Origin of the sequence: Falsiruegeria mediterranea M17 (genome assembly GCF_900302455.1) — a bacterium.
Lineage (GTDB): Bacteria > Pseudomonadota > Alphaproteobacteria > Rhodobacterales > Rhodobacteraceae > Falsiruegeria > Falsiruegeria mediterranea.
The window spans coordinates 1-55,723 of the sequence record NZ_ONZG01000003.1 but is presented as its reverse complement, the minus strand read 5'-3'; the positions used below and the strand labels follow the sequence as shown (position 1 = coordinate 55,723).

At 58.7% G+C, this 55,723-nt stretch carries 56 protein-coding genes, 1 tRNA gene, 3 pseudogenes and 1 riboswitch (1 of these 61 cut by a window edge); of the genes and pseudogenes, 22 read left to right on the top strand and 38 right to left on the bottom strand.

Features of this window, described 5'->3' with window-relative positions; all coding sequences use genetic code 11:
• Positions 1–210: the end of a fatty acid desaturase gene (locus TRM7615_RS06300; protein WP_108786068.1), read on the top strand. The gene continues 657 nt to the left of window position 1, outside the view; only the last 210 of its 867 coding nucleotides appear in the window; its start codon lies off the left edge, out of view; the stop codon is at positions 208–210.
• On the opposite strand, the gene TRM7615_RS06295 is transcribed toward TRM7615_RS06300, so the two are convergent.
• The 5 genes from TRM7615_RS06295 to TRM7615_RS06275 form a co-directional block, all read right to left on the bottom strand.
• Positions 158–592 (bottom strand): carboxymuconolactone decarboxylase family protein, encoded by a 435-nt coding sequence (locus TRM7615_RS06295; RefSeq protein ID WP_108786067.1) that lies wholly within the window; start codon positions 590–592, stop codon positions 158–160. The two genes, TRM7615_RS06300 and TRM7615_RS06295, sit on opposite strands and share 53 nt — an antisense overlap.
• Positions 593–693: 101 nt before the next feature.
• Positions 694–2,064 (bottom strand): glutamate--cysteine ligase, encoded by a 1,371-nt coding sequence (locus TRM7615_RS06290; RefSeq protein WP_108786066.1) that lies wholly within the window; start codon positions 2,062–2,064, stop codon positions 694–696.
• Between the two features lie 67 nt (positions 2,065–2,131).
• Positions 2,132–2,659, bottom strand: a complete 528-nt coding sequence (locus TRM7615_RS06285; RefSeq protein WP_108786065.1) for a hypothetical protein — start codon at positions 2,657–2,659, stop codon at positions 2,132–2,134.
• On the bottom strand, positions 2,656–3,501 hold the full coding sequence (locus TRM7615_RS06280) for a GNAT family N-acetyltransferase (protein WP_108786064.1): 846 nt from the start codon (positions 3,499–3,501) through the stop codon (positions 2,656–2,658). Before TRM7615_RS06280 ends, TRM7615_RS06285 begins: the two co-directional genes overlap by 4 nt.
• Positions 3,498–4,223, bottom strand: a complete 726-nt coding sequence (locus TRM7615_RS06275) for a 16S rRNA (uracil(1498)-N(3))-methyltransferase (RefSeq protein WP_108786063.1) — start codon at positions 4,221–4,223, stop codon at positions 3,498–3,500. The genes TRM7615_RS06280 and TRM7615_RS06275 overlap by 4 nt, the downstream gene beginning before the upstream one ends.
• Before the next feature lie 12 nt (positions 4,224–4,235).
• Here TRM7615_RS06275 and ubiA point away from each other — a divergent pair, with 12 nt between their 5' ends.
• The 3 genes from ubiA (at position 4,236) to TRM7615_RS06260 (ending at position 7,496) form a co-directional block, all read left to right on the top strand.
• The gene (gene ubiA, locus TRM7615_RS06270) at positions 4,236–5,198 is read left to right on the top strand and encodes a 4-hydroxybenzoate octaprenyltransferase (RefSeq protein WP_108786062.1); all 963 of its coding nucleotides are present in this window, start codon (positions 4,236–4,238) and stop codon (positions 5,196–5,198) included.
• A gap of 65 nt (positions 5,199–5,263) precedes the next feature.
• Positions 5,264–7,183, top strand: coding sequence for an OmpA family protein (locus TRM7615_RS06265; RefSeq protein WP_108786061.1), 1,920 nt, complete (start codon positions 5,264–5,266; stop codon positions 7,181–7,183).
• A gap of 1 nt (position 7,184) precedes the next feature.
• Complete coding sequence (locus TRM7615_RS06260; protein WP_108786060.1) at positions 7,185–7,496, top strand: hypothetical protein; 312 nt, start codon at positions 7,185–7,187, stop codon at positions 7,494–7,496.
• Positions 7,497–7,795: 299 nt separating this feature from the next.
• Here the strand turns inward: TRM7615_RS06260 and TRM7615_RS06255 are convergent, their stop codons facing one another.
• From TRM7615_RS06255 to TRM7615_RS06205, 12 genes are all read right to left on the bottom strand, one after another.
• Positions 7,796–8,239, bottom strand: coding sequence for a molybdenum cofactor biosynthesis protein MoaE (locus tag TRM7615_RS06255; RefSeq protein ID WP_108786059.1), 444 nt, complete (start codon positions 8,237–8,239; stop codon positions 7,796–7,798).
• Between the two features lie 4 nt (positions 8,240–8,243).
• Positions 8,244–8,489, bottom strand: coding sequence for a molybdopterin converting factor subunit 1 (gene moaD, locus TRM7615_RS06250; protein ID WP_108786058.1), 246 nt, complete (start codon positions 8,487–8,489; stop codon positions 8,244–8,246).
• A 3-nt stretch (positions 8,490–8,492) separates the two neighbouring features.
• On the bottom strand, positions 8,493–9,155 hold the full coding sequence (pgsA, locus tag TRM7615_RS06245; protein ID WP_108786057.1) for a CDP-diacylglycerol--glycerol-3-phosphate 3-phosphatidyltransferase: 663 nt from the start codon (positions 9,153–9,155) through the stop codon (positions 8,493–8,495).
• 55 nt (positions 9,156–9,210) lie between these two features.
• Positions 9,211–10,368, bottom strand: coding sequence for a serine hydrolase domain-containing protein (locus TRM7615_RS06240; protein ID WP_108786056.1), 1,158 nt, complete (start codon positions 10,366–10,368; stop codon positions 9,211–9,213).
• A gap of 53 nt (positions 10,369–10,421) precedes the next feature.
• The gene (gene uvrC / locus TRM7615_RS06235; protein WP_108786055.1) at positions 10,422–12,293 is read right to left on the bottom strand and encodes an excinuclease ABC subunit UvrC; all 1,872 of its coding nucleotides are present in this window, start codon (positions 12,291–12,293) and stop codon (positions 10,422–10,424) included.
• A 290-nt stretch (positions 12,294–12,583) separates the two neighbouring features.
• The gene (locus TRM7615_RS06230) at positions 12,584–13,363 is read right to left on the bottom strand and encodes an SDR family oxidoreductase (protein WP_108786054.1); all 780 of its coding nucleotides are present in this window, start codon (positions 13,361–13,363) and stop codon (positions 12,584–12,586) included.
• A 24-nt stretch (positions 13,364–13,387) separates the two neighbouring features.
• Complete coding sequence (locus tag TRM7615_RS06225; RefSeq protein ID WP_108786053.1) at positions 13,388–14,350, bottom strand: calcium/sodium antiporter; 963 nt, start codon at positions 14,348–14,350, stop codon at positions 13,388–13,390.
• Positions 14,347–14,520, bottom strand: coding sequence for a hypothetical protein (locus TRM7615_RS25510; protein ID WP_165759848.1), 174 nt, complete (start codon positions 14,518–14,520; stop codon positions 14,347–14,349). Before TRM7615_RS25510 ends, TRM7615_RS06225 begins: the two co-directional genes overlap by 4 nt.
• A gap of 1 nt (position 14,521) precedes the next feature.
• Complete coding sequence (locus TRM7615_RS06220) at positions 14,522–15,319, bottom strand: S49 family peptidase (protein WP_108786052.1); 798 nt, start codon at positions 15,317–15,319, stop codon at positions 14,522–14,524.
• 158 nt (positions 15,320–15,477) lie between these two features.
• On the bottom strand, positions 15,478–16,239 hold the full coding sequence (locus TRM7615_RS06215) for an ABC transporter permease (protein WP_108786051.1): 762 nt from the start codon (positions 16,237–16,239) through the stop codon (positions 15,478–15,480).
• Positions 16,236–17,165, bottom strand: coding sequence for an ABC transporter ATP-binding protein (locus tag TRM7615_RS06210; protein ID WP_108786050.1), 930 nt, complete (start codon positions 17,163–17,165; stop codon positions 16,236–16,238). The genes TRM7615_RS06215 and TRM7615_RS06210 overlap by 4 nt, the downstream gene beginning before the upstream one ends.
• 91 nt (positions 17,166–17,256) lie before the next feature.
• Positions 17,257–17,769, bottom strand: coding sequence for an SRPBCC family protein (locus TRM7615_RS06205; RefSeq protein ID WP_108786049.1), 513 nt, complete (start codon positions 17,767–17,769; stop codon positions 17,257–17,259).
• A gap of 175 nt (positions 17,770–17,944) precedes the next feature.
• On the opposite strand from TRM7615_RS06205, the gene TRM7615_RS06200 reads away from it, so the two are divergent.
• Both TRM7615_RS06200 and TRM7615_RS06195 read left to right on the top strand, forming a co-directional pair.
• Entirely contained in the window at positions 17,945–18,925 is a 981-nt protein-coding gene (locus TRM7615_RS06200; protein WP_108786048.1) for a DMT family transporter, read from the top strand.
• Positions 18,926–19,013: 88 nt separating this feature from the next.
• Positions 19,014–20,096 carry a CaiB/BaiF CoA transferase family protein gene (locus TRM7615_RS06195; RefSeq protein WP_108786047.1) on the top strand — a complete coding sequence of 361 codons (1,083 nt, stop codon included), beginning with the start codon at positions 19,014–19,016 and terminating at the stop codon, positions 20,094–20,096.
• Positions 20,097–20,160: 64 nt separating this feature from the next.
• Here the strand turns inward: TRM7615_RS06195 and hemE are convergent, their stop codons facing one another.
• On the bottom strand, positions 20,161–21,204 hold the full coding sequence (gene hemE, locus TRM7615_RS06190) for a uroporphyrinogen decarboxylase (RefSeq protein ID WP_108786467.1): 1,044 nt from the start codon (positions 21,202–21,204) through the stop codon (positions 20,161–20,163).
• A 103-nt stretch (positions 21,205–21,307) separates the two neighbouring features.
• Between hemE and hemC the strand changes: the two genes are divergently transcribed.
• The 3 genes from hemC (at position 21,308) to TRM7615_RS06175 (ending at position 23,812) form a co-directional block, all read left to right on the top strand.
• Positions 21,308–22,267: a hydroxymethylbilane synthase gene (gene hemC, locus TRM7615_RS06185; RefSeq protein ID WP_108786046.1), complete on the top strand. Its 960-nt coding sequence runs from the start codon at positions 21,308–21,310 to the stop codon at positions 22,265–22,267.
• A gap of 82 nt (positions 22,268–22,349) precedes the next feature.
• Complete coding sequence (locus TRM7615_RS06180) at positions 22,350–23,294, top strand: fatty acid desaturase family protein (protein WP_108786045.1); 945 nt, start codon at positions 22,350–22,352, stop codon at positions 23,292–23,294.
• A 104-nt stretch (positions 23,295–23,398) separates the two neighbouring features.
• Positions 23,399–23,812 (top strand): hypothetical protein, encoded by a 414-nt coding sequence (locus tag TRM7615_RS06175; RefSeq protein WP_108786044.1) that lies wholly within the window; start codon positions 23,399–23,401, stop codon positions 23,810–23,812.
• Positions 23,813–24,061: 249 nt separating this feature from the next.
• On the opposite strand, the gene hemF is transcribed toward TRM7615_RS06175, so the two are convergent.
• The 4 genes from hemF to clpS are packed head-to-tail and all read right to left on the bottom strand — an operon-like array spanning position 24,062 to position 27,125.
• On the bottom strand, positions 24,062–24,946 hold the full coding sequence (gene hemF, locus TRM7615_RS06170; protein ID WP_108786043.1) for an oxygen-dependent coproporphyrinogen oxidase: 885 nt from the start codon (positions 24,944–24,946) through the stop codon (positions 24,062–24,064).
• A gap of 13 nt (positions 24,947–24,959) precedes the next feature.
• The gene (locus TRM7615_RS06165) at positions 24,960–25,760 is read right to left on the bottom strand and encodes an SDR family NAD(P)-dependent oxidoreductase (RefSeq protein WP_108786042.1); all 801 of its coding nucleotides are present in this window, start codon (positions 25,758–25,760) and stop codon (positions 24,960–24,962) included.
• 36 nt (positions 25,761–25,796) lie between these two features.
• Positions 25,797–26,774 carry a class I SAM-dependent methyltransferase gene (locus tag TRM7615_RS06160; RefSeq protein ID WP_108786041.1) on the bottom strand — a complete coding sequence of 326 codons (978 nt, stop codon included), beginning with the start codon at positions 26,772–26,774 and terminating at the stop codon, positions 25,797–25,799.
• A 9-nt stretch (positions 26,775–26,783) separates the two neighbouring features.
• On the bottom strand, positions 26,784–27,125 hold the full coding sequence (clpS, locus tag TRM7615_RS06155; protein ID WP_108786040.1) for an ATP-dependent Clp protease adapter ClpS: 342 nt from the start codon (positions 27,123–27,125) through the stop codon (positions 26,784–26,786).
• An 86-nt stretch (positions 27,126–27,211) separates the two neighbouring features.
• Here clpS and TRM7615_RS06150 point away from each other — a divergent pair, with 86 nt between their 5' ends.
• The 5 genes from TRM7615_RS06150 (at position 27,212) to thiC (ending at position 33,649) form a co-directional block, all read left to right on the top strand.
• Positions 27,212–27,919: an HAD family hydrolase gene (locus TRM7615_RS06150; protein WP_108786039.1), complete on the top strand. Its 708-nt coding sequence runs from the start codon at positions 27,212–27,214 to the stop codon at positions 27,917–27,919.
• A gap of 209 nt (positions 27,920–28,128) precedes the next feature.
• Positions 28,129–29,544, top strand: a complete 1,416-nt coding sequence (locus TRM7615_RS06145) for a D-alanyl-D-alanine carboxypeptidase family protein (protein ID WP_108786038.1) — start codon at positions 28,129–28,131, stop codon at positions 29,542–29,544.
• Positions 29,545–29,581: 37 nt separating this feature from the next.
• Entirely contained in the window at positions 29,582–30,076 is a 495-nt protein-coding gene (locus tag TRM7615_RS06140; RefSeq protein WP_108786037.1) for a hypothetical protein, read from the top strand.
• Positions 30,077–30,093: 17 nt separating this feature from the next.
• The gene (locus TRM7615_RS06135) at positions 30,094–31,491 is read left to right on the top strand and encodes a S8 family serine peptidase (protein ID WP_108786036.1); all 1,398 of its coding nucleotides are present in this window, start codon (positions 30,094–30,096) and stop codon (positions 31,489–31,491) included.
• A gap of 123 nt (positions 31,492–31,614) precedes the next feature.
• Positions 31,615–31,736, top strand: a riboswitch (TPP riboswitch).
• A gap of 113 nt (positions 31,737–31,849) precedes the next feature.
• Positions 31,850–33,649 (top strand): phosphomethylpyrimidine synthase ThiC, encoded by a 1,800-nt coding sequence (gene thiC / locus TRM7615_RS06130; protein WP_108786035.1) that lies wholly within the window; start codon positions 31,850–31,852, stop codon positions 33,647–33,649.
• 44 nt (positions 33,650–33,693) lie between these two features.
• Here thiC and TRM7615_RS06125 read toward each other — a convergent pair whose 3' ends face one another.
• From TRM7615_RS06125 to TRM7615_RS06090, 8 genes are all read right to left on the bottom strand, one after another.
• Positions 33,694–34,455 (bottom strand): LamB/YcsF family protein, encoded by a 762-nt coding sequence (locus TRM7615_RS06125; protein WP_108786034.1) that lies wholly within the window; start codon positions 34,453–34,455, stop codon positions 33,694–33,696.
• On the bottom strand, positions 34,452–35,465 hold the full coding sequence (locus TRM7615_RS06120) for a 5-oxoprolinase subunit C family protein (protein WP_108786033.1): 1,014 nt from the start codon (positions 35,463–35,465) through the stop codon (positions 34,452–34,454). The genes TRM7615_RS06125 and TRM7615_RS06120 overlap by 4 nt, the downstream gene beginning before the upstream one ends.
• The gene (locus TRM7615_RS06115; protein WP_108786032.1) at positions 35,462–36,211 is read right to left on the bottom strand and encodes a 5-oxoprolinase subunit B family protein; all 750 of its coding nucleotides are present in this window, start codon (positions 36,209–36,211) and stop codon (positions 35,462–35,464) included. Before TRM7615_RS06115 ends, TRM7615_RS06120 begins: the two co-directional genes overlap by 4 nt.
• Positions 36,198–37,121 (bottom strand): hypothetical protein, encoded by a 924-nt coding sequence (locus tag TRM7615_RS06110; protein ID WP_108786031.1) that lies wholly within the window; start codon positions 37,119–37,121, stop codon positions 36,198–36,200. Before TRM7615_RS06110 ends, TRM7615_RS06115 begins: the two co-directional genes overlap by 14 nt.
• A 15-nt stretch (positions 37,122–37,136) precedes the next feature.
• A complete protein-coding gene (locus TRM7615_RS06105; protein WP_085797300.1) occupies positions 37,137–38,456 on the bottom strand; it encodes a TRAP transporter large permease in 1,320 nt (439 codons plus the stop codon).
• A 4-nt stretch (positions 38,457–38,460) separates the two neighbouring features.
• Positions 38,461–38,991 (bottom strand): TRAP transporter small permease, encoded by a 531-nt coding sequence (locus TRM7615_RS06100; protein WP_181893109.1) that lies wholly within the window; start codon positions 38,989–38,991, stop codon positions 38,461–38,463.
• Positions 38,992–39,055: 64 nt separating this feature from the next.
• Positions 39,056–40,033 carry a TRAP transporter substrate-binding protein gene (locus TRM7615_RS06095; protein ID WP_108786030.1) on the bottom strand — a complete coding sequence of 326 codons (978 nt, stop codon included), beginning with the start codon at positions 40,031–40,033 and terminating at the stop codon, positions 39,056–39,058.
• A gap of 36 nt (positions 40,034–40,069) precedes the next feature.
• Positions 40,070–41,326: an NAD(P)/FAD-dependent oxidoreductase gene (locus TRM7615_RS06090; protein WP_108786029.1), complete on the bottom strand. Its 1,257-nt coding sequence runs from the start codon at positions 41,324–41,326 to the stop codon at positions 40,070–40,072.
• 123 nt (positions 41,327–41,449) lie between these two features.
• Between TRM7615_RS06090 and TRM7615_RS06085 the strand changes: the two genes are divergently transcribed.
• Positions 41,450–41,971, top strand: a complete 522-nt coding sequence (locus TRM7615_RS06085; protein WP_108786028.1) for a winged helix DNA-binding protein — start codon at positions 41,450–41,452, stop codon at positions 41,969–41,971.
• Between the two features lie 11 nt (positions 41,972–41,982).
• Here TRM7615_RS06085 and TRM7615_RS06080 read toward each other — a convergent pair whose 3' ends face one another.
• A complete protein-coding gene (locus TRM7615_RS06080; protein WP_108786027.1) occupies positions 41,983–43,110 on the bottom strand; it encodes an enolase C-terminal domain-like protein in 1,128 nt (375 codons plus the stop codon).
• A gap of 105 nt (positions 43,111–43,215) precedes the next feature.
• Here TRM7615_RS06080 and TRM7615_RS06075 point away from each other — a divergent pair, with 105 nt between their 5' ends.
• The 3 genes and pseudogenes from TRM7615_RS06075 to TRM7615_RS06065 form a co-directional block, all read left to right on the top strand.
• Positions 43,216–44,124 (top strand): LysR family transcriptional regulator, encoded by a 909-nt coding sequence (locus TRM7615_RS06075; protein ID WP_108786026.1) that lies wholly within the window; start codon positions 43,216–43,218, stop codon positions 44,122–44,124.
• A gap of 82 nt (positions 44,125–44,206) precedes the next feature.
• Positions 44,207–44,296 (top strand) — tRNA-Ser (locus tag TRM7615_RS06070).
• Between the two features lie 148 nt (positions 44,297–44,444).
• A pseudogene (locus TRM7615_RS06065) lies at positions 44,445–44,561 on the top strand (IS3 family transposase); the annotation flags it as partial.
• Positions 44,562–44,922: 361 nt separating this feature from the next.
• On the opposite strand, the gene TRM7615_RS06060 reads toward TRM7615_RS06065, so the two are convergent.
• Positions 44,923–46,197: a YcaO-like family protein gene (locus TRM7615_RS06060; RefSeq protein WP_165821381.1), complete on the bottom strand. Its 1,275-nt coding sequence runs from the start codon at positions 46,195–46,197 to the stop codon at positions 44,923–44,925.
• 31 nt (positions 46,198–46,228) lie between these two features.
• Here TRM7615_RS06060 and TRM7615_RS06055 point away from each other — a divergent pair, with 31 nt between their 5' ends.
• Complete coding sequence (locus TRM7615_RS06055; protein ID WP_165821380.1) at positions 46,229–48,709, top strand: adenylate/guanylate cyclase domain-containing protein; 2,481 nt, start codon at positions 46,229–46,231, stop codon at positions 48,707–48,709.
• Here TRM7615_RS06055 and TRM7615_RS06050 read toward each other — a convergent pair.
• The 5 genes from TRM7615_RS06050 to TRM7615_RS06030 form a co-directional block, all read right to left on the bottom strand.
• Complete coding sequence (locus TRM7615_RS06050; protein ID WP_108786024.1) at positions 48,687–49,148, bottom strand: hypothetical protein; 462 nt, start codon at positions 49,146–49,148, stop codon at positions 48,687–48,689. The genes TRM7615_RS06055 and TRM7615_RS06050 overlap by 23 nt on opposite strands.
• A 30-nt stretch (positions 49,149–49,178) precedes the next feature.
• Positions 49,179–50,945, bottom strand: a complete 1,767-nt coding sequence (locus TRM7615_RS06045) for a peroxidase family protein (protein ID WP_108786023.1) — start codon at positions 50,943–50,945, stop codon at positions 49,179–49,181.
• 445 nt (positions 50,946–51,390) lie between these two features.
• Positions 51,391–51,855 (bottom strand): CoA-binding protein, encoded by a 465-nt coding sequence (locus tag TRM7615_RS06040; protein WP_108786022.1) that lies wholly within the window; start codon positions 51,853–51,855, stop codon positions 51,391–51,393.
• Positions 51,856–51,858: 3 nt separating this feature from the next.
• Positions 51,859–52,224 carry a 2Fe-2S iron-sulfur cluster-binding protein gene (locus TRM7615_RS06035; RefSeq protein ID WP_108786021.1) on the bottom strand — a complete coding sequence of 122 codons (366 nt, stop codon included), beginning with the start codon at positions 52,222–52,224 and terminating at the stop codon, positions 51,859–51,861.
• Complete coding sequence (locus TRM7615_RS06030) at positions 52,221–53,576, bottom strand: selenium-binding family protein (RefSeq protein WP_108786020.1); 1,356 nt, start codon at positions 53,574–53,576, stop codon at positions 52,221–52,223. The genes TRM7615_RS06035 and TRM7615_RS06030 overlap by 4 nt, the downstream gene beginning before the upstream one ends.
• Positions 53,577–53,646: 70 nt before the next feature.
• Here TRM7615_RS06030 and TRM7615_RS25910 point away from each other — a divergent pair.
• The 3 genes and pseudogenes from TRM7615_RS25910 to TRM7615_RS06020 all read left to right on the top strand — a co-directional run.
• Positions 53,647–53,781, top strand: a pseudogene (locus tag TRM7615_RS25910) (helix-turn-helix domain-containing protein); the annotation flags it as partial.
• Between the two features lie 48 nt (positions 53,782–53,829).
• Positions 53,830–54,408 (top strand): IclR family transcriptional regulator domain-containing protein, encoded by a 579-nt coding sequence (locus TRM7615_RS06025; RefSeq protein WP_235824047.1) that lies wholly within the window; start codon positions 53,830–53,832, stop codon positions 54,406–54,408.
• 102 nt (positions 54,409–54,510) lie between these two features.
• Entirely contained in the window at positions 54,511–54,864 is a 354-nt protein-coding gene (locus tag TRM7615_RS06020; RefSeq protein WP_165821379.1) for a putative quinol monooxygenase, read from the top strand.
• Positions 54,865–55,241: 377 nt separating this feature from the next.
• On the opposite strand, the pseudogene TRM7615_RS06010 reads toward TRM7615_RS06020, so the two are convergent.
• Positions 55,242–55,583: pseudogene (locus tag TRM7615_RS06010) on the bottom strand (FCD domain-containing protein); the annotation flags it as partial.
• Between the last annotated feature and the right edge of the window lie 140 nt (positions 55,584–55,723).

Genomic DNA, 55,723 nt, shown 5'->3' with positions numbered 1-55,723 from the left:
GCACGGGTGGCCTATCTGATGTTCTATCACCGCGAGCATCATCTGTTTCCCAAAGTGCCGGTCAGCCGCCTGCCCGAACTGGCCAAGCGACTGGATGCTCAGGTACCTGGCTATGCCGACAGCCGACAGCCCGTTGTGCCGTGGCTGGATACCTCCGTCAGGGCCAGTCGGGAAAATGCGCGTCCGGTTCGGTCCGCGCCAAGCGGTTGAAGCTGTTGGTGAAATGGCAATGTGCAATCTCGGCCACGATGGCCACCAGTTGCGCGTTGTCGAATCCGTCGGCTCGCGCCTGCTCCAATTCGCCATCACTCAGCTGTCCACCGGTTTCGACCAGACGCCGGGTAAGTCCTTGTAGCTTCGCAGCCCGACTGTTGCCCGACAAGAGCGCACCCTGTGCGATCTGCTCGATCATCACCATGTCGACACCTCTGGCCTGTGCCATCCCAAGGTGCGCCGGTACGCAATAGTGGCAACCGTTCTGCACCGCCATATCCATGCAGATGACCTCGCGGTCTTCAGCGGACAGACCGCTTTGATCCAGCGCGGCCCAGAACGACAGGAACCCATCCAGCACCGCCGGGTTATGCGCCATCGCATCCGAGATGTTCAGCGTGCGGCCTCACATTTGGGCCACACGCTTTTGCACCTCGACCTGCTCTGGCGTCTCATCTGCAACCGGAGGGATGCGCTGACTCAATAGGCGAACTCGTCGTAGATCTTGGTCAGATCACCGTTCCAATCGCCATTGTAGCGGTCCAGCAGTTCGTCAGCAGGCGTCTTGCCTGTTTCGATGCTGTCCTTGAGCGCGTTCAGGAAGTGGGTTTCATCCGGGACCATGCCACCGGCACCGGGTTTGGCACGGGCTTTCAAACCGGCCTCGGAAATCGCCACAACTTCGCGCGCCAGATCGTGCATATTGATGTCGCCAACCTGCGCCTGCAGCGCCTGTTCGGAAGCCGCAACCCGCAAAGCCTCGCGCGTTTCCGCGTCCCAACCTTTGACGAGATCCCAAGCCGCATCCAGCGACGACTGGTCGTACATCAGACCAACCCAGAAGGCCGGCAGAGCGCAAAGCCTGCGCCATGGGCCACCATCGGCACCTCGCATCTCCATGAATTTCTTGATCCGCGCCTCGGGGAAAGCAGTGGTCAGGTGATCCGCCCAATCGCTGAGCGTCGGTGTTTCACCCGGCAGCGCAGGCAGCTTGCCCTCAAGGAAGTCGCGGAACGACATGCCCAGTGCGTCGATGTATTTGCCGTCGCGATAGACGAAGTACATCGGCACATCGAGCGCGTATTGCACCCAGGCTTCGAACCCGAACCCTTCGTCAAACACAAAGGGCAGCATCCCAGTGCGCGCGTCATCCAGATGACGCCAGACCAGACCTCGGGTCGATTTCACGCCGTTGGGTTTGCCATCAAGGAAGGGCGAGTTCGCGAACAGCGCATTCGCCACCGGCTGCAATGCCAAGGCCACGCGCAGTTTCTGCACCATGTCCGCCTCTGTCGCGAAATCCAGGTTCACCTGCACGGTGCAGGTCCGGTACATCATGACCTTACCCATGGTGCCGACGCGGTCCATATAGTCCGTCATCAGCTTATACCGCCCCTTGGGCATCACCGGCATCTGCTCGTGGCTCCAGATCGGGGCAGCCCCCAGACCAATGAACCCCACGCCGATCTTGTCGGCGATGTCCTTGACGTCCCGCAGGTGCTGATTCACCTCGTCACAGGTCTCGTGAATGGTCTCAAGCGGTGCGCCCGACAGCTCCAATTGCCCGCCAGGTTCCAGCGAAACATTGGCGCCATCTTTTTCCAGACCGATCAGCTTGCCGCCCTCTTCCAGAGGGGCCCAGCCATGGCCGTCGCGCAGCCCTTCGAGCACGGCAAGAATCGAGCGCTTGCCGTCATACGGCAGGGGTTTCAGCGTATCCTTGCAATAGCCGAACTTTTCATGCTCGGTCCCGATCCGCCATTGATCCTTTGGCTTACAGCCATCGGCCAGATATTCGGCCAGTTGTTCATGACGTTCGATCGGCCCACCGCCGGACTGAGGAATGGACATGAGACGCGCTCCCGATCCTGAATTAGCTATGTCTGATCGTCAGCAGTGAGGCGAAAAGACCGAACTGTCAATGCAGCCTGAGCTCGGGCGGTCGCATCGAGCGACGTTCCCAGATCACGACCGGGTGAACGCCTTTACCGCTGAGCTCATTCAGCATGCGTTCGGTGCGCAAGCCAGGCAACGTGGCAAAGACATCGAACAGCGCCTCGGCCCCTTCGGCATTGACTGGCACTTGCAACGGCGGCTGGCCGGGCTGTTCCAGCACCCAATGGGCAGGTTTTGCCGTCGGATCGAGCGCCAGGCGTTCGATGGCATCTGTCGCAACCACACCGCCTGTCAGCGGACCATAGTAGGTGATTTGCCCCTCATCCACGAGGACGACCCCTGGCCCGCCCGATCCGGTCCGAAACCGCGCGCGTTGAAAGCCCACAACGGCCAGCCCAAGGCTGACGGCGATGGCGATCCAGCCCAATCCGCCCAGCAAGCCACCGGGGCCAATCACCCAGGTTGATCCGACAAAGGCCAAAAGCCCCGCCGCAATCACCTCGCGCCAACGCCACAGGGCGGCTTTGGCTTCTGGACGAATGAAACTCATGACCGGACCTCGCAGGGGGTTTGCAGCAGGGCGATGCGATACCAACCGATCTGTTTGAACCCGATGGATTCGTAAGCGCGGGCAGCAATCGGGTTGTTGGCGAAAAGGATCGCCTGTTTTGCACCCCTTGCGGCTTCGCGTTGCAAGATCGCTGTTGTCACCAAGGCCCCGTATCCTTTGCCGCGATGTTCTGTCGGCACAAAAACACCGCCAAGCTGAACCACATCTTCGACATGGGCATTGATGTCAGCCATCGCAACCGGGACACCGTCGATCAACAAAACTTCGGCCCGCCCGTTGTCGAACGCTGCACGCCCGCGCGCCGCTGCATTGGATCGTGCATCGGCTTCGTTTTCTTGACCAGTGTCCTCAAGGTAGTGTGCGAACCACCGCTCCAATGGGCCAAGATCGCTTTCCAGCAACGCGCGGCTGTTCACGCGGGTTTTGGACAGGTCGGCCAGTTCCATCTGATACAGCGGTTCGTCGTCCAGCATCTTGAGCTTTGCCTTACCAAGCCCCAATCCGCGCAACGTCATGTCGACCTGGGCCTTTTCGCCGGTCATTCCAAGAACGTTATGGCCAGTGATGGCATGACCAAAAGCCTCGGCCGCCTCAAGACGCATGTCGGGCATCTGTGCCATCACATAGCCAACCTTGGACAAACCAAAGACCCCAAACTGCCCATCAGCCTCCCATACAAAGGCCCGGGTGGAATGGGGATGATCAGAAAACCCCAATCCGTGCGTCGCCAGATTGCTGCGGAGAAACATCGAGGTTTCGATGTGTTGGTCTAGAAATGCATTGATCCGAGGCAGATCTTCGACCTCCGCCTCCCGGATCATTCCCAGTCCCCCAACGCCTGTTGCCAAATCGTCATCGCCGCCACCGCCGCCGTGTCCGCGCGCAGGATGCGGGGGCCAAGGCTGACCACATAGGCGAAATGCAAGGCCGACAGACGCGCGCGTTCGCGGTCGGAAAAGCCGCCCTCAGGCCCGATCAGGATGGCCCAGGGTTGACCCGGTGTATTGGAGGCCAGACGTTTTGCCGCGCCGACCTCGGCCTCGTCGCAGAACATCAGTTGCCGCCCATCGGGCCAATCATCCAGCAGGCGGTCAAGTTTCTGCAATTCAGCGACTTCGGGCACGTAGGTGCCGCCGCATTGCTCAGCTGCCTCGACCGCATGCGCCTGGAGCCGATCCTGGCGGATACGTTCCGAATTGGTGAACTCGGTCTGCACGGGCACGATCCGTGCCGCGCCCATTTCCGCTGCTTTTTCAACGATGAAATCCGTACGCGCCTTTTTGATTGGCGCAAAAAGCAGCCACAGATCGGGGGGCATTTGCAGCGGTTTGGTCTGCTGCACGCAAGCCAAAACTCCGGCGCGCTTGCCCGCCTGCTCGACATCCGCCAGCCATTCGCCATCTCGGCCGTTGAACAGCAGCACCTGCCCACCCACGGCCAACCGCATCACGCCAAAGAGGTAATGCGCCTGATCGCGATCCAAAGGAACCGATTGCCCATCCCCCAAAGGGTGCTCTACATACAGTCTGATCTTTGCACTCATGAGAGCCTACATATGCAAGGCAATGCCCCAACACCAGATGGTCAGGTTTCAGACGCACCTTCCGACAACTGGGTCGACCTGTACGCCCCAGCCTGGAGCCGTCCCTATCTGCGGCTGAGCCGCGCGGACCGACCCATCGGCACCTGGCTGTTGCTGATCCCCTGCTGGTGGGGGTTGGCCCTGGCTATCTTTGACGATCAAGCCCCGCGCCTGTTCGATCTGTGGATCGCTGTTGGCTGTGGTCTGGGCGCCTTCTTGATGCGCGGTGCGGGCTGTACGTGGAACGACATAACCGACCGTGACTTTGACGGGCAGGTCGAGCGTACCCGCTCGCGGCCCATTCCCTCGGGGCAAGTGAGCGTTAGACAGGCATTGTTCTGGATGGTGCTCCAAGCCCTCTTGGGGCTGGCGATCCTGCTGACTTTCAACCAGGCGGCCATCGCGTTAGGCGTGCTGTCGCTGCTGCCTGTCGCGGTCTACCCCTACGCAAAGCGTTTCACTTGGTGGCCGCAGGTGTTTCTGGGACTGGCATTCAATTGGGGGGCATTGCTGGCTTGGACCGCCCATTCCGGCTCTTTGGGGGCACCTGCGGTGCTGCTTTATCTGGCCGGAATCGCCTGGACGCTGTTCTATGACACCATCTATGCCCATCAGGACACCGAAGACGATGCGCTGATCGGGGTGAAATCCACCGCACGCCTGTTCGGCACGGATACCGCGCGCTGGATGAAGTATTTTCTGGTGGCCACCGTCAGCTTCATGGGGCTTGCCGTGATCGAGGCCGGTCTGCCCGATGCTCCGCTGCTTGCGATGCTTGTCGCTCTTGTGGGGCCTTGGGCCATGGGGTGGCACATGGCCTGGCAACTGCGCGGATTGGACATAGAAGACAACGCGAAACTGCTGCAACTCTTCCGCGTGAACCGCGATACCGGCTTTATTCCGCTCATCTTCTTTTGCGCAGCGCTGCTCGCGTGATTGCACATAACGCACCAGGAATGTAAGACATCCGCCAAAGACCGGACGGAAAACGACCAAAAGACATGCGCCTTCCCCTCTCGATTGTGGTCGCCCTGACCTTCGCCCTGGCCGCTGGGCTGTGCCTTGTTGCTGCAAGTTTTGCAGTAACAACCGTCGAGGAGAATTCGGAAATCGTGGTGCGCCGAGCACTGGATCGCAATGGCCACGACTGGGCCGAAGTGCAGGCCGACGGCCTGCAAATAACGATGACCGGCATTGCAAAGGATGAGGCCACACGGTTCAACGCTCTGACCGTTGTTGGTGACGAGGTCGACCCCTCGCGCGTCATCGACGAGATGCAGATTGCACCATCGGCCGATCTCGCGCCGCCGCGATTTTCAGCTGAAATTCTGCGCAATGACAGCGGAATTTCGATCATCGGTCTGATCCCTGCGCAGTCGGACCGGGACGAGATCATTGCACAACTGAATTCCCTGGCCGGCGAGGACAACGTCACCGATCTGTTGGAAACCGCGGACTACAACGTGCCGGGCGGCTGGATTGATGCCATGGGGTTTTCGCTCAAGGCGCTATCGATGCTGCCAAGATCCAAGGTATCCGTAGCCGCCGGTCAGGTGTCGATCACTGCGATCTCTGACAGTGCCGAAGCCAAGAGACAACTTGAGGACGCGCTGAACCGTGCCGCACCTCCGGGGCTGCGAATCGGGGTCGACATCGCCGCGCCTCGTCCCGTGATCACGCCGTTCACCATGCGGTTCCTGATTGATGAAACCGGCAGCCGTTTCGATGCGTGTTCCGCCCAGGATCGTATCGCGCAAGCCCGGATTGTCGCCGCAGCCCGTAAGGCCGGAATCGAAGGTTCCCCGACGTGTACCATCGGCATGGGCGTCCCCTCGCCGAAATGGGCCCGCGCGTCAGAACTGAGCATCGGTGCCTTGGCCGAACTCGGTCAGGGTACAGTCACGATCGCCGACGCTGACATCACCCTCGTGGCCGCCCAAGGTACCGATCAGACACAGTTCGACCGTGTTGTCGGTGAACTTGAGGCCGAGTTGCCTGAGGTATTTGCCCTGTACGCGGTGCTGCCCCAACCAGAAGTTGCCAATGACGCAGGCCCACCCGAATTCACTGCAACGCTCAGCCCAGAAGGTCTGGTACAGCTGCGCGGCCGTCTGAACGACGAAAACCTGCGCCACATGGTCGACAGCTATGCCAAGGCCGCCTTTGGCACCGATGCGGTCTATACTGCGGCGCGCGTTGTTCCGGATCTGCCTGCCACGTGGCCGGTGCGCGTGTTGGCCGGGCTCGAGGCGTTGTCGATGCTGACCAATGGCGCGCTGACCGTGACACCTGACAACGTGACGTTGAGCGGTGTGAGCGAGCAGGAAGACGCCAGTGCGCAAATTGCGGGCCTGCTGTCCGACAAGTTGGGAAATGCGCAGACCTATGACCTGTCCGTCACCTACCATGCCCCGCCCGAACCCGAGGACAAGGCACCCGACCCCGAGGTTTGCGAGGCAGAGATTGCCCTGGTACAGGAAGGAAGCAAGATTGCCTTCGAACCCGGCTCGGCCACCATCGCGGCCGCGTCTCTGGATACGATGAACAAGATCGCGGACATCCTGGACGCTTGCGGACAGATCCGCCTGGAGATCCAGGGACACACCGACAGCCAAGGCCGCGAAGAGATGAATCAGCAACTGAGCCAGGCCCGTGCCCAATCGGTACTGAACGAATTGCGCTCGCGCCGCATTTTGACTTCCAGCTACGTGGCCGTAGGCTATGGTGAAAGCCAGCCCATTGCGGACAACAAGACCGAGGATGGCCGCGAAGCCAACCGCCGGATTGAGTTCCGCCTGATCCGACCCGAAGCATCCGAAGAGGGATCATCCACACTGGATGCGATCGCCGAAGAGGCGCCGACCGAGACATCTGAGACCGACGACGAAGACGCCTCGCAAGCCACCGAAGAGGACCAGTGACATGAACCGCACCGAATTCATCATCACCACCGCGATCATCCTCTTTGTGGCCTTTGCCATGGGGTGGTTCGCCAATTGGCTCGTGCATCGGTTCACCCGCGTAAGACAAAGCGACGTGGCCGATCTCGACCGGATGAGCCAGGAGCTCCACGAGGCAGAAGAGACCCGCGATCAGGCCATCACCTATCTGCAACAGCGTGAGGCCGAGCTGACCAACCAGCTGACGCAGACCGAAGCGGAACTGAGCGCCGCGATGGACGGCCTGCGCGCCGCCCGGCAAGAGGCCGAAGAACTGCGCGCCCGCGTCGGCTGACGTTGTTCTCTGAAACTCGTGACGCTCCCGCCCGTCGTCGATGCCCCTTTCAGGGCATCTTCTCCCGTTGGGCCAAGCCTCGCTGCGCTCGGCGGTTGATCCTGGTCGCAGCGGTCAAGCAATATGTCTGACGGAAGGGTGCGCCTTGGCGGGACCGCGCCGAGCTTTGCTCGGCGCTCGGCCCAAGGCCGTTGGTTGGGCTGACGCAGTCAGGACTGCCCGGGCGCGGGAGCACCCCTGGGATGACACTGTGTTCAGACCAACCAGACAGATGCGACCCCATTAGGTTGAAAATGCCCTCACCACCGCGTCAGTGCGTCTTCGTCCTCGTCCTTGGCTGCAACCCAATCCGCGCTTTCGCCGGTGATTTCTTTCTTCCAGAACGGCGCACGGGATTTGAGGTAGTCCATAAGATATTCAGCTGCCTCAAACGCGTCTTTGCGGTGCGGGGCGGCCGTGGCCACCATCATGATCTGATCCCCTGGAGCCAAACGCCCATGGCGGTGGATCACCAGCACATCACCAAGCGACCAACGCTCTTGCGCCTCGTTCGCGATCTTGGTCAGCGCCTTTTCGGTCATGCCGGGGTAATGCTCGATCTCCATCATATCGAGATCGCCTTGCACCAGATCCCGCACGACACCCGTGAATGTCACGATGGCCCCATTCGAGGTGTCGCCAGCGGCAAATGCGTTGGCCTCAGCTCCCAAGTCAAATGGCTCTTTTTGAACCGAGATTTTCACCGGATCAGCCCCCGGTCATCGGCGGAAAAAACGCCACTTCGCGTACACCTGCAAGCGAGGCATCGAAATCCGACAGCTCTTGATCCAAGGCCACCCGCAACGCGCTCAGATCGGAAAAGGCAACCTCGTAGCGTTCTTCTCGCGCCCGCAGTTCGTCGACAAGCTGTGATACGGTTTCGGCACTAGTCTCGACCTTTTCCTTGGGCAAGCCAATGCGCTCACGCACCCAGGCGAAATAGAGAATATCCATGGCTTACCCTTCTCTCACGTGCGGCAGGGCCTTGCGGAAGTAATCCACCCCGGTGATCGCAGTCAAACCTGCGGCAATCCACAACAGCGTCAAGCCAATCCACCAGCAAAGCTCCATCCCGGTCAATTTCCAACGCAACCCTAGCAGGTCTTCTTCACGCCCGGTCAGGATGTCGTCGATCATCTGCGGATCCATGCCCCAGGCGCTCATACCCAGATAGTGTTCAAACACGCCCTGACCAAACAGAACCGCAATCGCAGCCATCTGGGCGGTGGTTTTCCATTTGGCCAGATTGGTGACCTTCAGCGTCCCGGCCGTATCCCCCAGATACTCTCGCAGGCCAGACACAAAAACCTCGCGGAACAGGATCAGTGTTGCCGGCAGAACCAGCCAGGGCGACATCGACGAATATCCGACGATAACCATCAGGGCGATCACCACCATTGCCTTGTCGGCAATCGGATCCAGCATTGCACCCAGTTTCGTCTCTTGCTTCCACGCCCGTGCAAGGTAGCCGTCAAACCAGTCGGTGATGGCCGCGGTCACAAAAAGCGTCAGGGCAAACCAGTCGGCATAGGGGCGCGTGAAGTACAGAAACATCACCGCAACGCCGGGCGCGGCAACCAAGCGAAGTACAGTCAGGATATTGGGCAAGTTCCATTTCATGCGACCGGTTTATCCCGGCAAGCGTCGCGAGGAAAGAGGGTCGGTGGCATGAGGGTCAAACCGCCGCCTGCAGCAAGCGAACCAATGCCATTCTGGGTGCAAACGCATGGTCGCTTGTTGGTTCGGCCTCGGAGGAAAAAATCGCAATGGACAGGTCTCGTGCGGGATCGGCAAACAGAAACTGACCATGAATGCCCATTCCGTGGATCAAGGGCCTTTCTTCCCGATGAACATACCATTTCGACCGATAGCACATGTTGTAGGTGTCAAAGCGTTCATGGAAATCACCCTGCACCCAAGCCTGCCTGTCGCCATTGTCGACGATATCATCGAGCCAGGCCTTGGGAATCACCTGCTTCCCGTCACGCGCACCGCCCTGACACATCAACGCTCCCACGCGCGCCAGATCACGTGCGGTGACACACATGCCTCCGGCGGCTCGGGCGCCGCCGATCCGGTCAACCGTGATATAGGCTGCCTTTTCTGCACCCATCGGCCGCCAAAGATGTTCGGACATCAGATCGGCATATCGTTTGCCAGCGGCACGTTCGAATACCCAAGCCAGAAGGTCCGTCACCGGCGAAACATAGTGGAAGCGACCCCCATGAGGGCCATCGGTCTCGGTCAGCATCCCCTGGAAACCACGCAGATCGGGCACGCTGTCTCCCGGCTCGACCGGATTCCAATTTGCCGCCTTGCGATAAGAGATGATCGGACCGGACGTCGCCAGGTAATCCTCTGAGAACTCGACACCCACCCGCATGTCGAGGGCCTGTCGAACGGTGGCACCCGCATAGGCCGTTTCAGCCAACTCAGGCACATAATCTGTCAGGGCGGCTTCAAGATCCAGCAGCCCTTTGTCGTTCAGACATCCGGCAAGCAGGCCCAGCATCGACTTTGACACCGACATCAGAATGTGCGGATCCTCGGCCGTCATCCCGTTTCGATACATCTCGTGCACGACCCGTCCCTTGTGCAGCACGACCAGGGCGTCGGTGCGCGTTTCGGCAAGGGTGATCTGGATCTGGGTATCTGTGACCAGCGGGTCGCCTTCTGGCAGCTCCCAGACATCCGTTGGATCATTGCTGATATCGGCCGAAGGGACGATCTCGCGAACGTGGTGAAAGGCCCAGGATGAATACGGTTGCGTACGCCAGTTGGCCAAAGTGACCTGATCCGCCTCGTCCGGCGGAAACCCTTGCATAATTGGCATGTGTCTCTCTCCCTGTTCCGCGCAGCCAAGCGCAGGACGGGTTGAATGACAAGTCACCGATCGTGGAAAAAGTCGTAAATGGTCTCTGCCAGGGTGTCGGAAATGCCATCAACCGCTTTAAGATCCGCCAGATTGGCGCGGCTCACCGCCTTTGCGCTGCCAAAATGCGTCAGCAACGCCCGTTTCCGGGTGGCACCCACACCCGGCACTTCGTCAAGCGGTGTCGCCCCGATGGCTTTGGCCCGTTTCGCACGATGGGTGCCGATGGCAAAGCGGTGCGCCTCATCCCGCAAACGCTGGATGAAGTAAAGAACCGGGTCATTGCGTTTGAGCGCAAAAGGATGCTGGCCGGTGCGGTGAAATTCTTCCTTACCGTGATCCCGGTCGACCCCCTTGGCCACACCGACCATTGGAATGTCTTCGACGCCGTGCTGCGCCATGATCTCATGTACCGCACTCACCTGCCCGGCCCCACCGTCGATCAGCAGTAGATCGGGCCACAGCCCCTTGTCGCGGTCCGGGTCTTCTTTCAGCAGGCGAGTAAAACGGCGATGCAACACCTCTTTCATCATGCCGAAGTCATCCCCCGGCGTCAGGTCATCGCCCTTGATGTTGAATTTGCGATAGGCGTTTTTCATCCACCCCTCGGGGCCCGCCACGATCATTCCGCCCACCGCATTGGTGCCTTGGATGTGCGAGTTGTCGTAGACCTCGATCCGGTTCGGAGGACCATCCAGATCGAACGCCTCGGCCACGCCGCGCAGCAATTTGGCCTGCGTCGCACTTTCTGACATGCGCCGCGCTAGCGACTCGCGCGCGTTGCGCAGCGCGCCGGCCACCAGCTCTTGCTTTTCACCCCGCTGTGGCACCAAAATCTCGACCTTGCGGCCTGCCTTGTCGGACAGCGCCTCTTGCATCAGGTCAGCGTTTTCGATGGCATCCGACAGGATCAACTGTCGCGGCGGTTCCTTGTTGTCATAAAACTGACCCAGGAACGCCTCCATCGCTTCGGCCGGCGATACATCTGGCCCGACCCGGGGATAAAAGTCGCGGTTGCCCCAATTCTGGTTCGCACGGATGAAGAACACCTGAACGCAGGCCTGACCGCTTTCCATGTACAGGCCGATCACATCCGCCTCGGTCACGCCGCGCGGATTGATGCCCTGGCTCGATTGCACCTGCGTCAGCGCCCGGATGCGATCGCGCAAACCGGCGGCGCGTTCGAATTCCATCGCTTCGGACGCGACCATCATCTGTTGGGCCAAATCCTCTTGCACCTTTGTCGACCGGCCAGACAGAAACCGTTCCGCGTCTTTGACGCTCTCACGGTACCCCTCTTCCGAAATCAGGCCGACGCAAGGCCCCGAACACCGTTTGATCTGATACAGAAGACAGGGGCGTGTCCGGCTCTCGAACATGGAATCCGAGCAATTGCGCAGTAGGAACGCCTTTTGCAACTGGTTGAGCGTTCGGTTCACCGCACCTGCGTTGGCAAAAGGCCCAAAATAGGCCCCCTTCTGCTTTTTGGCGCCTCGGTGTTTCTTGATCTGCGGAAAGGCATGATCCTTGGCCACCAGAATATTGGGAAAGCTTTTGTCATCGCGCAGCAGCACGTTGTACTTGGGCTTGAGCTGCTTGATCAGGTTCTGTTCCAGCAGCAACGCTTCGGTTTCCGTGCGCGTGGTCAGAAACATCATCGAGGTGGTATCGCGGATCATCCGCTCGATCCGGCCCGAGTGACCCGGGCGCGAATAGTTTGACACCCGCGCTTTCAGGTTGCGGGCCTTGCCCACGTACAAAACCCGGCTTTCCGTATCGAGCATCCGATAGACGCCAGGCGAATTGTCCAATGTCTTGAGATACCCCTGAATACAGGCATATCCGGTGGGCGTGGCTTCGTCAGTTGGGGCGTGCGCATCAGTCATGTCACTGAAATATGATTCTCTGGCTCTGGCTGCAATCTCAACGCGCCTGGATCAAGAGAAAACAAATCCACGATTCCTGTGGATAACTATGGAGATATCTTTCGCTGATATGCAAAAACCCGTTTAAAACTAGGCGCTCCGGGCGTTTGCATAAAAAATAGGCAATTTCATAACCGATTGATTTTACGTTAAACTTTTCACGTCGTGTAGCAAGGTCATGAAAACAAAGACATTTTTGTAACGCTTTGGTAACAGATTTAGGAGCGGTGCAAAACTTGCACGCCAAAGGCTCATTCTGGGCCTAGAACGTCTGGCGTTTTCCACCCCAGATGCTGCCCGCCATCCACGCATAGAATCTGCCCGGTGACCGCCGGAGCATCCAGGAAATAGCCCAAGGCAGCGGTGATATCGGCTGGATTCGCCCCCCGACCGGATATCGTGTTTGCTCTCTGTGCAGCGAAATGTTCAGCAGTTTGGCGGTGCCCTTGCATCGTCGGGCCAGGCCCTATGGCATTGACCCGTATGGCCGGGGTCAACGCTTGCGCAGAGGTCTGCGTAAGTGCCCACAGGCCCATCTTGGCCAGCGTATAGGTCATGAATTCGGGCGTCAGCTTGTTCACCCGCATGTCGATCATGTTCAGGATCAGACCCGTCGCAATAGGCTCACCATTCTCATCCGTCGACGCCTGCAACCCTTGATCTGCCATCGCCTGCGTCAACACAAACGGGGCCCGCAGGTTGCTGTCCATATGTCGGTCCCAGTTTGCGCGCGTGGCACTTGAGATCGTGTCGTATTCAAAAATAGAGGCGTTGTTCACCAGACAGGTGATGGGCCCACCCAAGGCGTCGATCGCGCGGGGTAACAAAGCCTGCACTTGCGCCTCATCCAAGAGGTCTGCTTGCAGGGCCACGGCATTACGCCCCTTAGCCTGGATTTCAGCAACCGTGTCGAGCGCAGGTTGTTCGGATGACGCAAAGTGCACGGCAACATCATAACCGCGATCGGCCAGATACAGCGCCATTGCGCGGCCCAGCCGAATGCCAGCCCCGGTCACCAAACAACGTTTCATCACAGTTCCCTTTCGACAGCCGCCTTACACAAGTACGGCGACCACATAGGTGAAATAGAGGACCGACAGGATCACGCCCCAGATGCGGGTGATGTCACGCCCGAAGAACACAAACGGAACCAACAGCAGCGATGCACCCAGCATGACCCAAAGGTCAAACTCCAGGAATTCCTCGTCCACGGGGATGTCCCCCACAAACAAGGTTGTGAGGCCGACGATCGCCAACAGATTGAACATGTTCGAGCCAATGACATTGCCCAGCGCGACATCGGCCTGCCGGCGTAGAGCCGCCATGACTGTGGTGGCCAGTTCAGGCAAAGAGGTCCCCACCGCAACCAGCGTCAGACCAATCACTGTCTCGCTGACGCCATAGGTCCGCGCGATGATCGATGCATTGTCGACCAATAGATGTGCGCCCATGGGTAGACCAATCAACCCAAGGATCAGATAAATCCCGATCCGCCAATAGGGCATGTTCGGGTCTGCATCTTCCAGGCCGTCCAGTTCTTCTTCGTCTTCGTCAACGCAGCCTTGCCTGCGATGTGCACGCGCCTGACGAAAGGCGTTCAGCAGCACCAGCGCCAATGCGGCAAGAAGAATCAAACCGCTCCAAACCGTAAAGGTTCCGCAAAACGCCAGCGCGATGAAGAGCACTGTGGCAATCAACATGAAAACGTAGTTGCGCCGCGTGTTGCATTCGCTGGTGTGCAAGGTTGCCAGAATCGCCGGAATACCCAGCACCAACAGGATGTTTGCCGTGTTCGATCCAACCACGTTACCCAGCGCAATGCCCGGCGCGTTTTCCTTGACCGCCTTGATCGCGATCAGCAATTCAGGCGCCGAGGTGCCAAAAGCCACAATGGTCAGGCTGACGATCAATGCAGGAACACCCAGACGCAAGCTAAGGTTCACGGCGCCACGTACCAAGGCGTCACCGGCCAGAAGCAGGATGACCAGGCCCAGAGACGAGAGAATCCAGGGCATCATTTTTTGCCTCCATGGCCGCAGCCGCAGGGGCCCTTGCCGATCTTGTAGCGACCGCATTTGCGACATTTGGCCGAAGCAAGGCGCTTGCCGCCGGGCAGCCAGTGCAACTTGCCGAACATGGCCAGCACGACCATGAACACCAGAAATATCGCGACGATCTTGATTATCATGTCAGAGACCGAACCGCGCGTAAGCAGCGCGTTCCTCTATCCCCGCAACTGCGTCTTGCACCACCGAAGCGCCAAACCGCGACCAGAACGGCTTGCGCAATCCATAGCGACGGAACCGTACCTTGTCGCCGTACCGTTCCTGCATCTTGGGTTTCAGGTGCGCGATCCCGTCGATCAGCCCCAGTTCGGTCGCCTTGCGCGCCAACCAGATCTCGCCGGTGAACAGGTCCGTCTCGGTGCTCAGCTTGTCGCCGCGCCGGGTTTTGACGTGGTCTATGAAATTGCCATGAATGTCGTCCAGAACGCCCTTAAGCCGTTCGACGTCTTCTTTCTTTTCCGGGCTGAACGGGTCGAGCATTGACTTGGACTGCCCAGCCGTGTGCACCCGGCGCTCAAAGCCCTGGCGTGCCAGAAAGATATGCGCGCCAAAACCTGCGGATATAACACCAATCGAGCCCAGGACCGAGCTGTCGTCGGCCCAAATCTCATCTGCTGCTGCCGCCAGCCAATAGCCGCCTGATGCCGCGACATCTTCGACAAACGCGAACACGGGGATGTCCAGCTCATCTGACAGCCGCCGAATGCGCGCACCAATCAGAGAGCTTTGGACCGGCGAACCACCAGGCGAGTTGATCTCCAACGCAATCGCGGCGGGTTTGCCTTTGCGAAAGGCCTTTTCCAACACGGGCGCCAAAGAGGTATCATTCAACGCCCCGCGTCCGGCCATACCGATGGCACCAGACAGACGAACAACGGCCACCAGTGGCGGCTTTTTTACAAACGGCAGGCTCAGTTTCATGAAAGCCGATGTAGAATGCCACCCACCGACAAACAAGACGCCGGACAGGACAGAAACGCGACGGCAACAAAATTCCCACAGTCCAAGGGCAATTTTGCAACGACGCCGAATGGCGTCATCTGCAAAATTTCTCTTGGTTTATTGGGTTTGCGCGCCACTCAGCTGCGAATACGCCAACCTGTTCGGAAAATCAGCCAGATGACCCCAAGGCACAACATCGTGAACCCAAGAATGGCCAACAGGCTCAGCCCGATCGGCACGTCCGCAATACCGAAGAACGACCAGCGAAAGCCCGAGATCAGATAGACCACCGGATTGAACAGCGTGACGGTCTGCCAAATGGGCGGCAGCATCGAGATGGAATAGAATGATCCACCCAGAAAGATCAGCGGCGTCACGATCAGCAGGGGTACCAATTGCAACTGCTCAAAGCTCCCGGCCCAGATGCCAATGATGAAGCCCAGCAAAGCGAAACTCAGACACGTCAGGACCAAAAACGCCAGCATCGCAAAGGGATGCTGAATGCTCACGTCCACAAACAGCATCGACGTCGCCAGAATCACCACACCTATGAACAGCGCCTTGGTCGCCGCTGCCCCGACATAACCACAGACGATTTCAAGGAAATTCACCGGAGCGGACAGGAGTTCGTACACCGTGCCTATGAATTTCGGGAAATAGATCCCAAAAGATGCGTTCGAGATGGATTGCGTGATTACCGACAGCATGATCAGCCCCGGCACGATGAATGCGCCATAGGACACACCCTCAACCTCTTGGATGCGGCTGCCGATGGCGGCACCAAACACCACGAAATAGAGCGAAGTTGAAATCACCGGCGAGATAAAACTCTGCGCCAGGGTGCGGAAGAACCGCGCCATTTCGAACCGATAGATGGATGCGATTGCGGTCCAGTTCATGCGCGTTCTCCTGACACCAGATCGACAAAGATGTCTTCAAGGCTGCTTTGGCGGGTCTGTACGTCGTTTAACACCAATCCGGCTTGCGCCACATCGTTAAGCAACGCCGTGATCCCGGTGCGATCAGCGCGCGTGTCATAGGTGTAAAGCAGCGCATGCCCGTCCCGGATCAGGGTCAGGTCATGTTGTGACAGCGCGGCGGGAATTTCCGCTATCGCCTCGGTCAACTCGACCTCGAGTTGCTTCTTGCCCATCTGGGCCATCAGCGTGTCCTTGTCCTCGACCAACAGGATCTGCCCACTGTTGATCACGCCAACACGGTCGGCAATGGCTTCGGCCTCTTCGATGTAGTGGGTGGTCAAAATGATCGTCACGCCGTCCTTTTTCAGTTCGGCCACGATCTCCCACATGTCCTTGCGCAACTCGACGTCGACGCCTGCGGTGGGTTCATCCAGAAACAGCACACGTGGCTCGTGCGCCAGAGCCTTGGCGATCAGCACCCGGCGCTTCATGCCGCCCGACAGCTCTTTGGTTGCGTTCTTGCGTTTGTCCCAAAGTGACAGCTTTCGCAGGATCTGCTCCAGCAGAGTATCGTTGCGCGGCTTGCCAAATAGCCCACGAGTGAACCGCACTGTGTTCCAAACGGTTTCAAACGGCTCCAGATTGATCTCTTGCGGCACCAGCCCGATCATCTGACGGGCCGCGCGATAGTCCGACTGGATATCATGACCGCCGACGGTCACGGTGCCGGAGGTCGGCGTGGTAATTCCGCAAACGGTAGAAATCAGAGTGGTTTTTCCGGCACCATTTGGCCCCAGAAGTGCAAGGATTTCGCCCTCGCGAATGTCAAGAGAGACGCCCTTGAGCGCCTCAAACCCGCCCGCATAGGATTTGCGCAGGTCTGTGATGGACAGGATGTTGGACATGTCTGCTCCGTTGTTTCGGCGGGAACATTAGTCGCCCGACAAACAAAGGAACAGAGCGTCCATGCACAGCCCCCTGCGCGCGAATGCAGGGTCAGTCGCGGCCAGTCAACTTACCAAGCCAGGACTTCTTTTCTTCAGTGACTTCTTCTTCGGCACCCTCATCTGGGCCTTCCAACTGCTCTTGCAGATTGGCAAAAAACTGATCTGCCATCTTTTTGGCAAACCCGTCGATCAAACGGCTACCCAGTTGCGCCAGCTTGCCGCCCACCTTGGCCTCGACGTCGTAGGCCAGCTCTGTACCACCCTCAGAGGGGGTAATGGTGACACTTGCGCCACCCTTGGCAAAACCAGCGGCACCGCCCTTTCCTTCGCCCGCGATGGTCAGGCTCTGGTTCTCGACCAGATCCGACATGCTCACCACGCCCTTGAACGTCGCTTTGACCGGACCGACCTTTTGCACCACGGTCGCCTCATATCCATCCTGCGGGTTTCCGCTCAGCTCCTGGGCACCGGGCACGCAGGCCTTGAGCACTTCGGGATCCAGGAGGGCCGCATAAACCGCAGCGGGGTCTGCCTTGATCTGGCGCGTGTCGCTCATTTGCATGGGTCGTGCTCCTTGGGCCGGGTCATTGAATGGTCCTTGTCTAATCCAGCCAAACATAACCGCCAACCCCGCGAAGGCCAGCTATCAAAAACAGAGATAGACAAACGCCCGATCTGTGATAGCGGTGGCGACAGACGCGAGGCAATTCATCGGCCCCAGCGTTTTGGAGCACCACATGACAGATATCACGCACTCCCGGCCCGGAGCGGGAATCGCCTTTATTGTCGCGGGCATGATCGCGATTTCGATCAACGATATGCTGATCAAGCAGTTGTCGGGCGGCTATCCGCTGCATCAGATGGTGTTCCTGCGCTCGTCGATCGGGATCGCCCTGTCCATGGTGTTTGTCTATTTCGAGGGTGGCGTATCGCTGCTGAAAACCCGGCATCCGGTCCTGCACAGCGTCCGCTGCATCATGGTCGTGGCCTCGAACATGAGCTTTTTCGTGGCCCTCGCCGCGCTTCCCCTGGCGGATGTCACAGCGTTGTTCTTTGCCGCGCCTTTGTTCATCACCGTACTGTCCATTCCCATGCTCGGCGAAAAGGTCGGGGTGATGCGCCTGACAGCTGTTGTCATCGGCTTTGCCGGGGTGATCCTGATGCAACGCCCGTGGGAGGGCAGCGACAGCGCCACGGCTGACCGTATCGTCCTGTTGCTTCCGGTTCTTGCGGCGCTGACTTATGCCATCAACCAGGTGATGACACGCAAGCTTGGCGCGACAACCAAAGCCTCGGCGCTGGCTGTCTACATCCAAGGCATGTTTATCCTCGTCTCCATCGGCTTCTACCTTGTTGCGGGCGACGGGCGTTATGCTGAGGGGCTGGAAAACCCCAGCTGGGTTTTCCTGCTGCGCGCCTGGGTTTGGCCCAGCACAACCGATTGGTACTACTTCATCGGCCTTGGCCTAAATTCCGGTATTGTTGGCTATTGCCTTGCACAGGCCTATCGCCTGTCCGACGCGGCGACAGTTGCCCCCTTTGAATACATCGGCCTGCCGATGGCGGTATTCTGGGGCTGGTTATTCTGGGCAGAAATCCCCTCGCTCGAGGTCTGGGCAGGCATGGCGATGATCATGGGGGCGGGCCTGTTCGTCTTCCTGCGCGAAAAGCAAAAGGCACGGCGTGTGGCCCGGACCGAGGTCAAAGGGCGATATTGAGCAGACGCCACGTCGCACCATTGGACGCTTGCATTCATGCGGTGTCCCGGAAACCCTGCACCCATTGAGGGAAGAGGGAACCAAAACCATGCTGAACGGCGTCCGCATCATCGAAATCGAAGGGCTGGGGCCCGGCCCGTTTGCCTCCATGCTGTTGGCGGACCTGGGCGCGGATGTGATTGTTGTGCACCGCAAGGGCGGCGCTGTGACACCCGGCATGCCAGACCGTTCCCTCCTGGATCGCGGCAAACGCTCGATTGCGCTGGACCTCAAGGATGCGGACGACCTGGCAACACTCAAGGCGCTGATCACAACTGCTGATGGCCTGATCGAAGGGTTCCGCCCCGGCGTGATGGAGAAATTGGGCGTCGGACCGGAGGTTTGCCAGCAGTTGAACCCGCGCCTGGTCTATGGGCGCATGACCGGCTGGGGTCAAAACGGCCCTTTGGAGAAGGTGGCGGGTCACGACCTGAACTACATCTCGATGTCGGGCGCGCTCTGGTACAGCTCCGCCCCTGGCGACGCGCCACAAACCCCTGCCACGTTGGTCGGCGACATCGGCGGTGGCGCCATGTATCTGGTGACCGGACTGCTCGCGGGCATTCTGAACGCGCGCGAAACGGGTCAAGGCACGGTGGTGGATGCTGCAATCTACGACGGCTCGGCCCATATGATGAACCTGCTGATGAATCTGCGCCAAACGGGCAACCTGTCCGACAATCGCGGCCGCAGCCTGCTGGACGGCCCACATTGGAGCCGCACCTATCGCTGTGCCGACGGAGGGTTCATGACCGTGCAATGCCTTGAACCCAAGTTCTACGCCCTCTTCCTGGACCTTTTGGGTCTATCTGACGACCCGGACTTTCAGCAACAGTACAACCCCAAGCTCTGGCAAACCCTTACCGATCGTCTGACGGGCATCTTTGCAAGCCATCCCCGTGATCATTGGGCCGAGATATTTGTTGGCACCGACGCCTGCGTCGCTCCGGTGCTCAGCCCCGAAGAGGCCAAAACCCATCCAATGAACGCGGCCCGAAACACTTGGACAGAGCAGGGCGGCAACCTGCAAGCAGCAGGCGCGCCACGGTTTTCCACCTATGACTGGACGCCCAGTCCTAGCCCGGAACGCGGTGAACACGATGCGGAGATCCGCGCCAGCCTCAAAGGCTGACGCCCTTCATTCTTCTTGGTGTAAATACGGCGGGGGAGGCGCAAAGCGACGGGGGCAGAGCCCCCTACCCGCGTGCCCCTTCGCGCACCGTGTCGATCATCAACTGCACATTCTCGGGATCGGCATCCGGCGTGATCCCGTGACCCAGATTGAAGATATGCGGACCACCCGAAAACGCTTTTACGATGGCTCGCGTTTCATCAACCAAATCCTGACCGCCAGTCACCATGTGACGCGAGGCCAGGTTGCCCTGAACGCAGCCGTCAACCTGCACATTCGCCGCCGCCCAATCCGGGGACACCGAATTGTCCAGCGCCACACAATCCACACCGGTGGCTTTGGCAAAGCCAACATACTTGTCGCCCGCCTCGCGGGGGAAGCCGATGATGGGGATGTTTGGGTGACGCTCTTTCAGAGCCGCCGTGATCACCCGCGCCGGTTCCAGCGCGTATTTGTCAAACGCCTCGCCCTTGAGCGACCCGGCCCAGCTGTCAAAGATCTTGACCACTTCGGCCCCGGCCTTGATCTGCATCGACAGGTAATCAATCGTTGCCTCGGTGATCCGCGCCAGCAGCGCCTCGAACAACGCTGTGTTGCCTTCACGCAGTGCATGAGCCGGGCCTTGGTCTGGGGTGCCACGTCCCGCAATCATATAGGTCGCAACGGTCCAGGGTGCACCGGCAAAGCCAATCAACGTGGTCTCGGATGGCAGTTCACGCGACAGAATGCGGACGGTTTCATAGATCGGGTTCAGCGTCTCGTGAATATCCGTGGCTGGTTTCAGCGCGTCGAAATCGGCCTGCGACGTAATCGTCGACAGACGCGGCCCCTCGCCTGTGACAAACCACAGATCCGCGCCCAGCGCCTGTGGCACCAGCAGGATATCGGCAAACAGGATGGCCGCATCAAACCCATAGCGACGGATAGGCTGCAGGGTAACCTCGGCAGCAAGCTCGGGGTTGTAACACAGCGACAGGAAGTCACCCGCTTGTGCACGGGTCGCACGGTATTCCGGCAGATAGCGACCGGCCTGCCGCATCATCCAGATTGGCGGCACTTCCTGCGTCTCGCCTGCCAATGCGCGCAACAGCTTCTTTTGTTCACCCATGCTCATCCCCATGTCCGTTTCCACCACCGGTTCTGCCTTCGGCGGCAATTTGTCAAGCAGTGCCCCCATTGTCAGGGCAATGTGACGCGACTAAAGCAGGGGGATGACAGCACAGCTTCCAACCCCCGCGTCCCCGCTCAAGATCGGCACCCGTGGCTCTCCGCTTGCCTTGGCCCAGGCCTATGAGACCCGCAATCGGCTGATGGCCGCGCATGACCTGCCCGATGACGCGTTCGAGATCGTGGTGATCACGACCACCGGCGACAACCGCGCCATGATCGAGGCAGATAGACCGCTCAAAGAGATCGGCAACAAGGGGCTGTTTACCAAGGAAATCGAAGAGGCGATGGTGCGGAGCGACATCGACATCGCCGTGCATTCGACCAAGGACATGCCAACCGTGCAGCCTGCCGGACTGATCCTGGACACGTTTCTGCCGCGCGAAGATGTGCGCGACGCGTTCATCTCTGCGGGCGCAACGTCAATTGCCGATCTGGCGACGGGTGCGATTGTCGGAACCTCGTCCCTGCGCCGCCGCGCGCAGCTGCTCAACCGCCGCCCCGACCTGAACGTCGTTGAATTTCGCGGTAACGTGCAGACCCGTCTGAAAAAACTTACCGATGGCGTGGCCGAATGCACGTTCCTTGCGCTCGCGGGCCTCAACCGTTTGGACATGGACGGTGTTCCCGCCACCGCAATCCCGCCCGAGGATATGTTGCCCGCGATTGCCCAAGGCGCGATCAGCATTGAACGCCGCATCGACGACACCCGCGCCGCCGATTTGCTGGCCGCCATCCATGACCAAGAGACCGAACAGCGTCTGAGGGCCGAACGCGCCTTTTTGGCCGCCTTGGATGGCTCGTGCGAAACACCTATCGCCGGCCTGGCCGAGCTGGACGGCCCCACCCTGCGCCTGCGCGGTGAAGTGCTGCGACCTGATGGCACCGAAGTGATCCGAGACGACCAAACCTGCCCGATCGAAGATGGCGCTGAACTGGGCCGCTCGATGGCGGCCAAACTGTTGGAGCAAGCAGGACAAGGTTTTTTCGAATGGCGGTCGTGACGTCACGAGAGTTGTGACGCGACGCTGAATTTGACAGACTGTCATCGGGTTGGGACCGTCACCGGGCGGAGGAGGACCCACCATGACACCTGGAAAAGCTTATCTGAGCACTGAAGAAATTCGCCCTCTGGCCGAGCGGTCGGACGCCATGGGTGTCTGGCTCACCTTGCATTGCTGGGGTACGATTGCGCTTGCCGTGGCCTTGTTTGGCTTCTGGCCCAATCCGGTGACATTCTTGATTGCTTTGATCGTGATCGGATCGCGCCAGCTTGGCCTGGCGATCCTGATGCACGAAGCTGCGCACAACGCGCTGTTCAAGAGCCGCAGGTTGAACGACGTTGTGGGCGAATGGCTTTGCGGTCGACCCATCCTGGCCGAGTTGGCCGCTTACCGTCACTATCACCTGACCCATCACCGGTTCACGCAGACGGACAAGGACCCCGATCTGGTGTTGTCGTCCAAGTTCCCGACTTCGCATGCATCACTCAAACGCAAGTTTAGCCGCGATCTGACCGGTCGCACCGGGTCCAAGCAGCTGTTGGGTCAGATCATGAGATCTTTCCAATTGGCAGGCGACAAAGAAGCGATGGAATCTGCAGCCTCGGATTTCGCGCAAAGTTTCAAAGCCCCGCAGTTTTGGAAATCGATGCCCGTGTTCATTGGCGTCATGGTCATTATGGGGCTGATCGGTGATTGGTGGTGGGGGCTGGCCTTTTGGCTACTGCCTTACTTGACCTGGTTTCAGTTTGTCCTGCGCGTGCGCAACATCGCGGAACACGGTGCGACCGAGCAATCCGAGAACCCCTTGCAGAACGTGCGCACAACGATGGCCGGACCGCTGGCGCGGTTGCTGGTGGCGCCTTATTGGGTCAACTATCATCTCGAGCATCACATGGTCATGCATGTGCCTTGCCATAACTTGCCCAAGATGCACAAAGCCTTGCTGAGCAAAGGATTGGGATCACAGATGAAGACCGCCCCCAACTATGGTGCAGCACTGCGAGAGGCTGGATGGCGGTCCGCCTAAGTAGATCAACTCCGCTCACGAAACGGCGGGTATGCTGGCGGCAGGGTCGTTTCGGGTTACCCTGCTAACCTGAAGATGTACTCAGTTTTTGAAAGGTAACACCCATGCGCGTAAGACTGTCCTTGCTGCTGGCCGCCGTTGTGGCTCTCCCCACTGTGGCCGCCGGGTTTCAAGCCATCAATCGGTTCGAGGTCTATCCCGTCAACAAAAGCGGTGTGTTCGAAGTGGTCAATCGCCACGGATCAGCGCCCAAGGACTTCTGGTGTGGTGCTGGCGACTATGCCATCCGCGTCTTACGCACCAGCGCAACGCAGAGGGTCTATCTTGTACAAGCGGTTGGACCTGCGGTGACTGTTCAGGGGCGCAAAGGCGTTCAGTTTGCATTGAACCCACCCCAAGGCGCAGACACATCGACCGGCTACTCAGTGACGGTCAAAAAGGTCGGCGACAACATGCCCGCGCATATGGCGCAGAACTATTGCTACGATCGGATCGAAGATGAGCTCTGGCCATTCTGATTTCGGAAGAACTCCCGCACCCGAGCGGCCCTGACTTCGTCAGCACCGCTAACGGCCTTGGGCCGGGCGCCTCGCTTGTCGCTCGGCGCGGTTTCGTCCAGACGACATCTCGCGCATCTCTCTCGGGTGGATGCAAATCCGCGCCAACCGCCGAGCGAAGCGAGGCCCGGCCCAACGGGAGACGGGCATCTTTGATGCCCGATCGACGGGCGGGAGCACGCCGCCTGCACAGAACTGCGTTAGAAGTGCTTAGACCCACTTTGCCAAGGGCGGCAGGCTCATCAATACGGCATCCGGGTCGTGGCCGGTTTCCAGACCAAACTTGGTGCCGCGGTCATAAACCAGGTTGTATTCCGCATAGAGCCCCCGATGCACCAACTGCGCATCCTTGTCAGCCTCGTTGAAGTTCGCCTCGCGTCGGCGCTCGACCAGGGGCACAAAGGCGGGCAAAAAGGCGCGCCCGATGTCCTGGGTCAGCTCGAAATCGGCTTGCCAATCGCCGGTGCAATAATCATCCATGAAGATCCCGCCGACACCGCGCGCACGTTTGCGGTGCGGAATATAGAAATACTCATCCGCCCATTCCTTGAGCCGCGGGTAGTGCGCCAGCCCGTGCGGGTCTAGATGGCGCTTTTGCTCGGCATGGAAGTGCGCGGTATCTTCGTCATATTCCAGACACGGGTTCAGGTCCGAGCCGCCACCGAACCACCAGGCATGCGGCGTCCAGAACATGCGCGTGTTCATGTGAACCGCCGGTACATGCGGGTTGCGCATATGCGCCACCAAAGAGATCCCGCTGGCCCAGAACCGCGGGTCTTCGGTCATGCCCGGAATGCCCTTGCGCGCAGCCATCGCAGCCTGCGCCCGCTCTCCCAAAGTGCCGTGCACCTCGGATACGTTGACGCCGACCTTTTCGAACACACGCCCACCACGCATGACGGACATCAACCCGCCGCCGGCGTCCGATCCATCCTCGGCCGTGCGTTTGGTCGGGGTCACTTCAAACTGCCCCGGTTCCATCTCAGAGAAGGCCCCCGAAGTGTGGCTCTCTTCCAGCGCTTCGAACCGGGCGACGATTTCATCCCGCAGGCTGCGAAACCATGCAGCGGCGGTGGTTTTTTCTGTCTCGAACATGCGGCTCTTTTTCTTAATGTGCTGCGGCGCCGACGGGATCGAGCAAGGTGCGCCCCCCATCCAGCGTCAGGATCTGACCAGTCATGAACGCGGACGCGTCCGAGGCCAGGAATTGGGCTGTTTCAGTCAACTCGGTCGGCGAGGCAATCCGTGACAGCGGAGTGTGGTTTTCAATATCGGTGCGCGCATCCCGGTTGTCCTTGAGGGCACTTTGCAGCGACGCACTCATCACCGAACCCAGCGCGATGGAATTCACCCGGATGCGTTTGGGCGCCAACGCCACGGCCAACGATCGGGTCATTTGATCCAAGGCCGCAGAGGATACGGAATACCCCAACAGTTCGGGATGGGTCCGCCGCGCGGCAATCGACGACAGGTTGATGATTGACCCGGCGGTGCCTTCGTCCTGATCTTCCGACTGTTTGATCATCCGCCTGGCCACCAACTGATTGAGTCGCAGGGCAGGAAACAAGTTCTGGTCCAGCAAGGTCCGGACCGACGGATCATCCGCATCCAGCGGGTCCGACGGCGCCACCTGACGTGCGCCGTTCACCAGCACATCGATTTGATCAAAGGCGTCCAATGTGGCCGAGAGCAGGTTGGCGATCGTCAGCTTCTCGCGTAGATCCCCTGCAAAGTAACGAATGTTGCCTTCGTCGGCCTGCTCGCCCAACTCACTGATCAGGCTTTTCTCGTCCATGTCAGCAAACATCACATTTGCCCCCATGTCAGCAAAATGACGCCCGATGGCCAAACCAATGCCATTGGCTGCGCCTGTAACGATTGCGGTTTTACCTGCGATGGAAAAGGACATGCGAATCCTCCTGATGTGGGCACACGTTAACGGCGATCAACGCCGCGTGCGAGCAGGTCGTGTCGCCTGCAAGATTTTGAACCGATTATCGCCTGCAACCTCTTTGACCTGTCCAAACAGCTCGGCCAGCGTGGTTTCGTACGGCAGATGCCTGTTGGCCACCAACCATAGCTGACCCGATGGCGCCAAGATGCGCGCGGCTGTTGCGATGAACCCCCGCCCAAGCGCCGGATCGGCGGCGCGAGAGGTGTGAAACGGCGGGTTCGTCACGACCGTGTCTACAAGTTCTCCGGCGGCCCAATTGTGGGCGTCCGCCCAGTGAAACCGCGCGCGCGGGTCGGTGATATTGGCACGCGCACATGTCAGCGCGGTATGATCGGCCTCGACCAGATCAAGCTGCTCGACCTTGGCATTTTTCAGAACCTGCGCCGACAGATAGCCCCACCCAGCCCCCAGATCGACCACACGGCAGCCTAGCTTCTCGGGCAAGACCTGCGCCAAAAGCGCCGAGGCCGGATCGACCCCATCCGCAGAAAAGACCCCTGGCGCTACTTGGAACCCGTCAACGACCTGCGCCTCGGGCGCCAACCAGTCGGCAAAATCCGCCTCTTGCGCCGGAAACCAGAATATCTTGCCATGCGCTTTGGAGATCGGGCCTGAAACGGCCACGCGCTTGCGGATGTCCTTGAGCAGGCTATCGATACCGTCGGTCTTTGTTCCGTCGACCAGGACCCACCCAGAACACTGCCGGCTGGCCCGTGCCACCAGATCCCGCGCCAGCGCCTTGGCCCGAGGCACAAAGACGATAGCCAGATCACACGGGTCGTCGCTAACAGGGGTACAGGCGAACCCTTGGGATTGGAAATGGTCGTGAAAAGGTTTGAACGGCTGCACGATATGGGTCGTTTTCGGCAGATCGCTCAGATCATGATCCGGGGTCGGCATAACGACCGAAATTTTATCACACGGCAGCAGGTCGCCCGAATCGAGCGCCAGGGACAGGCGGACAGACATCGGCGCGCCTTACTCTTCGCGTTCCATGGTGCATTGCAACGGGTGCTGATGACGACGAGCGAAATCCATCACCTGACCCACCTTGGTCTCGGCAATCTCGTGGCTGAACACGCCAACCACGGCGACGCCTTTCTTGTGGACCGTCAGCATGATCTCAAACGCCTCGGCGTGAGTCATCCCGAAAAACCGTTCCAAAACATGGACCACAAACTCCATCGGGGTGTAGTCGTCATTGAGCAGCAACACCTTGTACAGCGGCGGACGCTTGGTCTTGGGCCGGGTTTCAACAAGCACCGAGGTGTCGTTGTCGTCGCCTGGGTTGTCCGACATCATCAAGGGTTGTAGCAACATCACGAAGAACAGTCCGGTTGGGGGTTGGGTTTGGTATAGTGGCTTATATAACCTTCCATCCGGTTTAGAAAAGAGAAAGCGAACAGGTGTCGACGGATCGTAAACTCACCACTGTCGGTTTTGACGCTGACGACACCCTATGGCACAACGAACGCTTCTTTCGACTGACCCAGGATCGCTTTGCAGAACTATTGACCGACCACGCCGACCCCGACCACCTGGCCGAACGTTTGCTAGAGGCTGAGCGCCGTAACATCGGGCACTATGGCTATGGCGTGAAGGGATTTGTGTTGTCGATGATCGAAACCGCGATCGAGGTAACCAAGGATCGCGTTCCAGCGTCTGTAATCCGTGAGCTGATCGAGGCCGGTCAGGACATGCTGGCCCACCCAATCGAGCTGCTGCCACATGCCCAGGAAACTGTTAGGGCTGTCGCCGAAACGCACCGGGTATTGTTGATCACCAAGGGCGATCTACTCGATCAGGAACGCAAGCTGGCCCAATCTGGTTTGGGTGACCTGTTCGATGGAGTCGAGATCGTCAGTGAAAAAACGCCAGCATCTTACGCTGCCATTTTTGCTCGGCATGGTCATGGGGCCGAACAGGCGATGATGGTGGGCAACTCCATGCGCTCGGATGTTGTACCTGCGATCAAGGCCGGCGGTTGGGGTGTCTATGTCCCCCACGGTCTGACCTGGGAGATCGAACACGCCGAAGCTCCTGCGCAAGATCCGCGGTTCCACGAATTGCAGCATCTTGGCACCCTGCCTGCGCTTGTTGAGCGGTTGAGCTGACACGGCGACTTCCCGCCGCCTCATTGTTGCCACAATGGCCGGTATTGCGGACTTCGTTGCGCCGCCCCCTAAATGTGGATTCTCGTAGTTCGGAAAATCAACATAGGCTTGCAACCTCCGGGTTTATTTTGAGGAATCCCTGTGTTAGCCTGTGTGTAACTAATCAATGAGCCAGCCGAAAAATCGGCGGCCTGAGGCAGACAGAGGCAATGATCGTGCAGGTTCGGCGTACAAAGCCGGCCCGTTTGGGCCTTATTATTCTCACAGCCGTTTGGCTGTGCGTACTGATTCCACTCAGCGCGCGGGCGGCCCCCTATGCCGCTATGGTGATTGATGCCCGCACGGGCGAGGTTTTGCATTCACGAAATGCCGACACCCGATTGCATCCGGCTTCTCTGACCAAGATGATGACGCTTTACATCGCATTCGAAGCGGTACGAAACGGCGAAATCACGCTCGACACCAAAGTGCGCATCACCAGCAAAGCCGCCAGCGAACCGCCATCGAAACTGGGCCTGCGGTCCGGTCAGCGCATTGCGTTCCGCTATCTGATCCGGGCCGCAGCCGTAAAATCGGCGAACGATGCGGCCACGGCCATCGGCATCGCGATCAGCGGGTCCGAGGCCGCATTTGCCCGTCGCATGACCCGCACGGCCAAGGCACTCGGAATGACGCGCACCACGTTCAAGAACGCGCATGGCCTGACCGAAAGCGGTCATATGTCGACCGCTCGGGACATGACCACGCTGGGGCGGCATCTGCTTTATGATTATCCGCAGTACTACAATCTGTTCTCGCGCAAATCGACAAATGCCGGGATCAAATCGGTGAACAACACCAACCGCCGCCTGTTGGCCGCCTATCAGGGTGCTGACGGGATCAAGACGGGCTACACCCGCGCGGCAGGCTTCAACCTGGTGGCGTCAGCAAAACGCGGCAATGAACGCGTCATCGCCACGGTCTTTGGCGGCAAATCCAGCTCGTCGCGAAACGCCAAAGTGGCCGAGTTGCTGGATCTTGGGTTCCGCCGCGCCCCATCCCGCGCCCCGATCCGCAAGCCGAACCGCCCCGCATATGTTGGCAACACCACGACCGGTGGCAGCGGCAAGACGATCCGTCTGGCCGGAGCGCCAAAGACCAGCCTGCGTCCGCAATCGCGTCCCGCTGCTGCGGCCGTCTTGGTGGCTGAAGCCGCCAAGCAAAACGAGGACAGCATTCAGGCCAGCATCAACGAAGTGATCGCCGAAGTCGGTTCAACCCCTGCAACAGCACCTGGCACCCGTCCAGCCTTGCGGCCGGAAAACCTGGTACTGACATCAACCGATCCTGAACCCGCAGCCCCCCCACAGCCCGAACAAGAGGTTGTGACCCGCCTGTCGACGTCCGGTGGCCACCATTGGGGCATCAACGTCGGACGTTACACAAACCGTTATCAGGCCGAGAAGGTTCTGCTGCGCACTGCTTTGGCGGAAATGGCCACGCTCGACGGAACGCTGCGCAAAGTCGATCAGTCCGCCCGAGGTTTTGACGCCACATTTCAGGGCATGACCCGCGATCAGGCCGATTTGGCCTGTCGCCGCCTGAAGGCACGCAACGTGACCTGCTTCATGATTGGCCCATCCTAGAAATTACCACCAGCACTACCTCGTAAGTAAAAAGGCCATGGATCAAACCATGGTCTTTTTCTTTTTGGTGAAGGTGGCGATTGAAAGGAATTGTCCGCATTCACGGTTGAACCGCATCGGTTTGTTTTGCACCCGTTTCATGATAGTCTGGATGCAGGTTCTTACCTTGACGCGCCCATTGCTTGCAATTTTGGCAAGCGCCCAAATTTGGTTGTTTGCAGCAGGAGACACGATGCCCGCCTCTGGGAATCATACAACTGTTCTGACTGTTCGGCTGATCACTGAGAAACCGAACCGCCAAACAATCGAAGCTGTTCGAACTCGTTTGCAAGAGTTCGATCTTGATGTGGAAGCCAGCACCGATCGCTCGATCGAGGTTCGTGGACCACGGGCAAAACTGGAAGCGGCTTTGGGAATAACCATCGCTGACGAAGGCCACGGTCACTCTGTTGTAGAGGGGCCTGATTTGAAACTGGCAGAACCGAATTTTCCGGTCTCTGCCTACATTCCAAGGAAACCTGATTTTTTCTGACCAAAGGAGATTTTGAAATGACAAAGACAACTGTACGACTGGTTCCGCGCAGCTCTCAGCGTGTGACGTTTTCAGACTATGTATCCATGCCCCAAGAGCGGTTGAGTGGTTCGGTCGCCCCAGAGCGCCGATCCATGAACAAGGCCATCAAAGCCTTCGATGATCGGGCAATTCCACAAGAAGCAAGCCCACTCAAACGTTTGGACGTCCAATTGGACGAACAGGAAATGGCGGACGTGTTCGGGGACGTCGCCATGGAGCAGCACCCAACCCGTGCCAGTGACGACCGCTCTGTGTCTTTGAACGAAACGTTCAACCGCCCCGCTGCGGCACTTAGCGTGCCCGAGGCGCTGCAGGATTCCATCGCTTTCGCCTATGTCCCGCGTCCGGTTGAATTCTTTGCCCCCCTGCCGTTTCCGCCAATCGAGAATATCTACCATCTGCGGTTGGCCGATGTGCGCCTGGCCTTGAATGCGGCCCGATGTCATATGAACGGCTGGACCGGAAAGGGCGTGCGTGTTGCCATGGCCGACACGGGTTTCATGCTCCATCCCTATTACGTCCGGTCCGGGCTAAAACTGATCCCGACGGCCTCCCCCGGGTCTGGCCCTGCTGATCTAGACAACTCCGGCCATGGCACAGGTGAGGCGGGCAATATTTTTGCCGTTGCACCAGATTGCACCGTGTTCGGGGTCAAGCATGGGTCCAGCGCGGCAGGGACTCTTGAAACCTGCATCGACCAGAATCCCGACGTGATGACCAATTCCTGGGGCTACAACATCGATCGCATGACCAAGGATGAACTGCGTCTCAACGATCCGAACATGTTCTTTGAGGTCATGGATGTCGAAGCCGTGATCAACGACGCCATCCAACGCAACATCGCGGTTCTGTTTTCTGCAGGAAACGGCCATCGTGCCTTTCCTGCCAGCCACCCCGACGTGATCTCGGTCGGCGGCGTGACGTTGAACGAAGACGGCAGTATCGAGGCGTCCAACTACGCGAGCTCATTTCGCAGCCTGCTGTATCCGGGACAGAACATTCCCGATTTCTGCGGTCTCGTCGGACGCTCGGAAATGTCGCCGCAAAGCGCGCACATCATGTTGCCCGTACCGCCGGACTCTGAGCTGGATGGCGAAAACTTCCCGTCGGGTCGCAGCCAGAGCGGGTGGGGAATATTCTCGGGCACGTCAGCGGCCTGCCCGCAGACCGCAGGTTTGGTGGCGCTGCTCAAACAAATCTCCAAAGGTTTGAGCCCAGCGCAAATCCGCCAAGTGTTGAATGCGCGGTCAGTGGATGTGACCGACGGCACCACGGCGACCGGAGACACCGCAGCGCCGGGGCACGATCTGGCCACAGGTGCCGGACTCGTGGACGCGCTGCGTGCATGTGGCTTTGCGGTCGGAACCTCCTGACCACCTACCTACTTGGACTTGGCCGCGGGTCATCGCCGCGGCCATGCTTACCCTGATTTCGAATTGGCCCTAACCGCTTGTTCAAACTGGAGCGTGGCCTTTGCCGTGCATATCGGCTACCCAAAGCGCACGCAGGGGGGTCCCACCTAGGGGACTGAGAGGCTGACGGTGCACCATGCACGGCGACGCGACCCTTTGAACCTGACCCAGTTGATACTGGCGGAGGAAGCTAGGGCATCGCAAACGCAGGGATCATGACCCGTCGCCTTGCCTGACACGAGAGGGCCGTACACCCTCTTTTGCATCCAAGCCCACGTCATCTGTGTCTTTTTGAGTTAAACGCTTGAGGAGCACTGAAATGAACGTCCCCAATCCAAAGATCACCACAGGTGGCCTGCCTGCCGCGCGCAAGATCTATGTATCCGGCACGCAGCACCCCGACATCCGGGTGCCGATGCGCGAAATCTCGGTTCACCCAACCGCCGGAGAGCCCCCTCTCCCCGTTTACGACAGCTCGGGCCCCTACACCGATCCGGATGTGCAGATCGACATCAAGCAGGGACTTGCCCCTCTCCGCCGCGCCTGGATCGAGGCGCGTGGCGATGTCGAAGACTATGAGGGGCGCGAAATCACCGCCGCGGACAACGGCTTTGTCGAAGGTGACCGGCTGACGCCCGAGTTTCCCGTCAAACCGCGCCCGCTGCGGGCCAAAGACGGCAAGGCCGTCACGCAGCTGGCTTATGCCCGCGCGGGCATCGTCACGCCCGAGATGGAGTTCATCGCCATCCGCGAGAACCAATTGCGCGAAGCGGTAGTTGAAGAACGTGATGGCAACGACTGGGGCGCCAACATCCCCGGCTACGTCACGCCCGAGTTTGTAAGGGACGAGGTTGCCGCAGGCCGCGCCATCATTCCTGCCAACATCAACCACCCGGAAGCCGAGCCAATGATCATCGGGCGCAATTTCCTGGTCAAGATCAACGCCAACATGGGCACCTCGGCTGTTACCTCCAGCATGGAGGAAGAGGTCGACAAAATGGTCTGGTCGATCCGCTGGGGTGCGGACACGGTCATGGACCTGTCCACTGGTCGCAACATCCACAACACCCGCGAATGGATCATCCGCAACAGCCCCGTACCCATCGGCACCGTCCCCATGTACCAGGCGCTGGAAAAGGTGAACGGCATCGCCGAGGACCTGACGTGGGAGGTGTTCCGCGACACGCTGATCGAACAGGCCGAACAGGGCGTCGACTACTTCACCATTCACGCAGGTGTGCGCCTTCACATGGTGCCGATGACCGTGAATCGCGTGACGGGCATCGTCTCGCGCGGCGGCTCGATCATGGCCAAGTGGTGTCTGCATCACCACAAGGAAAGCTTCCTGTATGAGCATTTCGAGGAAATCTGTGAAATCTGCCGCGCTTATGACGTGTCGTTCAGTTTGGGCGACGGTCTGCGCCCCGGTTCCATCGCGGATGCCAACGACGAGGCGCAGTTTGCCGAGTTGGAGACCCTGGGTGAGCTGACAAAAATCGCCTGGGCCAAGGATTGTCAGGTCATGATCGAAGGGCCAGGCCACGTTGCCATGCACAAGATCAAAGAGAACATGGACAAACAACTGGAGTGCTGCCACGAGGCTCCGTTCTATACGCTTGGGCCGCTCACCACGGACATTGCACCGGGCTATGACCACATCACATCCGGCATCGGGGCCGCGATGATCGGCTGGTTCGGCTGTGCGATGCTCTGCTATGTGACGCCCAAGGAGCACCTCGGCCTACCGGATCGTGACGACGTCAAAACAGGGGTGATCACCTACAAGATCGCCGCCCATGCCGCCGATCTGGCCAAGGGTCTGCCGGGGGCGCAACGCCGCGATGATGCCCTGTCGCGGGCTCGGTTCGAATTCCGGTGGGAAGATCAGTTCAACCTGTCACTCGACCCGGAAACCGCGCGCGAATTCCACGATCAGACCTTGCCGAAACAGGCCCACAAGGTCGCACATTTCTGTTCCATGTGCGGGCCTAAATTTTGCTCAATGCGGATATCGCACGACATCCGGGCCGAGGCGCAAAAAGAAGGGATGGAGGCCATGGCCGCCAAGTTCCGTGAAGGCGGTGATCTCTACATGCCAGCCAAAGAACCGGCCGAGTAACGAGTGCGGGGGCCGTGAGTTCAACGGCCCCCATTTTCCAGCGTTCAGCGCACGAACTTGGTCACCTCGACCCCGCCTTCGGTCAGGCAGCGTTTAACCGACCGAGCGATCTGCAACGCTGTCGCCCCATCGCCATGCAGGCAGATGGTGTCGATCGAGGTCTCCAGCCGCTTGCCGCTCTCGGTGATGATCGCGCCTTCCTTGACCATTTCCAGGATACGCGGCCCTGCCACGTTCGCATCATGGATAACGGCCCCCGGCAGCGACCGATCCACGAGCGTGCCGTCATCATTATAAGCCCGGTCGGCAAATATCTCGCCAACCCATTTGCAGCCCAGTTCCCGCACGGCCTCTTCCTGCTTGGTCACGGCCAGCACCATCACGATGATGTCCGGATCCACGTCCAACGCGCCCTGATAACAGGCCCGCGCCATGTCCAGATCAACCGAGCACATGTTGGCCAGCGCTCCATGCAATTTCAGATGCCGCACCTTGGTGCCCACGGCCTGCGCCATGCCAATCGCCGCCCCCAGCTGATAGCGCACCAGATTGCGCAGAGAGGCATGAGGCACCTTCATGTTGCGGCGACCAAACCCTTGCAGGTCGGGAAAGCCGGGATGCGCCCCGATACCGACATCGTTTTCAGCCGCGATTGTCATGGTCTTGGCCATCACATCCGGGTCCCCCGCGTGAAACCCACAAGCAATGTTGGCCGAGGTGATCACCTGCAACAGGTTCTCATCATCGCCCATCTTCCAGGGGCCAAAGCTCTCGCCCATATCCGCGTTCAGATCGACTTGGGTCATTGGGGGTCTCCTTTTTCGGTGGCCGAGACCACACCACTGATGAGTTGGTAGGACAGCAAGTCCGAAATGTCATGCGGGTTGCGTACCAATGCCTCGGTCTTGCTGGGCAAACGCCCCAGATCGCGCACGAAAGCCGCTTGCAGATCTGCCGCCTCTTCTAGCGTCACAAACTTGAACCGGATCGCCCCCCCTGCCGGTGTCTGCGCCGCGCGGGGCAAGTCACACGGCAACACGGTTGCAATCCGGGGGTATCCTCCGGTCGTCTGACATTCGTTTAGCAGGATGAAAGGGTTGCCGGTGCCCGTCATCTGGATATCGCCTGGCGTGATAACCTCGGACAGGATATTGAGCTGCCCCTTGGCGGCAAAGCCCTCGCCCGCACTGTCCAGCTGCATTCCCATGCGGTTGGCCCGGGGACCGCGTGTGAACTCTGTCTGCTCGAACCGGGCCCGGGTCGCGTCGTCAAACAGGTCGCTCTGGAAACTGCGCACAACATGTAGAGTGCCGCCCTGAAACCGGTCGGACACGGCGATCTTTTGCCCAGCGTCCCCATCGTCTTGCCCAACAGGCAGCGCATCGCCCGCTGCCGCCACTTGCCCCACCTTGGCTGTCAGATGCACGGCACGCGATCCAAGGAACGGGTCAGAGGCAATCCCGCCACCCACATGCAAGTAGCCATAGCTGCCCCGCGACACGGCCCCAAGGCTCAGGTGCTGCCCCTTGAGCAGCTGATGCGAGGCATTCCAGACCGCAGGCGTTCCATCAATGCTGCACGCCATCGGCGCCCCAGTCAGGGCGATGCGCATGTCCTGGGACGCTTCGAACTCGCCCCCCATCCCAGCCATCTCCAACGCGGCAAGCTGCGGCGATTGGCCCAGCAACGCCGCGCCCTCGTGCAAGGCCATCAGATCGGCAGCACCCGCCCGCGACAATCCCTGTTCGGTATACCCAAAGCGCCCTTGATCCTGGATCGTACACGCGGGACCGATGCGAAGAACATGCAAACTCATGCCTCGATCTCCTCGATCTGCGCACCACCATAGCCATCTTCATTGCGGGTGCGGATCTCGTCCAACTCATCAGGCGTGATCGACACAAACTGCATCTCGTCCCCGGGGTTCAGTGCAAACGTCGGCGTACGCTCCGGCTGAAAACACCGAAAGGCCGTCTGCCCCACATGCCGCCAACCCGTAGGCGTAGGCCCCGAAAACAGCACAAACTGCGAGATCGCCAGCACCAATGCACCCTCTGGCACCATGGGGTTCAGCTCTTTGAGGCGCGGGATGTCAAACGCAGGCTCCAGCGGCCCAAGGTATGGCTGACCCGGCGCAAACCCGATGGTGAGCACCCGGACACGGGACGATGCGAGCCTTTCGACCGCGTCCGAGGCCGACAGGCCCGCGGCCGCAGCCGCATCTTCGAGTTGCGGCGCAAGGTCTGTTCCATAAACCGTGGGAACACGCCAGAACTTGCGCCCCTTTGGCAGGCGCGCCGCGTACCAGTCACGATCTGCCAACAACCGGTTCAACCAACCTTCACACTCAACGTGGCTCAACTGTCCCGGATCAAACCGCACATAGGCAGATGCCAGAGAGGTCGAAGTCTCAATGACACCCGATGGCCGTTCGGCCTCCATCATCCCCCGAAAAGCCAAAGCAGCACGGTTCGATGTTTCGGTCATCGTGTCCGCAAAAGTCACAAGCATCCCGTCCAGCCCGACATTGCGCACCATGGGGAATTGGTCAGCGTGGGTCATAGAGCCTCCGCAACAGGGTTGGGGTCAGGTACATGGGAAACTGGTAACACCCCAGGAAAATCAACAACGGTTCGGTTATCTCGGGCGAAAGCGCCACAAAGAAAAGAGCAAAGTTCCGGTTGCCCGAAACGATTGAAATCGGAACGGCGTCCGTGCGTCCTTTGGCCTTCAACAACGCATAGGTTACGATCTGCGCGCCAAAGTTGATGGCAAAGGCCGCCACCAGCCAGAACGCTAGCTCTGCCGGATCTCGGGCAAAGGCCGGGCGGATCGCGGACATCAGTGCAATCACGATGATGGCCAGGGCAATCACAGTCAGCCCGTCTACGGCGCTGCGACGCTCCTCCGACAGCTTCGGGAACCCGAAGTGTCGTAAAGCAAACCCCAACACCGCCGCGATCAGGATCACCACCAACAACCGCCCTGCCGCCAGCAGAGTCGCCTGCAATCCGCCAAGTTCGGGCAACAGATACATCACCGGAACGCAGGTCAGCGGCAAAATCGCCGTGCCCAGGATCAAGAGCCGCAACGCAGGCGCCGGATCATGCCCCAGCAGGATCGAGAAATTTGCCGAACCTGTTACCGACGGCGCGGCCAACATCAGGACGATGGCCATAGCCAGCGGGGTGAACTGCGCCCCGAAAACCCATAGCCCGAACAAGAACAACAGCGGCAGCCCCAGTTGCAGGCACAACGCCGTGACAGCCGTGGTGCGTAGGTCACCCAGATTTCCCATAGCCTCGCGCGGGCCGATCCGGAACGCCGTCAGAAAGAGCAGCAGGGCCACCATTTCCGGGATCCAGGGCCTGAGGATGATGGCCAGGTCGGGCAATGCCAACCCCGCCATCAATCCGATGATCAGGCCAAACTTTCCATGCCGTGCGATGAACGCCAGCCCATTGCCGAACATGTCACGTCCTCTGCCTTAGCCGCCTGGCCCGGATCGTAGATTGTCGGGCAACCAGGTCGCAAGGTCGGGGAAGGCGATGAGAACAAAGACCATCAACACCATGATCATGAACATCGGGAACGCCGCACGGGCAATGAATCCCATCTCATGCTGCGTCATCCCTTGCATCACAAACAGGTTGAACCCGATGGGCGGCGTGATCTGCGCCATCTCAACCACAACCACGATGAAGATACCGAACCAGATCAGGTCGATGCCCGCTTCGCGCACCACAGGTTCCAACACGGCCATGGTCAGAACCACGGTCGAAATCCCGTCCAGGAAACAGCCCAGGATGATGTAGAACACCAAAAGGACCATCAGCAGCCAGAACTTGGTGAACTCCCACCCGGCGATAAGCTCGGCCAACTCCTTGGGCAGGCCGGTCTTGGCCATCGCGAATTTCAGGAAGGCAGACCCCGCAAGGATCAGTGCGATCATGGCCGAAGTTCGCACCGCGCCGATGGTGCTGTCGCGGAACGTCTGCCAGTTCAGCGACCCTTGGATCAAAGCCAGGACCCATGCGCCGACCACACCAATGGCCGCAGCCTCGGTCGGGGTGGCAAAGCCCAGGTACATCGAGCCGATCACGGTCAGAACCAGCAGGATCACCGGGATCAGAAAGCGTGAGTTCTTGAGTTTGTCCATAAAGGACATCCCGTCTTCTTGCGACGGGTTCCAGCTCTTGGAGAGTTTGGAATAGACCGCCACATAGATCATGAACATCGAAGCCAGAACCAGACCTGGCAGAACGCCAGCAAAGAACAGTTTGATGATCGAGACACCATCAATGGTCACGCCGTAGACGATCAGGGTTAGCGACGGCGGGATCATCAGGCCAAGTGTCGCCGCACCGGCCAAGGTGCCGATCGTCATCGTCTCGGGGTAGTTACGTTTGCGCAACTCCGGGATCGACATCTTGCCCACGGTGGTCAGGGTCGCGGCGGATGATCCGGACACGGCCGCAAAGACGGTACAGCCGACGATGTTGGCATGCACCAAACCACCCGGCAGTTTTGCCATCCACGGCGACAGGCCTTTGAACATGTCCTCGGACAAGCGCGTTCGGAATAAGATCTCGCCCATCCAGATGAACATCGGCAAGGCTGCAAGTTCCCAGGATTTCGAGGCCGACCAGATCTGGCTGACCATGTCCTGTCCGATGGTGCGCGAGTTGGAAAACAGCTCCAGCGCCACCCAGCTTACGCCCATCATGGCGATACCGACCCAAACGCCGCTTCCCAAGAGCAGGAACAGAACGGCGAGGAAGATCACGACAAGTACGACATAATCCATTGTCTCAGACCTCCTGCGTTTCGACGTTGTCGTGTTGGATGCGGTGCTCACCCTTGAAGATCAGGTGCAGCAGGTGATCGGTCAGCGCGATGGCCAGGATCACCCCCCCGATCACCATGACCGATTGCGGAATCCACAGCGCGGTCTTGTCCTGCGCTTGGCTGACATCATTGAACTTCCACGACCAGAACACGAACTGGCGCGCATGCCAGCAGAAATACCAGACCACAGCAGCGGAGACGGCAAAGCACCAGATATCTACATAACGTTTCATCCCCGGTCCAACCGCATTGAGCAGCAGCGACACCCGGATATGCGAGCCGCGATTAAGCGCCGCTGCAAATCCCAGAAACGAGGCCGCCGCCATGAAATAAGCCGCGTATTCCGGCGCACCGGGGAATACCTCGGACGACCAGCGGGCCAGCATTTGCAGCAGGATCAGAACCAGGATGGCGATCATGCAGAGCGCCGCGAGTATCTCTGCAAGTCTGTATATGTAATCTAGAACTGCCCTAAGGCCGCGCAGAACGCCCATGATGTCACCCTCCCGTCGGATGGAATTCGGGCGGCACGTGACGCGCCGCCCGGTGTTTCGTTCGTTACTGTGACGCCTTGAAGGCATCGACGATGGCTTTGCCCTCGTCACCGGCGGCTTCGAGCCACTCGTTGGTCATGGTAACGCCGATTTCCTTCAGCTCGCCGGTCATCTGTTCAGACGCCGGACCAACGCTCATGCCACCGTCACGCAGGCCTTGCAGCGTGAAACCGGTGTATTCCTTGGCGCGCCAGTTGCCCGCATACTCCGCCAACTCGGCACAGCCTTTGATGACATTCTTGTGCGCGTCGGCGGTTTCAGCCCACACTTCGGAGTTTACCATCACATAGTTGCGCGGCAGCCAGGCATCCACTTCGTAGAAGAAGCCCAGGCTTTCCCAAACTTTGCGGTCGTAACCGGTTGAACCCGACGAGACCATGGATTCCGCCACACCAGTGGCAAAGGCCTGGCTGATTTCAGCCGCTTCGATGGTCACAGGCAGCATGCCTGTCAGTTCTGCCAGACGCGAGGTGGCGTTGTTGTAGCTGCGGAACTTGATACCTTTCATTTCGGCAACCGAGTTCACCTCGTTCTTGAAGTACAGCCCCTGCGGCGGCCACGGAACAGCATAGAGCAGTGTCAGGTTCTGCTCGGCCAGCAGCTTTTCGATCGACGGCTTGGCCGCTTTCCACAACTTCGCACTGTCATCAAACGAGGTGGCCAGGAACGGGATCGAGTCAAAGCCGAAAAGCGCGTTTTCGTTCTGGTGACCCGACAGCAGTCGCTCGCCAATCGGGGCCTGACCAGTCTGGATCGCGCGCTTGATATCGGCGCCTTTGAACAATGAACCCGACGGGTGGGTCACGATTTCAATTTCGCCACCAGTGCCGGTGGTCACGCATTGGGCAAACTCCGCACCGGTCGCCGAGTGGAAGTTCGACGCCGAATAGGCCATCGGCATGTCCCAGGTTTCCGCCACAGCCGGCAGTGCACTGGCCGCGGTCAGCGCTGTAGCAGCCATCAGGTTGGTAAAGGTTTTCATTATCTTCTCCCTTGGTTGGACTGTCTTTTTTTGGTTCTATCCGGCCTTCGTATAGCGGGCCGGTGAATAGATGCTCAGATCAATGTTGGGCGCTTTGCCCGAGATGAGTTGCGCCAGGATACGGCCCGTCTTGGGCCCGCCGGTCAGGCCGATATGGTGGTGCCCGAAACCAGTGTAGGCCCCTTTTAGGTGCGGCAGCTCGCCAATCACCGGGATCGAATCCGCCGGTGCGGGACGATGGCCCAACCATTCGGTCACATGCGACGCCCGCAGCCCCGGAAACACTTTGCTGGCATTGCGACGCAGCAGATCCAGCGGCGCCTCGGACGGGCCAGCCTCCAGCCCGCCGAACTCAACGGTGCCGGCCAAACGCAAGCGTCCCTCCATCGGGGTGGCCACGAATTTATACGCCGCGACCATGACAGGTGTCTTGGGCATCACGGTGGGTTCCCAGAATTCCAGATGATAGCCGCGCTCGGCCTCAAGCGGAACGTCGATCCCCAGTTTTTTCGTTAGTGCCCCGGACCAAGCCCCCAATGCCACGACGGCCGTATCGCATGGGATAGTCTCACCACCGGCACGGACGCCAGTAACTTGACCATTCTCACGCGCAATGTCGTCGACATCTGCGATGATCAGCTTGCCACCCTGAGACACGAAGTGATCCGCCAGGTCCTTGATATACTGCCCCGGATCGCGAATGCGTCCGTGGTCTTTCAGCCGCGCGGCAAAGCCTAGATCAGGAGAGTAAACGTCGTCAAAATTGCGGAACGCCTGCCCTTCGAGTTCGTCCCACTGGAACCCGTTCGTTTTGCGCAGGCCCCAGCCAAACGCGTCCGTGCCATAGTGTTCACGGTCATTGTAGGCAAAGATATAGTCGGTCGGCACGATCCAATGCTCGGCCCCCGTCCCTTCGGCCAACGCCAAATGATCCTGCAGGCTGTCACCTACAATGGGCGTCAAAGCCTCGGCGATCCGCCGGGTGTCATCGGCGTTGGCATGGCTCATGTATTTGGTCAGCCACGGAAGAAGTTTGGGCAAATAGCTCCACTTCAAGAACAGCGGCTGGTTGGGGCTGAACAGCATTTTGGGTGCCTTGACCAACAGGCCCGGCCCCGTCACCGGCACAATCGAGCACGACGCCAGGATACCGCCGTTGCCATAAGACGTCCCCTCGGCCGGCCCCTTGCGGTCGATGATGACCACCTTGTGCCCTTCCCGTTGCAGCCAGATCGCGGTGGAGACACCAACGATGCCCGCCCCGATCACAACAACGGTTTTGCTGTCCTGCATCACACCCCTCCTCCGGCTGTGAATTGACCTAGGTCTGGTGATTCCAATGCCGTAAGCATGTCACCTTTTTTCGATACGTCAACAAATTGTTGACAAATTGTCATCGTTTGCCATTCTCTACCCATGACCAAAACCTCTGACACCCTTGGCCCCGTTGTTTCCTCGGCCCACCTGGCCGAAGGGAGCTTTCCCGAAGTTTCCGAATTCGAATTTGGCCTGATCATCGCCAACAACGCCTTTTCGCGTTGGACCGAACGCGCCATGGCCGCGGCCGGACATCCCGAGCTGTCGGCGCTGGACGTTCTGGTCCTGCACACGGTGCGCCATCGCGGGCGCCCCAAAAAGCTGGCCGACATTTGCCTGGTGCTGAATGTCGAAGACACGCACAACGTCAATTATGCGGTCAAAAAGCTCAAGAAGTCCGGGCTTGTCAGTGACGGGCGCCTGGGCAAGGAAAAGACGGTCGAGGCGACGGATCAGGGCAATGCCGTATGCGACCGCTACCGCGAGATACGCGAAAACCTGTTGCTTAGCGCCATGAATGAACTTGGGTTTGAACCCGAGCAACTCAGCCGCCTGTCCGCGCTGATGCGTCTGATGTCCGGCCAATACGACCAAGCTGCACGCGCCGCGACGGCGTTCTGAAGCTCTGCGCCTCATGATGACGCCCTGACGGCAAATCGCTTTATCTTGTCCAGATCAGGTCGAGCGCCCAGACCCGGAGTATCCGGCACGATCACCTGACCGTTTTCCACTTGGAAAGGCGTTTCCAGGATATCCTCGGTCAGGAAATAGCTGGCCTGATAGAATTCGCACCCCAGCGTGATCTCGGGCGTAGCCGCAATCATGTGGGTGCCCGCCAGATGTGCCAAACCAGCCTCAAACATATCACCGCCATAAGCCATCAGCCCATTGGCCGCCGCGATCCGGGCGACCGACTGACCCCGAACGAGGCCGCCCGACTTCATGATCTTGATCGAGACGCCATCACAGATCCCTTCGCGGGCAGCACGGACCATGTCCTCGGGCCCAAACACGCTCTCATCCGCCAATAGGGGCACATCGGTCATCCCACGCAGTTGGGCCATCATATCGTAGTGGTGAAAACGCACAGGTTGTTCGATAAAATCGGGCTGAAACTGCGCCACATCCAGAACCCGCGGGATCGCCTCTTCGACTTCGAGACCCTGGTTATAATCGACGCGCACGCCAAATTCAGGGAAATCCTGAGCGATCCGTTCTAGGCGCATCACGTCAAACGCGTGATCCTTGAACCCGGTTTTGAGTTTGATGAGGCCAACGCCATCCGCCCGCAGACGCTCCATCAGGGCGATATCTGCGTCGAAGTCCGGATTTGCGATGGAACAGCTAAGCGGAATGGAGTCGCGGCATTTGCCGCCCAGAAAGGCCCACACTGGCAGGCCCGTGACTTGCCCCGCAAGGTCCAAAAGGGCAGATTCCAGCGCCGCCTTTGCCTCGGTGCAATGGGCCACCGCGCGCTGCGCCTTGGCCATGATTGCCGGCTGATCGCTCACCTTTTGACCAACCACCAAAGGGCGCAAATAACGATCAAGCGCTGCAAATGTCGCCTCGGGCGTGCCTGTGAACACCGACCACGGCGAGGCCTCGCCAAATCCCTGATCACCACTTTCCGAGGTCAGGCGCAACACAACGATCTCACACGATCCCTCGACCCGACCGATCCCATGGTCACGTGCCGAAACAACCGGCACGGCCAAATGCCAAACATCAAACCCCGTAATGGTTTGCGACAAATCCGACATGCAGCCCCCATCCTTTTGCGCGCCCGTGAATTTTGGGCAAGCGGAGGCATCATTTCCAATACTATTTTCTACCCAACCCATAAGTCAGAATGATATAGTTCCCGTATGAACGCTTCATTTCGTCAGTATCAGGCCTTTCACGCTGTCATCGAGACCGGCACCGTCACCGGGGCGGCTGCCCAATTGGGCATCTCGCAGCCCGGCATTTCGAACCTGTTGAACCAACTCGAACGGGCTACGCGGCTAAAGCTGTTTGAACGCAACCGGGGTCGCCTGGTCCCAACACCTGAGGCCGCCTTGTTGTTTGATGAAATCGACACGTTGGTGCGCGGTTTGGATCACGTGAACCAGGCGGTGATCGACCTGCAAAACCAGCAGGCCGGGCAACTGCAGATCGCCACCAACCATTCGTTGGCGTTTGGCTTCATGCCGTCGCAGTTCCGCAAATTTGCCGAAACCCGCCCCAACCTGACCATCTCGTTCCAATCACAGTTTTCGACCCGTGTCCAAGAATGGGTGATGGCTGGTCTGTTCGAGATTGGGATCTGCGAACTGCCCCTGCGCCACGACGGGCTTGAAGCCCGCAATTACTACTTTGAAACGCTCTGCGCCGTGCCCGAAGACAGCCCTCTGGCAAAGCATGACGTGCTGACTCCCAAGATCATGGACGACTATCCTTTCATCGTCATCGGCTCCGAGCACATGGTAAATCGCCGCGTCCGCGAGGCGTTCCAGTCCCACAATGCGAAATGGCGGATCACCTGCCACACCGATCTGTTCCGCAATGCCCTGAACTTGGTGAAACACGGGTTCGGCGCCACCCTGATCGACCCTTTCACGCTGTCCAGTGACGACGGCCAGGGCTATGTCCTGCGCCGGTTTGAACCGCGCATCTTGCTGGACATCGTCATCGTAACTGCCCGCGACCGCCCGATTTCCGCCATCGGGCGGCAGTTCATGGACCAGGTGTCGGAGCAAATGGAACAGATGGCCGTGCACCCCGTTCGCAAGTGAACGTCACTTGATGACAGCCGAGTTGGCGAAACGTTCAATTTCGCTCTTGTCCTTCGTTTCGGAAAACCATAAACGGGTCAGCGGAGACGTGGCCGAGTGGTCGAAGGCGCTCCCCTGCTAAGGGAGTAAACCAGGAATGGTTTCGAGGGTTCGAATCCCTTCGTCTCCGCCATAATCTCATGGCAAAGCTATTCCCTCACAATTCAATGAGTTAGGTGAGATTGGAAAAGCCGAAACACACGCAGTGACTACACGCGCTGACCACATCTGTCACCAGATGCGCTCGGCTCCACCGAGGCTGGCTTACCTCTATGATAAGATACCCGACGCGCGACAATGCCAGACGGGACGTGTTCGACTACATCGAGCTCTTCTACAACCCGAAACGCAAACACACGAACAACAGCATGCTGTCGCCCGGTGACTATGAGAACAAACAGCGCAAACCGAAGCAGGCGGGTGTCTCGGAAACTTGGGGCACCACATTCAAAGTGGGCATCCTGCAACGCTTGAATACCATCGACGAAAATGTCAGTTTTCCGAAGATCCTAACTACTGTTCCGTAGGCTGGCAGCCGCTTTCGCGCTGAGAGACAAGGAGCATGGCGGCGCGCGCGGTACAGGCCATCGCTCAAACCAGATCATCAGCGACCCCAGTCGCTTCAACGCTTCATTGTAAGCCGATCAGCTCGTGGCCTTGTACTATGTGTGCACCTAGTTGCTCATGCCTCCCAGCTATCATTCTGGATTCACGCAGTGGATCCCCAAACCAACTTGTGCACCAAGGCCCATCTTCGCATCAATACAGGATCGGCCAAGAAATATCGCCGCCGACCGGCACCTGCGGCGGCCCGAGATCGCGTGCATCAGGGGCATACAGCCGCGCTTTGCCGAGCCGCGGTCGAATGTGGCAGAGCTCTGGCGACAGGGCCCTGAAAACCGGCGCAAGATTATCGCCGCGCGATAGATCGACGAAGAGCAGTCGGCAGTTCTTTGACAGCAGCGCTGCGACGCAGTCATCAAGTGTCCAGGATGCCTGATCTGTCTGGAAAGATGGCCCTTCTGGTGCTTTGTTCGAAAAGGCTGGCAGCTCAAAGGCGTTGACCTGATCGACCCAGATCTTAGCCGCTACATCGTCATCAACATCACGCCAAGGCGGAAGAGAGGTTTCGGTCGCCAGCATCTCTATGGTGGCCGCCAGAGCCGCTTCCGGCAAACTGGGCTTGGCCGCAAACCCAAGCGCGACAACCGCCCCGTCCGGCTCGTATGATGCTGCCGCGACGACAGGTACTTCGAGGTCGGAGGTGATGTGGAACATTCGAAAGAGACGTGATCGCGCCTCAAGATGGTCGCGTAATTCAGATGATGCGCCAAGGATGCCGGGGTCAAGGCATGGGCGTCGCCTTTGAGCATACCACCAACGCCCCACGGCATCCCGTTCGATCAGCTCCAGCAGCGCCGCATGTTTGGCCGCTTCCTCAGATGAGCCGCAGGCACACCCATTGCTGTCAGCCACTGCAACGGCTGCCGTGTCCCCTGCTTCGCGCCGCCCGATCAACACGACATCGGCCGGCACAAGAAGCCGATTGCCCGTTTTCGCGTCCTCCGCCTCGATCCACTCCAGAGGCGTGTCATCCGCACTGGCCTTGGTGATCCAATCCTGACCGGCGAAACGCTGGTTTTCCTGATCGCGAGCTTTGATCTGAGCCGACGAAAAACCCAACAGCTCCTCCGGCGGGATAGCCTGAGCCTGAATGTCCTTCGCCGCCGCGCGGATCAAAAGTTCGTCGCCCCAGACACAGCTCTTAAGCAACTCCACAGCCTCGCCGATGGCACTGCGCCGACTGGTCGCTTCTGTCAGGCCGCAGCCATTGGCGGCCCGCCCGGAAGCAGGCATCGCAGCCGACGGGAAACTTGGCCAGCGTTGAAGTGCGCGCGCATTCGGCAATGCTGCACAGATATGAACCGGTGTTGCGCTCGGCATGGAAACCACGTCAAAGAACGCTTCATAAGGACCAAGTCGCCATTGATCTGGGCGGACATCCTCGCAGTTCTGCACTGGTTCGTCTATCATGGATGCATCTGGTCCGTTCCAAGGTTGCTGCATGCAGAACAACCCACAACTTCTTGTCATCATGTGCGCCGATCTGGTGGCTTATAGTCGGCACATGGCGCGTGACGAAGTGTCCACGATTGCCTTTCTGGAGCGGAATTTTGCCCGCGCGCGCCGGGCGACTATGCGGTTTGGCGGGACTCTGGTCAAGACAACCGGAGATGGCTGGATCTCCCTCTTTCCGAGTGTAGGCAATGCTGTGGATTGCGCCCGCCTGTTGCATCGCCAGGTCCACCGGCAAGAGAAAACACCACCATCCCTGTTTCGTATTGGTCTTCACCTGGGCGAAGTCCGGATGGAGGGGGACGATGTTTTCGGGCATGCCGTAAACATCGCCGCCCGCCTGCAGACCCTCGCTGAACCGGGGGGTATCACCGTATCGCAACCTGTCACGGCCTTGTTGAGAAATGCTTCGGGGTACAAGCTGGAGTCGATCGGACGGCCACTTCTTAAGAACATAGGCGACGATCAAAGCGTCTACCGTCTGGTTGAAGGGGCGGATCAGGACAGACCGGAAGAAAGGCTACGTATCGACATCCTCGGCGGTGTGCGGATGAAGAGGCCGGGTGGCGAGGTGCTGTCAATTCGTTCGCCACATGCTTTGGCGTTGATCGGAGCACTTGCGCTTGATCCCGATGGCCCGGTCCAGGCCAGCCGTATTGCCGCAATGCTATGGCCGCAGAAGGAGCCGAAAAAGGCCCACGAAGCGCTTGCGCGGACGCGAAAACTGGCCAATTCGTATTTCGGCCAAAACGCGCCCGAGATCATCCTGGCTGATGGTGTCATGCTGCGCCTCAATACCAGCTTGGTCGCGGTGGATCTTCACCAAATCGAAAAGTCGCTGATCTCTGGCGTCGTGGAACCGGCATTGCGCCGCCCGGATCGGTTGATCGAAGGGCTCGTCGCGGGACTGGACGGGATCAGCCCTCTCTTTCTGACATGGCTGAGGGTTCAACGTGCATTCTGGCGTGATCGATTGATTGCGGGATTGGAGGCCTGTCTTATACGGCACGAGGATGCGCAACCCGCGCTTCGCGCGGCGGCAGAGGCTCTCTTGCAATTCGAACCGGGACATGAGCCGGCATCGCATGCGCTGATGCGCCATTTTGCTGAGACCGGCCGGAAAGAAGCTGCGCTGCGCGAATTCAGCCGTTTGTCGGCACATCTTGATGAGATTTACCAACTCGTGCCCGGCGCCGACCTCAGCACCCTTGCCGCAGCGCTTCGCGGCTCTTCTCCAACCGAGCCGGACCGCCAAAAGACGGCGGAGGCACCCCAATTGCCGCAGGTTGCCGTTGGTGTCATCGCCCATGATGGGGATATGACACAACCAATCGCCGAGAAGTTTCGGTCCGACCTGCTGGCCAACCTGTCCCGGTTTCGGACATGGGCAGTTCTTGATCTGGCTGATGACAGTTTTGGCGGCGCAAACTACTTGTTGTCCGGACAGTGCGACACCGTAGGAAACGGCGCAAATCTCGGTCTACAGCTGGTGGATCCCCAGACCCGCCGGATCGCGTGGAGCGCGTCCTACGCCATCTCTGCCCCTGATTGGCGCCGCGTCCAAAGCCAGGTCGTTGGACGGATCGCCGCAGCGTTGGAGGTCTATATCTCTGCAGACCGGCTGGCCCAAAGCCTGAGTGCAGCGCCGACGAATACCGCGGATTACGACGGGTGGTTGCGCGGCGAGTCGCTGTTGCTGCGCTGGACACCAGAGGCGGACGCGGAGGCCAAGGATATCTTTAGCGAGATCATCTCGCGAAGCCCGGATTTCGCCCCGGCTCATGCCAGCCTGGCAAGCATACACAATGTGCGCCATATCTTGTTCCCTGGCAGCCCGTTCTCGGCCGAAGACGCCAAGGCGGCGCGGGTCAATGCGTCTCTTGCTGTGGAACTCGATCCGATGGATGCCCGCAATCACCTTGCGCTGGCCTGGTCCGCTGCCCTGACAGGCGGCTTTGACGAGGCGGCGGTGCATCTCGATCTGGCAGTGTCGCTGAACCCTTACAGCCCGACCACCACGATTTCCGCCGCGATGGGATATGCTTTCCTGGGCGATCATCGGCGGGCGGCACATGTACTGGACGAAGCGATCGCACTTGCGCCGATGTTGCGCCCGCACCAATGGTGCTATGCGGCGGCCATCCACTTCCTTGGGGGCCAGGATGCGGCGGCGGTCGAAGCAGCGCGGCGATCGGGCGACCAGATCGTCGACAATCAGGGCTGGCTTGCTGCGGCACTGGCCCGCCAAGGCAAGACCTCCGCGGCGCAGGAGGCATTTCGCCAGCTAATGGTGGAACTGGCCCCGGTCTGGGCTGGCCCGCGCCCGCCCGAACCGGAGAGCGTGCATGAATGGTTCACCTCGGCCTATCCGATCCGCGCAGAAAAAGACCGTCGCGCCGTCTCGGAGTGCCTGCGTCAAGCGATGCAAGTGCAACCCACGCCAGAGGTCAGCGACAGCGGCGATAGGTAATTGTACCCAGCAGGTACTTCCGGCGATCCTCGCTGTCAGTCGCGCCGAGATCGGTAATCACGGTCGACAAGTAGTTGTTCGGCTCCAGCAAATCGTTGTTCCCTTCCGAGATGGCGATGTTCATCTGCTCAAGGGCCGCTTGGTCATTGTCTTTCACGCCATTCAGCTTGACCTTTTTCGCCGGGGGGCCAGCCTGATACTGATAGATTCCGGCATTTTCGTTCTCGATGGACATCACATTGGCGTCGCCCTTGTATGTAACGTCGCAATCATCGCAATTGTTGATGATATATTGGATCGTCTTGTTGACGACTTCATCAGGCGTCAAGGACGGATCCATAAAATGCTCGTTGAACACCTCTCCCAGCTTTTTCATGCCGAACTGGCGTTGCGCGACGTCGCCAATCTTACTTCGGTCGAATACCACAATATCAGCCATTGAAATTCCTTTCGGGTTGGGGGCAATCCGTCACGGATTGCCGGAAAATGCCAATCTTACCAAATCACTGTAGACGAATTTGTCTGTCGACTTTCCGCCGAACGCCGGGTCAGGCGTGAAGGGCTGCAGCACACCATTGACGATCATGCCCGAGCCGCTGGCCTCGATGGCCGCGCTCAGCGTTTCGGCGACAATGCGGCCACCAAGCGGGCCCAATCGGTCGCCGTCGCTCTTTACTGCCGCTTCGAGCAGGGTGTAGATCCAAAGTGGGGTATGATCGACAAACCGACTACCCACTGGGCCTTCTTGCATGATTGCCGTCGCTGCCGGGTTATCCGGTATGTCCAATTCAGCCGCGGACAGGATCGGGATCTGGCAGGGCGATCCGGCGTTCACCAACGCCGTTTGTACGTCTCCGGCAAGCACCTGCCCACTGGGCAGGCCCATCAAGCCGCCGCTGATCAGTGTCCGCCGGGCGAGGTTCAGGCGACCGGACTGGGCACCATTGCAGGGTTTGTCATGGACGCTGGGCTGAAACAGATAGCCGGGCAAGCAGAAAAGCGCATCCTTCCAGGCTGTCCCGATACTGGTCGCCTTGATTGATGTCACGCCTTCTGTTCCCAACATGTGCCGCCAGTCGGTTGTCCAGGTCTGCAACAATTGCCCATTGGTCAGGTCTCCTCCGTCAAAGGAGAAGTCAAGCAGGTCTGACGCCAGCGCACTCATAACGGTTTTGTTCGGGTTGACCGTATTCCAGGGGCTGTAGTTGTCCCGCCTCATGGCATGACCAAAGCGAAAGATCGCGCCGGAAAACTCCGGCGAGACATAGAACGGATCGGGCATCCCGCCCCCGGCCGACGGCGCCACCCATACGCGCCCGTTCACCATCACATCGTCATAGGTTTTCGGATCGACAAGCCGCACCAGATAGTCCTGCAACACAACCGACTGGAAATGCCTCAGCACGATCCGGCGGACCTCTTCGCCGGTCAAAACGAGCGGCTTCAAAATACTTATTGCGGCCTGCGCGAACCTCGTGATCGCCACTTGCGTCTGCGACAGCGTGAGGTTCTGATCGTTGCGCGGATCAAGTATCAGGGCGCGACCGCTGTCCATGCGAGGCAGATCGTCCAGCCCGCTACCGGGAAAACCGGGCCCCGAGTCCACAATTGTCTGGTTGAGCGGCAGACCCTCTTCCTCTTGAACATGTGTTGGAAGGTTGCGGGGGAAACCCAGCGGGCGCTTGAAGATCGTCTTAAGATCGATCGCGCTATCGATGAGGTCGACAGTCTGTGGCGGACCGGACGCATCTGCCGGATCCCAGAGGGTCATCTCATGCGCCAGGAATTGCCCCAGATAGGTATAGGCCGATGGCATGTCTTTCATCAGTGTTGGCACGGGCGGAGGCGGTGCAAATCCGTAGCTGACAAGCAGTGCCTCCCCAAGACGACCGAGGCGCTCCAACGTTTCCGGATCCACCGGCGGCGCCGCCGCCATTGCGCGCTCGTATGTCCGGACGGGCGACGTACGCAGCACTTCTCTTACCGACCGGTTTCTCTCGTCCGGGGGTGACATTTCCAGGATCATGCGGCCGATCTGTTCGGCAACATTTTCGTTGATGCGCAGGTGATTTCCGGCCCCTGTTTCGACCAAGTCAAGCAGCAGTGGAGCGTCAACGTCATTCGCGATGCCGTCCGGTCCGAAAAAATCCGCCTCCAGGTTGCGGTCCCCGTTCTCTCGTGGCTCCCGCAACACAAGACGATAACCAGCTCCGTGAAGAGATGCGAGGTTTACCATGCAATAATACCCTTCTGGTTAGGAGGGTTTGAAATAAATAGGAATAAACAATAACAGGACCAACGCCCCCCCGACGTATAGCCGTGCATTCTTGGATATGATGCGGTTTAGTTTCCCTTACGTCAATCGTGCAGTTTCCGTGTCGCCCGTCGGCGCCTCGGGTTCGTTACTGAGAATGCTCGTGTTGGTGCCTTCGCATTATTGCGGTTTGAAGGACCCCTGGGTGTTTCAATTTATGCAAGTGGCCAGCACGGATACAGGATGATCAAAGCCAATGAGAACTTGATGAAATACTGTGCGCAACAAAGACTCCAAGTGCCTTTCATTGCGTCCCACCTGAGCAGCAACGCGGCAGCTTTATTATTTTGACGGGTCTTCTGGGAGAAAACGGTCTTGGCTCGTCGCCTGTTTGACTACTCAGAAAACCACATTCCATTGGTATCGGTCATATCTTCAGATCGAGGCGGGGCTTCCAAAATGGCCGGAAGAGTTCAATCTTCGGACATCGGTTCATCACAACTTTGAGGCCGGCATCCTCGGCAAGTTGTGCTGCTTTGTCGTCGTAGACGCCGATCTGCCCCCAAAGAACCTTGGCTCGGATCGCGATGGCCTTCTCGGCAAAGCCATAGAGTTCTTCTTTGGGGCGGAAGACATCCACCATATCAACGGGTTTGTCGATCTCTTCCAGTGAATGATAGACCTTAAGGCCTCTGATCTCCTTGACGTTCGGGTTGGGATTCACCGGCAGAATATCGTAGCCAATTTCGCTGAGCTGCCGCAGAACGCCATAGCTGAATTTTGTTTTGTCGGCGCTTGCGCCCACCATTGCAATGGTTGTGACCGACTTCAGGATGTCAGCAAGGTAATTGGGGTCATAATCGTAGATATGGTCGATATCTGCTTCGGGCATCGGTTAACCTTCCTTCGGCGTCGCAATGTCTGCCTTGAGTTCGTGGGGTTTGAGAGGGTCTAGAAACGGATTGCGGTAGAGCTTGTCATGGCTCTCGACCCCGATATCCAATGTGATGTCCGACGTCGCCCGCGCCACGCAAAGGATCACGTAGCCGTTGGCGATCTGCCGATTGTTGAGTGCGACCTGTCGGCGCTGATCCACCGTGCCTGTTTTCAATTTCGCGGCACAGGTAATACAGCCGCCATATTTGCAGCCAAAGGGCAGATCAACACCCTGTTCGCGTAACGTATCCAGAAGTGGGCGCCGCGCATCGACTTCGAATGTCGCGCCATCCCTGTTGGAGATTGTCACAGTATGCGTTGTCATAGCCAAATGTCACTTGTGCAATCACCGCCCGGATACCGGCTCTCGTGGCAGCGCGAGGGGCCATTTGGCTCTTTCCCAAAGTCCACGATAAAGTCTTCGTTGATCTTCATGCCGCCGTTTTCAGGATCGCAATCAATCATGACCATCACACCGCCTTTTTCTCGGATCTCGGGATAGAACTGGTTGTCCCAAGTCGAAAACAGCGACGTAGTGACATAGAGTCTGCGTCCGTCGAGAGACAGCTGGAACATCTGCGGCCCACCGGCGACCTCAACCCCATTCACGATTGGCGCTTTGCCTAAAAGCCCACCCATGAACACCTGGCCGGTCAATTTGGGGTTATGCGGATCACTGATGTCGTACTGGCGCATGTCGCCATGTAGCCAATTGTTGAGATAGAGATATTTGTCGTCCATCGAGATCAGGATCGCGGACATCACTCCTGGTAGCGGGATTGGCCATTCCGGGTGCATCTCATTCTCGACGTCGATGATCTTTTCCCACTTCCACGCGTCGTCGCTGTCCTTCCACCAGTGAATGACGTTGGTCGACAGCGCGGCCCCGCAGAACCCGTGCGTGCTGTCGGGGTCGTGGTGAAACTTGACCTCCAATGGCAGCAGCCCGTCTTCGCCCAGATAAAAGCTTTCGATTGGTTCGCGTTTTTCGAAATCCCAGAAATGCAGTTCGCGCCCGTATTTCAGGTGTCCCACTTCTTCCAGGTCGAAGCCCGGCATAAAGGTGTTGGGCGCGGCCCATTCGGAACTCACCATCACGTTGTGGCGCGGTTGGTACCAGAAATCATAGCCGAACTTGATGTCACCCATGGAGTTTTCCCAACGGCCGACGATGTTGAATTCTTTGTCGAGATGCAGATAGCCGCCCGGAGCTTCGCCCTTGGCGTCTCCAAGGAAGGAAATGATGATCTCCGAACCCAGACAATGCACTGTATGCGGCCCTGACAGATCGGCCTTGGCCTTGATCTCGGCACCATCGACAACCTTGTGCAACCGCGGCGCGCGTGGGTCGGTGGCGGTATCAACGATATGTAGTTTGTTGGAACGCACACCAGGCAGGATCAGGTATTTACGCGACATGGATCCGTCGTCGTGACAGGACGAACACGCATTCCAGCCCATATGATGAAGCTCATCCCCAATCCCTGGCATTTCCAGTCGGTGTATCACTTGAGAATAAGTCGGGCTTTCCGGGTCCACATCTACTGTCGCTAGATAGTCGGGCTTCTGAATGCCCGTGCCTGTATAAATCGCAATCGTGTAAAGAAGTTTCTCACGCGGGGCCTGGATCGCCTCTTGCGGGCTGGCGTAGCCCGGTCCGCAACATGCACCATCCATCGTAGCACCCTCCCTTGAACACGATGACTGTATCGTATATCGAAAATACCATTATCGTATAGTGAGAAAAATGCATCTAGAACGTTTAGCGCTGATATTGGAAGTCGTAGGCCAAAAAGGGCATGCAACTGTCGCGGAAATTTGTGCGCAATCCAATCTTCCCAAGCCAACTGCCTATAGACTTGTTCAAGATCTCGTTTCGTCCGGACTGTTGCAGTCATCTGCGCGGGGGGAGTTTGCTATTGGAGCGAGATTGAAGCGTATCACCCGAAGTGATCATTCTGACCCTGCGCTTCTGGAGGTGATTGCTCCGGCCCTCGCCAAGGCGGCCGAAGAGCACGGGGCTGCTTTTTTTCTTTCTCGACTGCGCGGCAACTGGGTCGAGATTATTCACGTGGCCACGCCAAAGACAGGGGTGTCTTATCTTCACCCCGGAGTGGGCAAACGGCCTATGCACGCGTGCTCTTGCGCCAAGGCAATTGCTGCACTTTCTCCAGAGTTGCTTTCTCATGATGAACTGAACGGGCAGCTCAAGCGGTACACCGAGCACACCATTACCAGCGGAGAAGATCTGGCAAAAGAACTCGATGTCATTCGGGCCAAAGGATACGCCGAATGCGTCGAGGAGCTGGAAAGAGGTATAAGCTCTGTCGCAACAACATTGGGCAAAACAGGTATTGGTTCGACCTTGTCCATTGGCGCCACAGCCTCCGTTCGGGTCTTTACCCCCCCCATGCGGGTTAAGATCGGCCAAGCACTCACCGAAATGTCGCATGAGTTATCATCTGCCCTAGGATGGGATGGTGCAGACGCGAAAATGAAATCCGCCTAGGATAATGTTGGCTAAATCAGCGGGGAAGGTTCGTGCCATCTAGCGGCGTCGGACCGTTTTGATGCCATGAGGCGTGTTTGCGGGCAACCAAGGAGGCTAAGTATGGACGATGGAATGCGCGGGGGTTTCTTCGCAGTGAATGTCAAACCTGAGCACCGGCAGTCTTTTTTGAACGCCAGCATCTTCCAAGCACAAAGTGTTGTCAGCGAAGAGGCAGAAGTTTTCCAGTTTCAGATCATGGCGGACATGGCAAATCCCAATCGGTTCTATTTCTACGAAGTGTTCCGGGACGAAGCAGCTGTTCAGGGCCACTGGGACTCACAAGCTTTTAAGAACTGGTTGAGCACCGTCCAAACGATGCTGGATGGTGAAATCGAAATTATTGCTCGGATGCGCTCGCTTTTCCCAACGACAAAAGGGTTCGAGGCCCAAAAACCGGGCCTGCTGCAATGGTGAAACTGACCGGACGCCTGAAATTTTGGCCGCTTTGAGAAAATGACGAGATGTGGTGCCAGTCAACTTTGAGCACGATGCAGTCGTTCACTGCGCTTGGAATGAATGACTGCTTTCGGCCCAATACCGACAATCGAGAAGCCCGCATCAAGTTCAAGCTGGTCGTTCAGATAGCAAAAATCTAGTTTTCGAGATCATTCAGGGTCTGGTATCGATCCAGAATCATGGAAGCGAGCAAATAGCCCGAAACTTCACCTTCGGCGGACGAAAACGCCTCACACAACTTTGAAATAGATCGATTGTCACCCTTTCCGCACTCGTTGTTTGGACGATCCAGCAGTTGGTTCAAAAAGATCTCGGAAACCAATTCCGTTGCATAGTCAGGACTCCATCTGACTGCTCAGGTATTCACCTGTTCGGCGATAATGATCAATCAAATGCCGGGTTGCGCTGTCTGCATCGCGGTCCAGGGCTGCGTCCAGGATCTGCTGATGTTCAGCCGCGATGTCCCGTTTCTTGTAGCTCGGCCCGCCGGCTGCCAGGTAGCGGTAGCGAATGTTCAAGTCATAAAGCTGCGAGCAGTAACGCAACAGCACCGGCAGGTTCGCATTATCCAACAAAGCCATGTGAAAGGCCTTGTGTGCGTCTTCAAAAATGCTCGCCTCTTTCTGGCCCGCCTTTTTCATATGGTGGTGACGTAAAACAAGCCTGTCTTCCCAATCCTCATCTGCATTGTGTCAACGCCGGACTAAAACTGCACCATTCGCCGGAACAATAGTGCACCATTTGTTCGGTTTTGGCCGGAGCAAAAGTACACCACCGTTTCGTATTTAGGTTTGTCCTTCGTCGCGCATAGCGGAGC

Excerpts from the sequence above, each read along its gene's own strand:
- TRM7615_RS06295 (WP_108786067.1), bottom strand. The coding sequence starts at position 592 with ATGGCGCATAACCCGGCGGTGCTGGATGGGTTCCTGTCGTTCTGGGCC.
- TRM7615_RS06290 (WP_108786066.1), bottom strand. The coding sequence starts at position 2,064 with ATGTCCATTCCTCAGTCCGGCGGTGGGCCGATCGAACGTCATGAACAA.
- TRM7615_RS06285 (WP_108786065.1), bottom strand. The coding sequence starts at position 2,659 with ATGAGTTTCATTCGTCCAGAAGCCAAAGCCGCCCTGTGGCGTTGGCGC.
- TRM7615_RS06280 (WP_108786064.1), bottom strand. The coding sequence starts at position 3,501 with ATGATCCGGGAGGCGGAGGTCGAAGATCTGCCTCGGATCAATGCATTT.
- TRM7615_RS06275 (WP_108786063.1), bottom strand. The coding sequence starts at position 4,223 with ATGAGTGCAAAGATCAGACTGTATGTAGAGCACCCTTTGGGGGATGGG.
- ubiA (WP_108786062.1), top strand. The coding sequence starts at position 4,236 with ATGCAAGGCAATGCCCCAACACCAGATGGTCAGGTTTCAGACGCACCT.
- TRM7615_RS06265 (WP_108786061.1), top strand. The coding sequence starts at position 5,264 with ATGCGCCTTCCCCTCTCGATTGTGGTCGCCCTGACCTTCGCCCTGGCC.
- TRM7615_RS06260 (WP_108786060.1), top strand. The coding sequence starts at position 7,185 with ATGAACCGCACCGAATTCATCATCACCACCGCGATCATCCTCTTTGTG.
- moaD (WP_108786058.1), bottom strand. The coding sequence starts at position 8,489 with ATGGATATTCTCTATTTCGCCTGGGTGCGTGAGCGCATTGGCTTGCCC.
- pgsA (WP_108786057.1), bottom strand. The coding sequence starts at position 9,155 with ATGAAATGGAACTTGCCCAATATCCTGACTGTACTTCGCTTGGTTGCC.
- TRM7615_RS06240 (WP_108786056.1), bottom strand. The coding sequence starts at position 10,368 with ATGCCAATTATGCAAGGGTTTCCGCCGGACGAGGCGGATCAGGTCACT.
- uvrC (WP_108786055.1), bottom strand. The coding sequence starts at position 12,293 with ATGACTGATGCGCACGCCCCAACTGACGAAGCCACGCCCACCGGATAT.
- TRM7615_RS06230 (WP_108786054.1), bottom strand. The coding sequence starts at position 13,363 with ATGAAACGTTGTTTGGTGACCGGGGCTGGCATTCGGCTGGGCCGCGCA.
- TRM7615_RS06225 (WP_108786053.1), bottom strand. The coding sequence starts at position 14,350 with ATGATGCCCTGGATTCTCTCGTCTCTGGGCCTGGTCATCCTGCTTCTG.
- TRM7615_RS25510 (WP_165759848.1), bottom strand. The coding sequence starts at position 14,520 with ATGATAATCAAGATCGTCGCGATATTTCTGGTGTTCATGGTCGTGCTG.
- TRM7615_RS06220 (WP_108786052.1), bottom strand. The coding sequence starts at position 15,319 with ATGAAACTGAGCCTGCCGTTTGTAAAAAAGCCGCCACTGGTGGCCGTT.
- TRM7615_RS06215 (WP_108786051.1), bottom strand. The coding sequence starts at position 16,239 with ATGAACTGGACCGCAATCGCATCCATCTATCGGTTCGAAATGGCGCGG.
- TRM7615_RS06210 (WP_108786050.1), bottom strand. The coding sequence starts at position 17,165 with ATGTCCAACATCCTGTCCATCACAGACCTGCGCAAATCCTATGCGGGC.
- TRM7615_RS06205 (WP_108786049.1), bottom strand. The coding sequence starts at position 17,769 with ATGCAAATGAGCGACACGCGCCAGATCAAGGCAGACCCCGCTGCGGTT.
- TRM7615_RS06200 (WP_108786048.1), top strand. The coding sequence starts at position 17,945 with ATGACAGATATCACGCACTCCCGGCCCGGAGCGGGAATCGCCTTTATT.
- TRM7615_RS06195 (WP_108786047.1), top strand. The coding sequence starts at position 19,014 with ATGCTGAACGGCGTCCGCATCATCGAAATCGAAGGGCTGGGGCCCGGC.
- hemE (WP_108786467.1), bottom strand. The coding sequence starts at position 21,204 with ATGGGTGAACAAAAGAAGCTGTTGCGCGCATTGGCAGGCGAGACGCAG.
- hemC (WP_108786046.1), top strand. The coding sequence starts at position 21,308 with ATGACAGCACAGCTTCCAACCCCCGCGTCCCCGCTCAAGATCGGCACC.
- TRM7615_RS06180 (WP_108786045.1), top strand. The coding sequence starts at position 22,350 with ATGACACCTGGAAAAGCTTATCTGAGCACTGAAGAAATTCGCCCTCTG.
- TRM7615_RS06175 (WP_108786044.1), top strand. The coding sequence starts at position 23,399 with ATGCGCGTAAGACTGTCCTTGCTGCTGGCCGCCGTTGTGGCTCTCCCC.
- hemF (WP_108786043.1), bottom strand. The coding sequence starts at position 24,946 with ATGTTCGAGACAGAAAAAACCACCGCCGCTGCATGGTTTCGCAGCCTG.
- TRM7615_RS06165 (WP_108786042.1), bottom strand. The coding sequence starts at position 25,760 with ATGTCCTTTTCCATCGCAGGTAAAACCGCAATCGTTACAGGCGCAGCC.
- TRM7615_RS06160 (WP_108786041.1), bottom strand. The coding sequence starts at position 26,774 with ATGTCTGTCCGCCTGTCCCTGGCGCTCGATTCGGGCGACCTGCTGCCG.
- clpS (WP_108786040.1), bottom strand. The coding sequence starts at position 27,125 with ATGTTGCTACAACCCTTGATGATGTCGGACAACCCAGGCGACGACAAC.
- TRM7615_RS06145 (WP_108786038.1), top strand. The coding sequence starts at position 28,129 with ATGATCGTGCAGGTTCGGCGTACAAAGCCGGCCCGTTTGGGCCTTATT.
- TRM7615_RS06140 (WP_108786037.1), top strand. The coding sequence starts at position 29,582 with ATGGATCAAACCATGGTCTTTTTCTTTTTGGTGAAGGTGGCGATTGAA.
- TRM7615_RS06135 (WP_108786036.1), top strand. The coding sequence starts at position 30,094 with ATGACAAAGACAACTGTACGACTGGTTCCGCGCAGCTCTCAGCGTGTG.
- thiC (WP_108786035.1), top strand. The coding sequence starts at position 31,850 with ATGAACGTCCCCAATCCAAAGATCACCACAGGTGGCCTGCCTGCCGCG.
- TRM7615_RS06125 (WP_108786034.1), bottom strand. The coding sequence starts at position 34,455 with ATGACCCAAGTCGATCTGAACGCGGATATGGGCGAGAGCTTTGGCCCC.
- TRM7615_RS06120 (WP_108786033.1), bottom strand. The coding sequence starts at position 35,465 with ATGAGTTTGCATGTTCTTCGCATCGGTCCCGCGTGTACGATCCAGGAT.
- TRM7615_RS06115 (WP_108786032.1), bottom strand. The coding sequence starts at position 36,211 with ATGACCCACGCTGACCAATTCCCCATGGTGCGCAATGTCGGGCTGGAC.
- TRM7615_RS06110 (WP_108786031.1), bottom strand. The coding sequence starts at position 37,121 with ATGTTCGGCAATGGGCTGGCGTTCATCGCACGGCATGGAAAGTTTGGC.
- TRM7615_RS06105 (WP_085797300.1), bottom strand. The coding sequence starts at position 38,456 with ATGGATTATGTCGTACTTGTCGTGATCTTCCTCGCCGTTCTGTTCCTG.
- TRM7615_RS06100 (WP_181893109.1), bottom strand. The coding sequence starts at position 38,991 with ATGGGCGTTCTGCGCGGCCTTAGGGCAGTTCTAGATTACATATACAGA.
- TRM7615_RS06095 (WP_108786030.1), bottom strand. The coding sequence starts at position 40,033 with ATGAAAACCTTTACCAACCTGATGGCTGCTACAGCGCTGACCGCGGCC.
- TRM7615_RS06090 (WP_108786029.1), bottom strand. The coding sequence starts at position 41,326 with ATGCAGGACAGCAAAACCGTTGTTGTGATCGGGGCGGGCATCGTTGGT.
- TRM7615_RS06085 (WP_108786028.1), top strand. The coding sequence starts at position 41,450 with ATGACCAAAACCTCTGACACCCTTGGCCCCGTTGTTTCCTCGGCCCAC.
- TRM7615_RS06080 (WP_108786027.1), bottom strand. The coding sequence starts at position 43,110 with ATGTCGGATTTGTCGCAAACCATTACGGGGTTTGATGTTTGGCATTTG.
- TRM7615_RS06075 (WP_108786026.1), top strand. The coding sequence starts at position 43,216 with ATGAACGCTTCATTTCGTCAGTATCAGGCCTTTCACGCTGTCATCGAG.
- TRM7615_RS06060 (WP_165821381.1), bottom strand. The coding sequence starts at position 46,197 with ATGATAGACGAACCAGTGCAGAACTGCGAGGATGTCCGCCCAGATCAA.
- TRM7615_RS06055 (WP_165821380.1), top strand. The coding sequence starts at position 46,229 with ATGCAGAACAACCCACAACTTCTTGTCATCATGTGCGCCGATCTGGTG.
- TRM7615_RS06050 (WP_108786024.1), bottom strand. The coding sequence starts at position 49,148 with ATGGCTGATATTGTGGTATTCGACCGAAGTAAGATTGGCGACGTCGCG.
- TRM7615_RS06045 (WP_108786023.1), bottom strand. The coding sequence starts at position 50,945 with ATGGTAAACCTCGCATCTCTTCACGGAGCTGGTTATCGTCTTGTGTTG.
- TRM7615_RS06040 (WP_108786022.1), bottom strand. The coding sequence starts at position 51,855 with ATGCCCGAAGCAGATATCGACCATATCTACGATTATGACCCCAATTAC.
- TRM7615_RS06035 (WP_108786021.1), bottom strand. The coding sequence starts at position 52,224 with ATGACAACGCATACTGTGACAATCTCCAACAGGGATGGCGCGACATTC.
- TRM7615_RS06030 (WP_108786020.1), bottom strand. The coding sequence starts at position 53,576 with ATGGATGGTGCATGTTGCGGACCGGGCTACGCCAGCCCGCAAGAGGCG.
- TRM7615_RS06020 (WP_165821379.1), top strand. The coding sequence starts at position 54,511 with ATGGACGATGGAATGCGCGGGGGTTTCTTCGCAGTGAATGTCAAACCT.